At 53.0% G+C, this 57671-nt stretch carries 46 protein-coding genes and 1 pseudogene (1 of these 47 cut by a window edge); 13 read left to right on the top strand and 34 right to left on the bottom strand.

Going from position 1 to position 57671, the window contains the following annotated elements:
• The first annotated feature begins 452 nt into the window (after positions 1-452).
• Together ABKW30_RS07850 and ABKW30_RS07845 are read left to right on the top strand one after the other, a co-directional pair.
• On the top strand, positions 453-1076 hold the full coding sequence (locus ABKW30_RS07850) for a hypothetical protein (RefSeq protein WP_348598102.1): 624 nt from the start codon (positions 453-455) through the stop codon (positions 1074-1076).
• A complete protein-coding gene (locus tag ABKW30_RS07845; RefSeq protein ID WP_348598100.1) occupies positions 1076-1333 on the top strand; it encodes an acyl carrier protein in 258 nt (85 codons plus the stop codon). Before ABKW30_RS07850 ends, ABKW30_RS07845 begins: the two co-directional genes overlap by 1 nt.
• On the opposite strand, the gene ABKW30_RS07840 is transcribed toward ABKW30_RS07845, so the two are convergent.
• On the bottom strand, positions 1324-2988 hold the full coding sequence (locus ABKW30_RS07840; protein ID WP_348598098.1) for an AMP-binding protein: 1665 nt from the start codon (positions 2986-2988) through the stop codon (positions 1324-1326). The two genes, ABKW30_RS07845 and ABKW30_RS07840, sit on opposite strands and share 10 nt — an antisense overlap.
• Before the next feature lie 837 nt (positions 2989-3825).
• On the opposite strand from ABKW30_RS07840, the gene ABKW30_RS07835 reads away from it, so the two are divergent.
• A complete protein-coding gene (locus ABKW30_RS07835) occupies positions 3826-5067 on the top strand; it encodes an alpha-hydroxy acid oxidase (RefSeq protein WP_348598096.1) in 1242 nt (413 codons plus the stop codon).
• Positions 5068-5122: 55 nt separating this feature from the next.
• On the top strand, positions 5123-5923 hold the full coding sequence (locus ABKW30_RS07830) for a metallophosphoesterase (protein WP_348598094.1): 801 nt from the start codon (positions 5123-5125) through the stop codon (positions 5921-5923).
• Positions 5924-5928: 5 nt separating this feature from the next.
• Here ABKW30_RS07830 and ABKW30_RS07825 read toward each other — a convergent pair whose 3' ends face one another.
• The 8 genes from ABKW30_RS07825 to ABKW30_RS07790 form a co-directional block, all read right to left on the bottom strand.
• On the bottom strand, positions 5929-8289 hold the full coding sequence (locus ABKW30_RS07825; protein WP_348598092.1) for a polysaccharide biosynthesis tyrosine autokinase: 2361 nt from the start codon (positions 8287-8289) through the stop codon (positions 5929-5931).
• A 123-nt stretch (positions 8290-8412) separates the two neighbouring features.
• Positions 8413-9387, bottom strand: coding sequence for a glycosyltransferase family 2 protein (locus ABKW30_RS07820; RefSeq protein ID WP_348598090.1), 975 nt, complete (start codon positions 9385-9387; stop codon positions 8413-8415).
• Entirely contained in the window at positions 9377-10336 is a 960-nt protein-coding gene (locus ABKW30_RS07815; protein WP_348598089.1) for a glycosyltransferase family 2 protein, read from the bottom strand. The genes ABKW30_RS07820 and ABKW30_RS07815 overlap by 11 nt, the downstream gene beginning before the upstream one ends.
• Entirely contained in the window at positions 10326-11339 is a 1014-nt protein-coding gene (locus ABKW30_RS07810; RefSeq protein WP_348598087.1) for a glycosyltransferase family 2 protein, read from the bottom strand. Before ABKW30_RS07810 ends, ABKW30_RS07815 begins: the two co-directional genes overlap by 11 nt.
• A gap of 32 nt (positions 11340-11371) precedes the next feature.
• Entirely contained in the window at positions 11372-12532 is a 1161-nt protein-coding gene (locus ABKW30_RS07805; protein ID WP_348598085.1) for a glycosyltransferase, read from the bottom strand.
• A 47-nt stretch (positions 12533-12579) separates the two neighbouring features.
• Positions 12580-13362 (bottom strand): glycoside hydrolase family 16 protein, encoded by a 783-nt coding sequence (locus ABKW30_RS07800; RefSeq protein ID WP_348598083.1) that lies wholly within the window; start codon positions 13360-13362, stop codon positions 12580-12582.
• Positions 13363-13524: 162 nt separating this feature from the next.
• Positions 13525-14523 (bottom strand): glycosyltransferase family 2 protein, encoded by a 999-nt coding sequence (locus ABKW30_RS07795; RefSeq protein ID WP_348598081.1) that lies wholly within the window; start codon positions 14521-14523, stop codon positions 13525-13527.
• Positions 14524-14566: 43 nt separating this feature from the next.
• Positions 14567-14836, bottom strand: coding sequence for an exopolysaccharide production repressor protein (locus ABKW30_RS07790; protein ID WP_348598079.1), 270 nt, complete (start codon positions 14834-14836; stop codon positions 14567-14569).
• Between the two features lie 641 nt (positions 14837-15477).
• Here ABKW30_RS07790 and ABKW30_RS07785 point away from each other — a divergent pair.
• From ABKW30_RS07785 to ABKW30_RS07770, 4 genes are all read left to right on the top strand, one after another.
• On the top strand, positions 15478-16158 hold the full coding sequence (locus ABKW30_RS07785; RefSeq protein ID WP_348598077.1) for a sugar transferase: 681 nt from the start codon (positions 15478-15480) through the stop codon (positions 16156-16158).
• Between the two features lie 130 nt (positions 16159-16288).
• The gene (locus ABKW30_RS07780) at positions 16289-17572 is read left to right on the top strand and encodes a polysaccharide biosynthesis/export family protein (protein WP_348598075.1); all 1284 of its coding nucleotides are present in this window, start codon (positions 16289-16291) and stop codon (positions 17570-17572) included.
• Positions 17573-17600: 28 nt separating this feature from the next.
• Positions 17601-18869, top strand: coding sequence for an O-antigen ligase (locus tag ABKW30_RS07775; protein WP_348598073.1), 1269 nt, complete (start codon positions 17601-17603; stop codon positions 18867-18869).
• A 46-nt stretch (positions 18870-18915) separates the two neighbouring features.
• Positions 18916-19764, top strand: coding sequence for a glycosyltransferase family 25 protein (locus ABKW30_RS07770; RefSeq protein WP_348598071.1), 849 nt, complete (start codon positions 18916-18918; stop codon positions 19762-19764).
• 40 nt (positions 19765-19804) lie between these two features.
• On the opposite strand, the gene ABKW30_RS07765 is transcribed toward ABKW30_RS07770, so the two are convergent.
• The 6 genes from ABKW30_RS07765 to ABKW30_RS07740 form a co-directional block, all read right to left on the bottom strand.
• Positions 19805-21253: an oligosaccharide flippase family protein gene (locus ABKW30_RS07765; protein WP_348598069.1), complete on the bottom strand. Its 1449-nt coding sequence runs from the start codon at positions 21251-21253 to the stop codon at positions 19805-19807.
• 91 nt (positions 21254-21344) lie between these two features.
• The gene (locus ABKW30_RS07760; protein ID WP_348598067.1) at positions 21345-22334 is read right to left on the bottom strand and encodes a glycosyltransferase family 2 protein; all 990 of its coding nucleotides are present in this window, start codon (positions 22332-22334) and stop codon (positions 21345-21347) included.
• A 69-nt stretch (positions 22335-22403) separates the two neighbouring features.
• Positions 22404-23180 (bottom strand): glucose-1-phosphate cytidylyltransferase, encoded by a 777-nt coding sequence (gene rfbF / locus ABKW30_RS07755; RefSeq protein ID WP_348598065.1) that lies wholly within the window; start codon positions 23178-23180, stop codon positions 22404-22406.
• A gap of 4 nt (positions 23181-23184) precedes the next feature.
• Entirely contained in the window at positions 23185-24561 is a 1377-nt protein-coding gene (locus ABKW30_RS07750) for an NAD(P)-dependent oxidoreductase (RefSeq protein WP_348598064.1), read from the bottom strand.
• Positions 24558-25160, bottom strand: a complete 603-nt coding sequence (gene rfbC / locus ABKW30_RS07745) for a dTDP-4-dehydrorhamnose 3,5-epimerase (protein ID WP_348598062.1) — start codon at positions 25158-25160, stop codon at positions 24558-24560. Before rfbC ends, ABKW30_RS07750 begins: the two co-directional genes overlap by 4 nt.
• Before the next feature lie 70 nt (positions 25161-25230).
• Entirely contained in the window at positions 25231-26316 is a 1086-nt protein-coding gene (locus tag ABKW30_RS07740; protein ID WP_348598060.1) for an SDR family oxidoreductase, read from the bottom strand.
• A gap of 541 nt (positions 26317-26857) precedes the next feature.
• Here ABKW30_RS07740 and ABKW30_RS07735 point away from each other — a divergent pair.
• Positions 26858-27865: an acyltransferase gene (locus tag ABKW30_RS07735; protein WP_348598058.1), complete on the top strand. Its 1008-nt coding sequence runs from the start codon at positions 26858-26860 to the stop codon at positions 27863-27865.
• A gap of 195 nt (positions 27866-28060) precedes the next feature.
• Entirely contained in the window at positions 28061-28486 is a 426-nt protein-coding gene (locus tag ABKW30_RS07730) for a MucR family transcriptional regulator (RefSeq protein WP_348598056.1), read from the top strand.
• A gap of 629 nt (positions 28487-29115) precedes the next feature.
• Here the strand turns inward: ABKW30_RS07730 and ABKW30_RS07725 are convergent.
• From ABKW30_RS07725 to ABKW30_RS07715, 3 genes and pseudogenes are all read right to left on the bottom strand, one after another.
• Entirely contained in the window at positions 29116-29784 is a 669-nt protein-coding gene (locus ABKW30_RS07725; protein ID WP_348598054.1) for an SDR family oxidoreductase, read from the bottom strand.
• Between the two features lie 73 nt (positions 29785-29857).
• Positions 29858-30328 (bottom strand): annotated as a pseudogene (locus tag ABKW30_RS07720) (AtaL-like protein); the annotation flags it as partial.
• 43 nt (positions 30329-30371) lie between these two features.
• Positions 30372-31238, bottom strand: coding sequence for an NmrA/HSCARG family protein (locus ABKW30_RS07715; protein WP_348598053.1), 867 nt, complete (start codon positions 31236-31238; stop codon positions 30372-30374).
• A 105-nt stretch (positions 31239-31343) separates the two neighbouring features.
• Between ABKW30_RS07715 and ABKW30_RS07710 the strand changes: the two genes are divergently transcribed.
• Positions 31344-32237, top strand: coding sequence for a LysR substrate-binding domain-containing protein (locus ABKW30_RS07710; RefSeq protein ID WP_348598051.1), 894 nt, complete (start codon positions 31344-31346; stop codon positions 32235-32237).
• Between the two features lie 450 nt (positions 32238-32687).
• Here the strand turns inward: ABKW30_RS07710 and ABKW30_RS07705 are convergent, their stop codons facing one another.
• The 10 genes from ABKW30_RS07705 to ABKW30_RS07660 all read right to left on the bottom strand — a co-directional run bounded on the left by ABKW30_RS07705 (position 32688) and on the right by ABKW30_RS07660 (position 49068).
• Positions 32688-34952, bottom strand: a complete 2265-nt coding sequence (locus ABKW30_RS07705) for a cellulose synthase (RefSeq protein WP_348598049.1) — start codon at positions 34950-34952, stop codon at positions 32688-32690.
• On the bottom strand, positions 34949-35998 hold the full coding sequence (locus tag ABKW30_RS07700) for a glycosyl hydrolase family 8 (RefSeq protein ID WP_348598047.1): 1050 nt from the start codon (positions 35996-35998) through the stop codon (positions 34949-34951). The genes ABKW30_RS07705 and ABKW30_RS07700 overlap by 4 nt, the downstream gene beginning before the upstream one ends.
• Positions 35995-38355, bottom strand: coding sequence for a cellulose biosynthesis cyclic di-GMP-binding regulatory protein BcsB (locus tag ABKW30_RS07695; protein WP_348598046.1), 2361 nt, complete (start codon positions 38353-38355; stop codon positions 35995-35997). Before ABKW30_RS07695 ends, ABKW30_RS07700 begins: the two co-directional genes overlap by 4 nt.
• Positions 38352-40532: a UDP-forming cellulose synthase catalytic subunit gene (bcsA, locus tag ABKW30_RS07690; protein WP_348598044.1), complete on the bottom strand. Its 2181-nt coding sequence runs from the start codon at positions 40530-40532 to the stop codon at positions 38352-38354. Before bcsA ends, ABKW30_RS07695 begins: the two co-directional genes overlap by 4 nt.
• 111 nt (positions 40533-40643) lie before the next feature.
• Complete coding sequence (gene bcsN, locus ABKW30_RS07685; protein ID WP_348598978.1) at positions 40644-41492, bottom strand: cellulose biosynthesis protein BcsN; 849 nt, start codon at positions 41490-41492, stop codon at positions 40644-40646.
• Between the two features lie 1141 nt (positions 41493-42633).
• Entirely contained in the window at positions 42634-43440 is an 807-nt protein-coding gene (locus ABKW30_RS07680; protein ID WP_348598042.1) for an SDR family oxidoreductase, read from the bottom strand.
• A gap of 211 nt (positions 43441-43651) precedes the next feature.
• Positions 43652-44785 (bottom strand): Gfo/Idh/MocA family oxidoreductase, encoded by a 1134-nt coding sequence (locus ABKW30_RS07675; RefSeq protein ID WP_348598977.1) that lies wholly within the window; start codon positions 44783-44785, stop codon positions 43652-43654.
• Between the two features lie 53 nt (positions 44786-44838).
• A complete protein-coding gene (locus tag ABKW30_RS07670) occupies positions 44839-45891 on the bottom strand; it encodes a sugar phosphate isomerase/epimerase family protein (RefSeq protein ID WP_348598040.1) in 1053 nt (350 codons plus the stop codon).
• A 59-nt stretch (positions 45892-45950) separates the two neighbouring features.
• Complete coding sequence (gene iolD / locus ABKW30_RS07665) at positions 45951-47792, bottom strand: 3D-(3,5/4)-trihydroxycyclohexane-1,2-dione acylhydrolase (decyclizing) (RefSeq protein ID WP_348598038.1); 1842 nt, start codon at positions 47790-47792, stop codon at positions 45951-45953.
• Positions 47793-47856: 64 nt separating this feature from the next.
• A complete protein-coding gene (locus ABKW30_RS07660; protein WP_348598035.1) occupies positions 47857-49068 on the bottom strand; it encodes a Gfo/Idh/MocA family oxidoreductase in 1212 nt (403 codons plus the stop codon).
• Between the two features lie 108 nt (positions 49069-49176).
• Between ABKW30_RS07660 and iolG the strand changes: the two genes are divergently transcribed.
• Positions 49177-50178, top strand: a complete 1002-nt coding sequence (gene iolG, locus ABKW30_RS07655) for an inositol 2-dehydrogenase (protein WP_348598033.1) — start codon at positions 49177-49179, stop codon at positions 50176-50178.
• A gap of 43 nt (positions 50179-50221) precedes the next feature.
• On the opposite strand, the gene ABKW30_RS07650 is transcribed toward iolG, so the two are convergent.
• The 5 genes from ABKW30_RS07650 to ABKW30_RS07630 form a co-directional block, all read right to left on the bottom strand.
• Entirely contained in the window at positions 50222-51133 is a 912-nt protein-coding gene (locus tag ABKW30_RS07650) for a MurR/RpiR family transcriptional regulator (RefSeq protein WP_348598031.1), read from the bottom strand.
• A 282-nt stretch (positions 51134-51415) separates the two neighbouring features.
• Positions 51416-52405, bottom strand: a complete 990-nt coding sequence (locus tag ABKW30_RS07645) for a hydroxyacid dehydrogenase (RefSeq protein ID WP_348598029.1) — start codon at positions 52403-52405, stop codon at positions 51416-51418.
• Complete coding sequence (locus ABKW30_RS07640; RefSeq protein WP_348598027.1) at positions 52406-53221, bottom strand: aldolase/citrate lyase family protein; 816 nt, start codon at positions 53219-53221, stop codon at positions 52406-52408.
• Between the two features lie 10 nt (positions 53222-53231).
• Positions 53232-54668, bottom strand: coding sequence for an NAD-dependent succinate-semialdehyde dehydrogenase (locus ABKW30_RS07635; RefSeq protein WP_348598026.1), 1437 nt, complete (start codon positions 54666-54668; stop codon positions 53232-53234).
• A gap of 573 nt (positions 54669-55241) precedes the next feature.
• Positions 55242-56363 carry a Gfo/Idh/MocA family oxidoreductase gene (locus tag ABKW30_RS07630; protein ID WP_348598024.1) on the bottom strand — a complete coding sequence of 374 codons (1122 nt, stop codon included), beginning with the start codon at positions 56361-56363 and terminating at the stop codon, positions 55242-55244.
• Positions 56364-56553: 190 nt separating this feature from the next.
• On the opposite strand from ABKW30_RS07630, the gene iolE reads away from it, so the two are divergent.
• A complete protein-coding gene (gene iolE, locus ABKW30_RS07625) occupies positions 56554-57453 on the top strand; it encodes a myo-inosose-2 dehydratase (RefSeq protein WP_348598022.1) in 900 nt (299 codons plus the stop codon).
• Between the two features lie 55 nt (positions 57454-57508).
• Here the strand turns inward: iolE and ABKW30_RS07620 are convergent, their stop codons facing one another.
• Positions 57509-57671: the end of an ATP-binding cassette domain-containing protein gene (locus ABKW30_RS07620; RefSeq protein WP_348598020.1), read on the bottom strand. It continues 614 nt past the right edge of the window; the window shows 163 of its 777 coding nt (coding positions 615-777); its start codon lies off the right edge, out of view; the stop codon is at positions 57509-57511.

The raw sequence follows: 57671 nt of genomic DNA, 5'->3' as shown, positions 1-57671 counted from the left end.
CACAGTCTGCATCACGGATAATCAATTTTACCTAGACATCTCTGGCAACTATTATCTCCACCAGGCATAGTTTTGATTGGTTTCTTACATCATTCCATAGATTGGACCGTTTAAAAAATCCCCCAAACTTTTGGTTTGGGGTTGAGCTGCGCAAGGGGCGAGCCGTGCGTACTTCCTCACAAGCATGTCGGACCATGCAAAAACAATAATCGCAACGAAGGTTCTGCTAAATATAAAAGCTTAGTGGAGATGTTTTTACATTTCTTAGCGCAAGTAAAAGAGCTGGCGGCAAGGCCAATTTAACGTAGCGGTTTTGTTTCATACATAAATTTCGTGATCTAATGCTTATTTATAAGTTCGTATGTTGGACGTGGAATGTTAGGGTTGCCAATGGGGTTTTCTAGACTGCTGAAATCGTTCGCGTACAAATGAACGATAAGCAAGGGGCGGTAATGTACAAGAACGAATTGATTGCCGAGTTGGGTCTTCGTGCCTTGATCAAGGAAGACTTCATCAATCACCGAAAAGACTTAACCCTGCCTGGATTTCGGGCCTTGGCCGTCTATCGTTACGGGACATGGGCCCGCAGCCGCCGCAGTTATCCGGTCAGAGCATGTTTCTCGGCCATCCATCTTTTCCTGGCACGCTTTGTCAGAAACTACTATGGTATCGAGTTATACTATACTGCCAATATTGGGAGGCGGCTTCATATCGGGCATCAAAGTGGCATAGTTGTTCATGAATATGCAACGATTGGCGATGACTGTGTTATCCGCCAGGGTGTTACCCTTGGTATTGGCGGGTTGCAAAGGGGGGAGACCGGCCGCGAACATGCTCCAATGATTGGAAATCGCGTCGACTTCGGAGTTGGAGCAGTGATCATCGGCAAAGTGACGATTGGAGATGATGTGAATATCGGTCCTAACGTCGTTATCCTTACCGATATTAAATCAAACTCCACTGTAATGGCATCGCCGCCCAGAGTTCTAAGTCGATCTATATTGGCCAGGCCCGATATGGAACCTGAGATCTGCAAAAGTAACTTGGAATGCAATTCGACATCCGGTGGTATTTAATGGAAAGATCTTCTGTCAGGGAAATAATATTATCGGAATACACGTTCGTCGTCGCCCCAAAAAGCGGCGCGCATCTGGAGAAACCGGAAGACGACACTATGCTTTATGACACCGGACTCGATTCACTAGGCTTTTCTATTCTCATGGCAAGGCTGCAGGAAAGCATTGAGTGGGACCCGTTCGCTTACGCAATAACGCCTTTCGAGCCTCAAACATTCGGAGATTTCGTATCGTTCTATTACGAGAATCAGCCTTGAAGCGCGGGTGCCTTGTCAAGATTGGAGCTTTTGTGAAGTGATGAGGCCAAGAGTACGCGTTCGTGTGCGGATTGTAATATAATCTTTTCCTTCTGCTCCCCCACAAATCCTTGTGAAAGCAATCCCGCAAGCGCTGATCGATCGACCTTTCCGTTTCCGTTAAGTGGTAATGCATCCATCAGATGAAATCTGGAAGGCATCATATAACTTGCGACCTTTCCAGCCATGGTTGCCTGGATTTCTTTGGATGACAATTCTGTGCATGCTACGAACGCAACAATGCCTGTGGCTGATCCATGCTCAATGGGCCATGCGACGGCTGCAACTTCGTCTGACTTGCTTGCAGCACGCAAGTGCATTTCAATTTCTTCAAGTTCCACCCGATTGCCCATAATTTTAATCTGATTGTCGAGTCGGCCGAGATGATGAAAAATTCCATTTTCGTCTTCGACGCCGAGGTCGCCCGTCAGGTACCATTGAGTTCCGTCGATCACAGGAAAGCGTTCCTGCGTGAGGTGTGCCTGTCCAAAATATCCCTTGGCCAACTGAACTCCGGAGAGAGCGATCTCGCCCGGCACGCCCCTCCCCACCCGTCGTTGCTGTTGATCAAATATTGCAGCGCGCATTCCCGGGAACGCGGATCCAATTGCTACGATGCCTCTCTCTGCTGTGACAGCAATCGGTGTCTCGACCACCTGCCTCAGACAGGCAATGGTGGCTTCGGTGGGCCCATATATGTTCTCTACACGACTGTTTGGTGCAGCCTCGAGCCATGATTGCGCAGCCCCGGCTGGCAAAGGCTCGCCACAAAACATGGAAATCCGCAAGCTGCATAAGGAAGCAGGCTTAAGCATGTTTGATTTGCGCATGATGCTTATAATTGAAGGTACGGACAACCAGCATGTGATAGCGTTATCTCGTATGAAACGCGAAGGCTGCAACATTTGTATGGCAGACATGATATACAGTGATGCCCCGCCATGCCACGTCAAAAACATGTTATGGACCGAAAGGTCGAAGGTGATATCGCAAGTTTCCGCGGCTCGGTCAGCGGGGTTAATACCACTCCAGACCTGCATTACCTTGAGATAATTATTAACGGCAAGCGCCGGAACCATCACCCCTTTCGGCTTTCCGGTGGTTCCGGATGTGAATTCAATATAGGCAACGTTATCCGCATCTATTGGGGCAGGCTTTCCTTCAACCGTTTCGCTTACATCCGACAGGTACACTACATTTGGGCCGGTGATTGTGGTTGATGGTTTGGCGTCCGCCGAAAGAATTAACAGCGTGGGCAGATATTCTGCGACTGAAGTCGACATCATTCGAGCGCCACGTTGATCGACAACAATTGCGTCCAGGTCAAGTGTTTTCAGTAGCTCGATCAGTCGTTCCTCGGGTAATTTCAAACTCAATGGCACATAGGTTAGTCCTGCCCATACGGCACCAAGGATGCCAAGGCAGGCAGCTATGCTTCTTGAAGCAAGAATTCCAATTCGGCCACTCTTGCGAACTCTTGCAAACCTGTTTGCGAGCGCAGCAGCAACTCTTGCCGTTTCGGCATAAGACCAGGCCTCCCCGCCTGCAGAGATAGCAATCGCCTTGGGCTGAACAGAGGCATATTGATAAAGGGGTTTCGCAAGATTATCAGTCATTATTCTACAACCACATATGTGAGGAAGACGGTTTGCAACTATTCGTTTCTTTAGAAGACGTATAATTTGATAAGTTAAAGACCTGCCAAGGTTATTGTTTTGAACGTAAATTCAATTATTTGGCAACACCATCTTTTTATGTATAACAGCAAGTGATATCATGAGTTATTCTATAAAATGAATTGTTTTGTTTCTATAGATAATTGGTATTATTTTAATACATTACTTCTGAGGGGTCGGCCCGATCGCTCATTGGTCACGCATCTTATTTAAGGGGACTTCGACCGAGACGTGGGGTGCGGTGAAAATTGTTGAACTGAGACCACGCTATTCTTATCTCCGCCATCTGCATGTGTGGATCAACCTGCTTGGCAAGCGATATGAGATGAACCAATCTTGATGCACGTGGGTTGTCGCGGAGAACCAGCTCAACGAGCTCATCGATGCGCTTATCGCGAGGTGAAATCTCCATACTCAAGTTACCTACACGTCTATGCTGATATGTGACAGCTGGCACGCCCGACTAGATTACGCGCAAACAATGGCAACCGAGAGCAACGCAGGAAACACTACTCCCAAACAATCTTTCAGAACCAAGGGAATATAGTCACTGTTCCCGTCACGTAACTTGCTTCAATCGCGGATCTGACTCAACCCAATCAATTTACTTACAAATTACAGAATATTTTAATCATAGTATTTATTACATTTTGTCCCTCATCCTGTACGCTGCAATTGTCGTTGAATGCCGAGGGCGATTGGCCTGCCCGGTCAATGTCAATATTCATCCCGGTTTATATACTATTTCTCAATATGGTGATTGGAGTGGGCCGTGCTATGATAGAAGCTTTATCAACTGCGACGAGACCGTTGCTTCAAGAAAAGCCTGTTGCCGCAACACGCTCTACACGTCGTCGCCTTGGTAAAGTCTTGTGTCTTGCTGATTTTGAAGCCCTCGCGCAACGTCATCTACCCCGGCCCCTTTTCGGTTACATAGCCGGTGCGAGTGAAACCAACCTGTCCCTGGCCGACAATACGCAAGCATTTGCCGAGTTGGGTTTTCGCCCTCGCGTGCTCGTTGACGTGTCCGCCAGACATCAGCGAACAAAACTTTTCGGACAGACATTCGCAGCACCCTTTGGAATTGCTCCCATGGGAATTAGTGCAATGATGGCGTATCGGGGCGATGTTGTGCTCGCAGCCGCCGCGCAAACGGCAAATATTCCGATGATAATGAGTGGGTCCTCCCTTATTCCCCTGGAAGAGGTCGCAAATGCCGCGCCCACCACCAGCTGGTTTCAGGCCTATCTTCCAGGTGAACCGTCGCGAATTGACGCGTTGCTGGACAGAATTGAAACCGCCGGATTCCAGACGCTTGTAATTACTGTAGACGTGGCAACACTTCCCAGCCGTGAAAACAACGTTCGTGCCGGATTTTCAACGCCCTTGCGCCCGAGCGCCCGCTTATTATGGCAGGGGCTTACACATCCATCCTGGAGCGTGAAAACGCTTGCCAGAACCTTGCTGAATCATGGCGTTCCTCATTTTGAAAACTCCTTTGCAACACGTGGCGCACCGATAATATCCAGGAATGTATCGCGAGATTTCAGCAAACGCGACCATTTGAACTGGTCTCATCTCGAACAGATTCGCAAACGCTGGAAAGGGATTCTGGTCGTGAAGGGAATTATGAGGCCCGAGGATGCCGTCCGTGCTGCGTCAATCGGGGTTGACGGGATCATTATTTCCAATCACGGAGGCCGCCAGCTTGATGGAACGCTCGCGCCTCTTAGAGTCTTGCCCGGAATCAAGACGGCCGCAGGCTCGACAATGACTATCATGATGGATGGTGGTATTCGCCGGGGCACCGATGTCTTAAAGGCACTGGTTTCGGGAGCTGACTTTGTTTTCGTTGGGCGCCCCTTTCTCTACGCTGCAAGCGTAGGTGGTCAGTTCGGAGTTGCCAAGGCAATCGATTTGTTGTCGAATGAAATTCATCAGGATATGGCGCTTCTCGGAGTCACTCAAATCGGTGATTTGTCATCGGATTTGCTGTGTGGATTTAAAGTACCAGGCTAGATCCGATTGTTTGAATTGTGCGGATTTTGTGTGTTGTTGTTCGGGAGTTAGGGGATTGGCAGCACCTGTCTGGAACAGATTTCGTGCCGTATTCCAGCATTTTGGGCACAATTCACTTAAAGCCACGAGGCGACGTTCCCGACTGGACATAAGCATTGCCGATGCCGCGGTGTACGTGGTCGGTGACGTCCACGGCTGTTTGCATGAACTGCTGACCTTGGAAAAAATTATTTACTCTGATGCCAGGCGGCTGATGGGTAAAAAAATCATCGTAATGCTGGGCGACTATATTGATAAAGGGCCTGCTTCAGCACAGGTTTTGGAACACCTGATGTCGCCGTGCAAAGGTGGTTTTGAGCGGATTTGCCTAACGGGCAATCATGACATGGCTATGGTCGATTATTTTGACCGAAAACTTGCTCTTTCAACCTGGATCCAGATAGGCGGCGATGCAACTCTGGACTCATACGGCATAGACATCGCGCATTTGAAGAAAATCTATCCGAAGGCCAAGCATCTTGATCAATACATCCGTAATAACCTGCCGGTTCATCATATCGATTTCTTGCGATCGATGCCCATTGTTGTGAAGGCGGACAACTTCGTTTTCGTCCACGCGGGTGTCCGGCCGGCCATTCCCTTTCAAGACCAGCGTGATGAGGATTTTGTTTTTATTCGGGAGGATTTTTTCAATGAAACGCGCCTTCTGAAGTACTGGGTGATTCACGGACATACGCCTGTAGTGACGCCCGATCGTCAAGGAAGGCGACTTAACATTGACACGGGTGCGTATTACACCGGAAAGCTCACTGCTCTGCGCATCTGGAAGAGGACCGGAACGATTTTGGGCACGTGAGACAGCTATATGCTTTCATGTGCTGCAGGCTTTGGTTTCGGGATCGCCTGATCAAGGTAGTAGTTACTGTATCGCTCCATGAAGTGCTCGGAACTTCCAAACGATGTATACTTGGATAGTTCCTTCATGTCGGTTCGATTCAGAATTATACCAAGCACTTTCGGCAGAATATGCGTCTCTGCCTGCAACACCGATCTTACCAGCGCGCGCGGTGTGTTACCCCAGTGTGCAACCATGACAAAACCGTCGACAAAAGGCGCAAACGCTTTGGCATCCACAACGGGTCCAAGTGGCGGCAGATCAACAATTATGTACTCAAAAGAGCTTCTGGCCTCATTAAGCAGTTTCTCCATCGCCTCACTGGACAGGAGCTCACTGGTATATTGGAAATGCTTATGTAACACCGCCGGCAGAATAGCGAGTTTGGTTCGCCTGTCTATCTTTAACATTGATTGCCAGGGCTGATCGCCAAGGACCGCCTGTACAAGGCCGCGTTGTGGAGTGAAGGAGAATGATCGCGTTAGTCCAGGGTTGCGCAAATCCGCATCGATCAAAAGCGTAGAAGCCCCCTTCGCGGAAAGTTGCAGAGCCAGGTTTGCCGCTACGGTCGATTTACCTTCATGGGGCAGAACTGAAATAATACCCAGCACCTTACTCTTATGTCCTTGCAGCACCACGTCAGCAGCAATTTTGGCATTCCTGAGAGTTTCGGCAAAAACCGAAGAGGGATTTTCTACTGCCATTCGCGTGACATTCACCGGCGGTGCAGTCGAAGCGGGGACACTCGCCGTGGAAAGCTCCCAACGCGTTGATTTTCTCTCATTCGGTGGCCCCTCGAAACTTGGCACATATCCAAGGAATTTCAACCCCAGCAGCGACCTGACATCATCGCCTACACGGAAGAATCGCTCACGAAATTCGCGCACCGCTCCGATGCCCATTCCGGTCAGCACTCCGAGCACCAAGGCCAGGGCCAGTACCATTGTCCTGTTCGGGCTTGATGGAGCACTGGGCATCGTGGCGATGGAAATGATGCGAGCTTTGGCAATTGGAAACGACTGTTGCTGGGATGCTTCCTGAAAACGGGTAAGATAGGTGCGGTACAAGTTGCTTAAAGCTTCCGAATTCTGTTCCAGTTCCTTTAGATGAACCAGCGCTTCATTGGCAACCGAAGTTTCACCCGTCACCTTGCCAAGCCCCTCACGCAGTGAAGTTTCCCGTGATTGCGCAACTTCAAATTGATTGCGGTAACTTTCTGTCAGTTGTTTCAGTTCCTGGAATATCTGACGCGCTATTTCCTGTTTCTCAGAGCGCAGGGTTACTGCCTGTGCATGGTTCTCGCCAAAATGAGAAACAATTTCCTGCTCCCGTTTACTGACAGTCAAATAGCGGGTTCTCAGGGTTTCTATGACAGATGTACCGGATTGTTCAGAAAGAACAGAAGCGTTTGTCACGGCCTTCTCAGGACCTGAGTCTACGATTGATTTGAATTGGCCGTAGAGAGCTCGGGAGCGAGCCGTATCAGCTTGTGCCAAAATCAGTTGACTGTTGAGATCCGAAAGCTGCTGTTCGGAAACCAGAGCTCCCTTCGCAGAGGTCAGGCCGTTCGCTGCCCGGAAGCGTTCAGCTTCAAGGGCTGCTGCCTGGGAACTTTCCTTCAAGTTTGTCAGTCGTGACTGAAGCCAGATTGTTGCGCGTTCTGTTGCGTCGTAATTGGCGTCAAGTTGATCCGAGAGATAGACATCCGCATAGGCTTTCGCCAACTTCCCGGCAAGCGCGGCGTCTCCGGATGTATAGGTAAGATCTATCACAAAACTGCGGCCTTGACGTTCGACGTACAAGCCCTCTTGAAGCAGCGAAGCGGCGTATCCTATCCGGGCCGCCTTATCGTCCAAGTCGACATTCGAGCCCATCCCCCCTCCGAACAAACCGACAATTGTTCTCACGGCAGACTTCAATCTCAACGCGAGTGATTGCGGTGGGTTCATAAAGAAAACGTTCTCGTCCAATTTTTCTTTGATCGCTACCTTGGTGGCAAGTTCGGCAGATCTCAGGATAGCTATCTGGCTGAGTATCGTTGTGTCCGATTGCATATTGGACGGAGCCGGCGAGACGTCGTCAGCAAACTTTCCCAATGTGTCATCCAGAAGAATGCTGGTCGCCGCAGTATAGTGCGGCTTCGCCATGACGATATAAACGGCTCCAATCAATAATCCTGCGAGAGCGGCGGCAATGACGACTCTCGCCTGACGCTTTGCGATGGTAAGCAAACGTTCGAGATCGATGAAGTTCTCGTCGGCTTGATCGTGTTCGGACTTAACCTTCGCGTCCATTCGGCTCGATACGGGAATATTTATCTGATGCATGTTACCGCCAATTTTTCTTTTTCGTTATCAGACGAGTAGTGAAGCTGGATACATCGGTTGCGGGCGGGATTAACCTGTCCGCCAAACGCCCGTAGATCAGTTGTTCAGTGTCGCAGCAGTCTGTCATGGCGACGTCCTGATATCGACTTTGCCTGATCGAACTAAATGCCGGATATGGATTATGGCACGTTGCGATCTGACAAGTACCGGTAAGTAAAGAAAACGAAACACGCGCGGATTTTTCCATGCCATCCTGGCAATCGCTCTCATATTTTTCTGCTTGATATCATCTACCAGGGTCAAGAAATTGAGAACTTCCTTTAAGTTGAGAGTTCTGCGCGCCTGCGCGAGCTGCGCCTTTTCGTCCAGATTGAAACTCGAAACGAAAGCACTGTCGCTTTCAAGCATTGCCAAGACGTGTTGGCGGTCAAGCACACGAGAAATCGAGCCTGCCGTAATGTTGTAGCGGTATCCTGCAACAGGCAAGATCGAACATTTTGCGCCGCATGCCAGCACTGAGGCCAAGAAAAGGTAGTCTTCGCCAATGCGAAGATTCTCATTATATCTAAGGCTATGCTTACGCAAAAAGTCGCAACGAAAAGCTGGCTTTAGATACCCATAGTTGAATTTTTGGCTGAATATCCGATTGGAATCTATAAAGGCAGGCAGCGTCAGTCTCGACATCTTTTCCAATCTGCCGGCAAACATGGAATATAGCGACTGATCATTTCGGTCGGCGACCTGGATATCATCAACAATAACATCAGCCCCGGTGCAGTTCCCGCATTCTACCATCGCTTTCAATCTGCCGACCAGCATTTCGTCGTCGGCATCAAGGATCGCAATCCAGTGTCCATGGGCCTCAGCTATCCCGGCGTTTCGCGCCGCCCCCGGACCACTGTTATTCTTCATCTGGATCAATCTGACCCTGTCTGGCCAAGTCGAAGTGACCAATCTGGCTGTGTCATCGGTCGAACGATCATCTATGACGATAACCTCAATACCGACCTCGAGTTGTGCCAAAGCACTGTTGACGGCGCGTACGATGGTCTTTTCCGCGTTGAACGCAGCTATGACGACGGTGACGTCAGGACGCATTGCACTCATCTCCCCTGCCCGGTGCACCGTATGATTCAAGCGTACGCATACCTGCCAACCGGCTGACTACGCCCGCGTGCATGATTGCCCGCAACAGCCATTTGTTTCGACGCACCGGCGAAAAGGCCATGATGAAGGCTACAATGAAACTGTATGCAGCTTTTGCACTTGCAAGCATGATTTGCATGACCAGCCGTATCCGTCCTTTTCTTTCGCCTGCAATGTCGGCATGCGTTTGGCCAAACCGAAACCGGCGATCGCGCAACCAGCGGAAACTGGCGCGATCACCTGGTACTATTTCCTCAACCCACGCGTTTGGTGCGTACCCAATTCGTCCCCCCGATTTCCAGACATTGTGGAAGAAATTGGTGTCTTCCCCTCCGGTACGCCCGAGGGCAAGATTGAAGCGACGACCTTTGACTGCTGGTGAATGAAGAGCAATGAGTACATTACAGGTATATCCGGCACGGATTTCATTTCTTACCCACACCGGATGCGTGTCATGAAATCGACCATTAACCATCCACTGCGGCGCATAGGGTCCATAGACTGCCCTGACCGGACCAAGGACAGCATCGGATGCGTTTGAGCGTGCCTCCAGAAGCAAATTCGACAGCCATCCAGGAGAAGCAGTTTCGTCATCATCGATGAAAGCCACGTAGTCACCATCTGTGGCATTGAGACATGCATTGCGGGCAAGCGAAATATTCGAAGAAGGCGCGTGGATGTAGCGGACGTTCATCGACAATTCCCCGGCGACTGACTTAACGAGATTTTTGGCGCTTGGCTCCAGGTCATTGTCGGCGACCAGGATATCAACCTGGCAGTTCTCAATCCCGGTGGACCTGTCGATCGAGCGTAACGTTGCCGCGATCTGAGGACGCTGATACGTGCAGATACATACTGTGACTTTGAGGGGGTCGTTGAGAAACACTTTCTTATGGTTCATGATTTGGCACCGGAACCTGCGAAATCCGCGTCAGTTGCAACCAGAAGCCTGTAGACCAAGCCAAATGCATAATCATTGCCGACAGAGCAGCAAGCATGCCATACGGACTGCGCTCTCGTAGCGAAAGCCACAGCCCATAAGTGAGACACACTCCAATCCATGAAACAGCAGGAACCGCTGCTGACCAGTGAACAGGTGCCAACAGAGCCATAGTCACTGCAGGCATGACAAAGAGAGGGATAGCCTGCCGAATTTTCGGTATCATCCGGTGTTTCACCAGATTCTTTGCTCTGCCACGACCATAGCCAAGGTACTGACAGAACAGGGGCCATGCAGCGGCGCGGGGATAGTAAACCATATGGGTTTTTTCTGTCATCCAGATCCGATATCCCGCACTGCTCAACCGGCAATCGAATTCAGCATCTTCATTGTGTGCAAATGTCTCATCATAACCATGAACAGCCTGAAATGCGCTGACGGTCATAATTGCGTGGTGCCCGTGATCCGTCCAATGTCCGGACGCACCAATCCGGTGCTTCGCCCCGCCGTTTCCGAGTTTTGAGTTTTGCGCCATCGCGGTGGCTTTTTGAAAGGTCCCTGTTCCCACAGTCGCCATGGCCACCACGACACTGTCGGCACCCGTCTGCTCAATTTCCTGAAGAAGGGTTGCACAGTAATCATCTGGATAGTAACCGTGCGCGTCTACCCTGATAATATAATCGTGCCGGTCGCCATATCTTGCGACAGCCAAATTGACACCAGCGCTTTGAAATCGTTTGCGGTTGTGTAACAGGATCAGCCTTGTATTTCGTTGCGCAAGATCAGAAACGATTTCCTGTGTACCGTCGCTGCTGCCACCGTCGACGACAATTATTTTCATACCGAGGCGCAACGCATCTTTATCGATCTTTTCAATCAGTGCTGCGATGTATTTCGCCTCATTCAAGCATGGAATGACAATCATTGCAGATCGGCCTGATGGCGCACTAAGTCGAGAATCCATGTACCGTCCTTCAGTGTTGCCTGTCCGGGAGTTCAGGCGATTTGTTGACTAAAAACATGAGTTTGATTTTGCATTGCCAATTGGCGGAATTGCTCCACGAACTCGACGCAATCAGTACTTGAGTACTGCCAGCTATTTTTTGGTTGCAGCACAATACGTGTTCGAGCTTCTGTATAAATTGCCTGGTCCAGATAACTGAACATTGCCGACAGCGCTTCTGGCGTGGCGTCATCAAGAATCAGGCCCATATTTCTCTGCTGGAGATACGAAGCAGTTTGCGTTCCGGTCAGGGCAATCGGCACGACTCCGTAAAGGCAGCTCTCATAAAGCCTGTTGGGAAGGAGCCAATCCGAATTTTGACCTGCTTCGAAAAAATCGATTGTCCATGCGAAATCCACCGCTTCATAGATTCCGCGAAGATCCTCCGGATTTCGGTAGGGTCCGCAAAAACGAATGAAGGGTTCGTTTTTAACAAATCCTTCAAAATCCGAAAATTCGTTCAAAGACGGTCGTCCCCGCAAAACGACTTCAACCTCACCGTCCATTTCGCGCGTGAAGGATGCAAGCATTTCAAGGGAACGCCTGCATCGTAAAGCCCCGAACCAGCCAATCTGCCATGGTTTCGATAGCCGTCTCACCATCTCGGGAGACTGACTTGCCGGAGCACCATAGACCTTGTTTTCGATCAATATTACTGGCGCGTCGATAATCCGATAGGGCTTGAAATAATTTTTGACAAAAGCTGGAGATGACGTAACCAGAAACCGCACCTGATTGGCCAGCAAACGCTCAACTCCACGCAGCATGGCTCCCACCGGGTCTTTTCTCAGAAGCAAACGATGGATGTCGAGGCTTTCATAGGCAAGCGGCGTCTTCCAGGTGCGTGAGACGCGGTTCGCAAGGGCCAGCATCTCCAAATTTCTGGCAAGTATCAGGTCTGGTCGTTCAATATGTCGGAACGTCCGTCCCAATGACAGCATCGCCTTGGCAACTGCAATCATTCTTTGACCGAAATCGCCGTTCCTGGTCAGGCCAAGATTGATTGCGGCCCCGGTCCGTTCCAACTCTTGCCCGGGGTCATTGCTTCGTGAAAATCCTGCAAGAGTCACCGTTGCACCTCCGGCACGAAGCATCTTCACCCGCCGGTTAACCGCAGGATCGCAAAGATCGTGAACGAGATACAGAATATGCAACTTTCAGTCCTTGTCGGTTTTGTTGGTGTAAAGTGAATACTGATGGGCTAGTTTCTCTCGCAGGCTATGGAATCTGGAAACTGACAGGGCTTACCCAACGCCGTGTAAGCCACACGGGTGAAGTGTGCTGCCACCGGCGCTTTGGGTTGTGCAAAGGCACCAAGCCAGGTTGTCAGCGTGTCACTTGCCCAAAGGCTCAGGTAGATTTTTTGAGGATGGCTGGGCAAGGCGGCCGGGCTGGTGATGGTATGGACGAGTTTCTGGTCGATATAATACCTGATGCGGTCTTTCTCCCACACGAAGGCAATGTCGTGAAATTCAAGATCAGCCTTTTGGGGAAGGTCCACGAGCTTCTCGTTTCCGCCTTTCCCGTCAACATAGGCGTTGAGCTGAACCTGCGACGTGTTCTTTCCCAAGAACTCAAAATCGATCTCGTCCCACGGTTGCTCATGGGCCGGCCCGATATAGGTGAAAAAACTGGTGTTGAAACCTGAGCCAGCTACGGTTCGCACTCTGGCCTCGAAAGTTCCGTACCCGAACCGTGCATTCGTCTGAATTTCTCCGCAGACGTACTTGCGTTCCCTGGTCGTTTCTTCTGCAAAACCAAGCGTCAGTACACCCTCGCTGACTGCGACCTGTTCGGCCGACCAGACACAGTTTTGGTGATCGCCGTTAGTCCATCCATCAGACACATACCAGCGATCTGAATTTAGCTCTGTGAAGGTTTCGACGAACGAACCGCCGGGCTTTTCGGACGATGATGCAGCGGTCGCAGCTGACGCCCCGATCGTGAGGATGATCATAATATAACTGACACGCAGATACTTCATCACACGCTTTCTTCATCTGAAAGTACGAACAGATAGATGTACTTCATCAAACCGGGTTGTTATCCCGTGATTTCGAACAAGCGTCAGTGTAGTCTATGCGGGAAAGATTGAGCTACCCGGCGTGATAATTACATCGATTGAGATTCTCGTGATCAAATTTAGTTAATTGCTGTTTATTTGGCCATTTTCGAAAAGATATCTTATTTGCGCTGTGTTCGAGCCGGGCTTTGAACTTCGCGATAACACATCAAACTTATCCAGAAATATTTCTCTCGCGGTGCGGGCAAATCCGGGCGGATCAGTTAGTGCGTCAAACACCGCCGCGGACAAACCCTTGCGAGATTTTGTGTCGAGAAAGCTTCGATGAAGGTATTTGGCACGCACGTGCGATGCATGTTCTTGCACGGCACGGGCCGCCTCTGACGGCAGGTTTGCGCTCAACAAGGCGTTTGACGCTGCTGCCAGGTTAGCCAGGTCTTCAGTTGAATGCTGTCCACTGAGCGAATCTGCACGGATAACCGCCGCGTAACCACAATTGTTCGTCAGATAAAAGACAGCCCCCGCCGCCAACGCGCGTGCATATAAGTCGTAGTCTTCACCCAAGCGCAGTCGTTCGTTGTATCGGAGTTGGTGTTTTTCGAGGAACTCCCTTCGGATGAGAGGCTTGAGAAAACCGAGTTCACCGCGCCGTGCACCACGTCTGCTGATATTGCGCCTGGCGAAGGTGGCGAGGTCCAGCTGCCATATCAGGCCGTCGAATGCGGCAACCGCTTCGCAATCGAATGTATCGCCGTCGCGTTCGTCAATGAATGCGATATTATCGGCAATGATATCCCAACCGTCGATCGGCATCATTTTTGACAATCTGCCATCAATGAAAAAGTCGTCTGCATCAAGGATACTTATCACGGGCGCTCTTGAGCACTCAAAGGCGTGATTACGAGCCGCGGCCGGACCCCTGTTGGTTTCAAATCGAATTACTTTCAAACGTCTCGTCCCGTCATCACATTGGCGTGCGACTTCGGCGGTATTATCATGGGATGCGTCGTCGATAATCACGACTTCTTCCACGAAGGAATCGCGCAGGGCTGAACGAATAGCTCGTGCAATCGTTGGAGAGGCATTTCGCGCAGCGATTACAGTACACACTCCGTCTACCATCTCAACGCATCAGCTCCGTTGATTACCTCATTATCAGGCCACATCAGCGGGTATGCTTCAAGCGAGGGGCATGAAGGGCTGGTTGCGATTTCCCTGAGCCATTTTCTTCTTCCACATTCGGTTGCGAAGAATATTGGCGCTGCCTGACCTTCACCATCGCTAGTACAATCAGGAAGTACCCTATCTGAATGACAAACGCACAGATGAGAGTTTGAACAAAAGTGGTCCATAAGTTCTGGCTGAAGACATACGTCACGGTTCCGAACAAAAGGAGGACCGCAATGAAACCGATCAGAAATCGTGGCAACTTCATTGGCCTGCTCCCTTAGCCTATGATCGGTCAAATTTCAGCAAGAGAAAATTGAACCGAAAAACACCGCAGCACTTAAGCATTGCTTTCGTAAAATCGGGTTAAGATAGAAAAAGACATACTATTGAATTAAAGCGAGCTGCACAAGGCGTAGCGGACGGATTGGCAGGCTGCGTAGGTGCATTCAGCCTGTGTCAGGAAAGCAACATCTGCGAGCTGTCTGTGGAAAATCGATCATTTAAATCGAATTGACTAGCGTCGTTTCCATGTAAGCGATGCAATGATCTTTGAGCGGGTGAAAAGGAAAACGACTTAATATAGTTCGATAAAAACTTACAAATTATAGCTAGTTACCGATCTATCATAGAAGACTACAATGATATTGATCCGGACTTAAATAAGCTCAATTTCTTAATTTTACCAGAAAATCTCCATTTGGGAATAGTAGATGTACAGCAAATATCGAACTTATACGATGAAATGATGAGGTTTTATTTATGCGTATTTTTTGTTTTGTTTTAGTATCCTTGGTTTTATCCCAGATCAGTCAAGCTTAATTCCTTTTAGCTGGTTTTGTGTGCGTTGCAACGCGCAGCTTTTCTGTTAACGTTTCATTAGTTTTACAGACTGATTTGGAGCATAAAATGAAGCCTTCGGTAAAGTTGGCCGGTTCTCCGTTCTTCGATGATGCAGACATCTCAGAAAGTGCCGCAGTCGGCGGGTATATCAAAAGGATATTCGATATTACCGCGGGCATTACTGGCTTGGTATTGCTTTCTCCTCTCTTTGTGATGCTGGCGCTCTTGGTAAAATCAAGTGATGGTGGTCCCATATTTTATGGCCATACCCGCGTGGGTCGAGGAGGAAAGACATTCAAGTGTCTGAAGTTTCGAACGATGAGAACCGACGCACAAATCGTGCTTGAATCCTATCTTGCCCGGAACCCTGCAGCATCAGCAGAATGGCATGCCAATCGAAAACTTCAGTGTGATCCAAGGGTTACGAACGTCGGTGCGGTAATACGCAAGCTGAGCCTGGACGAACTCCCTCAGCTCATCAACATTATTTCCGGGCAGATGAGTATTGTCGGGCCGCGGCCCATCGTGTTTGAGGAACTCGAGTACTACGGGACTTCTGCCGCCTTTTATTTGCGATCACGTCCTGGTCTGACCGGAGTCTGGCAAATCAGCGGCCGAAGCGATGTTTCTTACGACAAACGCGTCGCCTTTGACAAAGGATATGTCGAGAACTGGTCCTTCATCGGCGACGTGGCCATCATTCTAAAGACTATACCGGCCGTGTACACCGCCAAGGGGTCGTATTAGTGCCGCTGTGAAATAGCGCCTTCGCGTTGTGGCTCAATGAAATCACGACGGGATGGCTAATTTAACGGACAACAGCATTGTCTGCGTCAACTTATAAAAATCAATACGCAGCAATTTTGGAGGTGAATTCGTGTTAACCGAACTGATAGCAAGGAGAATTGAGCCCCTGCTCCAAAACTCATGGCGCCGTCTGGAAGGCGCTGTTTGCGGCCTGGGCATTGCACTTGTTTGTAGCTGTACAGGGCTTGCACACGCATCGGATTATTCACTTGGTGCTTTGGACAAGGTATCGGTGAAGGTCGTTCAATGGCAGACGGCCGAGGGAACTTTTCGCGAATGGCCTACAATTACATCCACCTATACGGTTACTTCTTCGGGAAACCTAACCCTTCCGTTTGCTGGATCTATTCCAGTGTCCGGCAAAACGCCCAAGGATGCTGCTGACGCCATCAGTCGATCGTTGCAGCAGAAACTCGGTTTGGTCGATCTGCCCGAAACATCTGTCGAGATTGTCGAGTTTCGTCCTGTGTATGTGTCCGGGCTGGTGCAGCTACCCGGGAAGTACATCTTTGAACCCGATATGACGGTATTGAAAGCTGTTAGCCTGGCGGGTGGCGTGCGCCGATCGGTGGATGAGGGGCAGCGTTTTGAGCGCGACTTTTTCAATGCGGAAGGGAGCTATGCCGTTTTAATCGCCGAGCGGAATCGATTGATCGCGGCGCTCGCCCGCATTCAGGCGGAACTACAAAATCAACCGGAAATCACCATGCCGGCCGAGATCGCGAAAGATCCGCAATCTGCTGCTCTGATTTCCGCTGAAAAAGAAATCATGGTGTCCAAACAGAACGGGGTGGATCTGCAATTAAGCGCCTTGCAGGAACTGAAAGCTCTGTACGAAGCTGAAATTATCTCGCTCGAGAAAAAAATGGTTGTACAAAACAGGCAACTAGGCCTGGCGAAAGACGAATTGCGAAGCATTGGTGGCTTGGCTGACAAGGGGCTTGTGGTCAATTCCAGGGTCATGGACTTGAAAACGACGGTAGCAGATATGGAAGGAAAGCTTCTTGATCTCGATACAGCCTCCTTGAGAGCAAAACAGGAAGTCAACAAAGCCACGCGTGATGCTTCTGATCTCGCCAACACGCGCAAAGCGGCCCTGACGGTTGAAAATCGCACTACTCAAGCTGCACTTGATGAAAATAACCTGAAACTGGTCATGTATAAAAAGCTCATGGCTGAAGCACTGGTCAATGCGCCGGAGTCTGCCGTAGCAACCGGCATGGTGGCTCCTTTACTGAACTATACGATTGTGCGCGCCAAGGACGGCAAGGTTACGGAAACTGCGGCTAAAGAAGATACGCTGCTCATGCCAGGTGATATGGTAAAAGTTGCTGTTTCACGAAACCCTGCATAATCAGCGGTTGTGCCCCCGAGATAATATTATGCGTAAGTCCACTTTTATAGATCCCGAGCGTAATGAGCATTATGCCAGTGCGGCAATCGCAGCGTCGGTTTTCGTGTTTGCGTATTCCATAGTCTTCGGGTTTCTCTCCATTCTGGTCTTCTACGCGTTATGGCTGCCATTGGTTTTTCTGGATTACCGCAGAGTATTGGGGAACTACACAAGGTTTTACTGGATATTTTCCTTCGTCATATTGGCAATCTTGTCGTTTGCCTGGTCAGCTGCACCTTCCGTCACCATTCGCGCGGGCATCCAATATGGCACGACAATCATATGTGCCCTGATTGCTTCCCGAACGGTCAGCACATCCAGCTTCATGCGCGGCATGACAATCGGTGTTGCTACAGTACTGCTCTACTCGCTGGCTTTCGGCGAATTTCAGTATGATGAACTGGATGGTACTTATGATTTTGTCGGAGCTTTCTCGTCCAAAAACCAGCTCGGGTTTTTTGCCTCGCTTGGCGTCTATTTTGCTTTTGGCAGTTTTTTTATCATGCGGGCTTCACGGAAATGGAGAATAATTTCTCTTATCGGCGGCACGCTGGCAGTCTACTGCCTGCTGTATTCCAGTTCGGCAACCTCCATTATCGCAACCGCCGCCACAATCGTTATCAGCTTGACGCTCGGTTTCAGTCTTTTGTTTCCCCCGCGTTACAGGAAGGTCTTTTTTTCTGTATTGTTGATTGTCGCCATAGCGGGTGCTGGCATCGCATTGAACAGCGGCGTCCTTGATGTAATCCTCGGAGCATTTGGCAAGGACACGACGCTCACCGGTCGCACTTATCTCTGGCAAGAGGGGTTGAGGGCCTTTCAAACCTCTCCACTACTGGGAATAGGATATCAAGCATACTGGGTGCAGGGTTTTTCTGAAGCTGAACGACTATGGGATGAATTTTATATCGCCAATCGCAGCGGATTTCATTTTCATAATACCTATATCGAGGTGCTCGTGGAGCTCGGGTACGTTGGCCTTGTCCTGATTGGAACAATTCTGGCGGTTGTGGTTTTCGGCAATCTTCGCCGGCTGCTGATTTATCCCCGCGCGCACAGCGCACATCTTTTGTTTGGTGTATCCATTCTGTTGCTCATTAGATCGTTTTTCGAAATCGATTTTATGCAGCCTTACACAATTGGATCATTCCTGCTTTATTACCTTGCCGGCCAAATCGCTATAAAACGCCATGCGGACAATCCGGTTTATTCCACCACGTTCCCCTATCATCGTGAACTGCCATATCCGCAGCTGTGAATTTTCTGCGTGCATAGCTTTGAACTTTTTTACTGAAGAGAGCAAAATGGTTGTTGATACACTCGCTGAAATTGGCGTTTATGTTCTCTCCTTGAAAAATTCAACGGAGCGGCGTGAGACCATCACCGCCATGTTTTCCAAAATGGGCTATCGTCACTGGGAATTCTTCGAGCCGTTGGCTGCAGACAGACTTCCTATTCCCTATGAGGCCGATATAGCTTTCCGAGCTCGCCACTCTGTCCTTTCGAAGGGCGAGATAAGCTGTGCTGCAAGCCATATTGCAATGCTTGGAAAGTTTCTGGACAGTGATTTGCAAAATGTATTGATCATGGAAGACGATGTCCAGTTCGACCCGTTTTTCAATATTGCCGGGTTGGCTGAGGTGATGAAGCAACTAGATCTTCATTACCTCAAACTCTACGCTCGGTATTTCGTACCCTCCCGATACATAAGCAGCGTCGGCAGATATACTTTCTATCGTGGCTCATGGCCGTTACTCGGGACTCAAGCCTATGTTCTATCGAGAACCGGCGCTGCACAGTTGTTGAATCATCTGTTGTCGCTGAACGCTCTTAATCGGCCGATTGACGATCTGATCGACAGGTTTTGGTGTACTCGATTACCGATCACTTTTCTCTACCCATTTCCTGTCATGGAGCTTGGTTACAGCACGACCATTCACGGTGCGAACAATCGGGAAGTGATTGCCAGCGAAAATTCCAGGCTTGAAAAGTCGTTCACACGGCGTCAAAAAGTCGGTCTCGCGGTGTCGCGGATATCTGACAAGTTATTTCGACGCTACTCGGACAGGAAGCTGAAGGCGTTCGACAAAGCACTGATGCAACGAATTTATGGAAACGAGGAATCGATCTCCGAATCTCTCGACCGCGTTTAGGGTATTTGTTTCAAGTGCGAACGTTCTGACCTCCAGGGAATTACGCAGATCGACCTCGCAAAAGATCAATGCGCTCCACAAGCCATCGTCTGTTGAAAAGGGCCAGCCAGCCGAAATAGATTGCTCCTCCGATAGATACGCAGGCTGTCAACCTTAGTGCTGGATGAAACTGGCCCAGTTCCATGCGAATGAAGATCGTTGCAATGGCCATGATTCCAGCAGCAATTATGGCCGGCAACAACCCTGCGTAAGCTTCCCAATGCGAAAGTGCCAGCCGACGATGAATAATTATATTACCGGCAATTCCGATTACAAAGGCTGGTGCTGAAGTCCAGAGGATTGCTTCTTCCGGAGAAACGCCACCGGACAACAAAAGAGCGATAATGCAGGCAGAAACGGAACAAACACTAAAAATTAAAGAGGTCCTGTTCATGTCCAATGCATTCATGGCCAACGTATTGAACCATACGAACGGAATAGACAGTGAAACAATCGACAGCGCCCGCATCAGCGATGCTACATCAGAATATCGTTCGGGCAAGATGAGGTCCACTATGTCGTTCGCCACAACGAACAAGCCCGCAAACGCCGGCATCGCAAAAAAAGCGGCTGTCCTGACTATTGCAACATATATTTCGCGTTCCTTCGCCTTATCCCCGCGCACACGCGTCATAAGCGGCAGCCAAAGAGAGTAGAGCGGGCTGATCAAAGGTGCCTGGATTGACTCGTTTATTCGATCCGCAGCACGCAACAAACCAAGGACATGCGCGCTATAACGCAACCCGAAAACAAAAGTCGCTATCCTGTGCAACAGCAGATTGAACGCTCCAATCGCCCAGAGCGGAAAAAACCGCTTTGCTATTGCTACGGCGGTGTTCCTGTCGGCCGACAAGCCCGGATGCCAGCGGGTATAACTGAATTCAAAAGCGACCGTAACGGCTGTCGAAACACTGCGCTGGATGATGAGCGCCCATATTGCCCAATCGGAAAATGCAAAGGCAATACCTGCCCCGCCCCCCACGATCGTGCTGGCAATATTACGCTGTGTCATGATCTTGAAGTCAAGATTTCTCATGATCAGGGCATCCATCACAGACAGCCATGGAACAAAAAGTACCAAAATTCCAAAAACGGGCATAAATTGTGCAACCAGGGGCTTGCCCTGCCAGTTGGCGACGTAAGGCGCAAGGATGACCAAGGCCAGCGCAAACACGACAGAGACTGCCGTCAAACTATAGAACGCGGAGTTTAGACTTCTTGGCTGGAAATCATTCTGCTGAATGATTGCATCCATGCCAGCCGTCCGCCCCTCATTCATGAGAATATCTGCCAAAACTGCGGAAAGTGCTACGAGGCCGAATATTTCCGGGGAGATTCTGCCGGCAATAATCAGGAAAATCAGGAATCCGGCTATCTGGGTGGTCAGCATGTTCAAAGCGTTCCACACCATGCTGTTGTGTAGAGACTTGCCGATAGTAACCTCAGTCATCGTCCCTCAATCCTGAAGTCCGGATTTCGGACTTTCGTTAGGTAGTGGCTCGTATTTTCCCGAAAATTGCCAACGTCCATTTGCTCCCACATTATGAATTGGGCTTGCCGGTAATTGTATGTGGCGGGACGAACCCACCCTGGTGATGAGTTCGTAAACTGAGCTTGCGCAGAAGCCAGTCCACGCAAGCATCAAGGACCAGCAGTGGGCCAAAAGCAAAACCTCCGCGCTCTAATGCTGAAACGTGGTTTTTGATATCCGTCGCTCCTGCATCCTTCCACCACCACAACAGGATCTGCCGCACATAGATGCGTCGAAAATGCACAAGTGTCTCCTGATAACGTCCTGACAGCGCCCTCTGACCGTATTTTAGTAAAAGATCAAAATGGTCTCTGGTGTTGGAGTGAGTCCCGGGGCCATAGACAAGGTTAGAAACCGAATTTGGATGGGCGCGCGTAAAACCAAGGCTCTCGTGCACGAATCCGAATTTCGAACGCGTCAACAGGTCGAATACTGTGTCCATATCAAATGCGCCGCCTGCAATGGAATGGTCAAAAAGTGGTGTCCGCTGTTCGACAATACTACGACGCCACATCATCTGAATCGGCATAATCACTCCCTGTCCTGTCAGTGCCCTTGCCAGGGCTTCTTGACCGTCAAAGACTTCACGCTGAGCGGGCCAGCGAAAATCTTTAAGATGCCCGTCATCGTAGCTACCCACGACTCCGATATTGTCATCCCGTTCGGCAAGCTCAGCCATTTTCTCGATAGAATTGGGGTAGATTGTATCGTCGTCGCACAGGAGCCGAACGTACTCACAATCCTTGGGAACCAGCGAAAACGCCCTATTCCAGTTTTCCCGTTGTGGCAGCGTAGTTTCATTGCGTGAATACAAGACAGGGACTTTCCCGCCTGTGAAGCTTTCAACGATAGCCGCGGTACCATCGCTGCTGTTATTGTCCAGAACAACATGAACCAGATTGGGCCATGTCTGCTCCTGCACGGACGCCAAGGTGTCAGCCAGGTAGCGGGAACCGTTGTAAGTTGGTGTAACGACTGCTACCAGCGGCGTCTTTTTCATATGCATTCCTACCGATCAGATTCACAAGGTTGGTTTATCTGGGCATCTGAAAACCGATGTATTTATCCCTCAGGCCCAAATTTTCCATGGTGCACTGCCATCCGCCCAAGACTTCTCCAGCACTGACTTGTCACGCAGCGAGTCCATACTTTGCCAGTAGCCTTGATGCCAATGCGACCCCAGCTTTCCACGCTCGATCACCCGCTCCATAGGCTGTTCTTCCCAAACGGTTTCATCACCATCAATAAGGTCGAACACTTCTGGCTCACACACAAAAAACCCCCCGTTTATCAAGCCACCGTCTCCGGCCACCTTTTCACGAAATGCACGGACCTTTGCTGAATCATCCGACAGGCCAAGGGCCCCATACCTTCCCGGCTGTGTCACAGCTGTCAGCGTGACCCAGTTACCACCCTGTTCGTGCGTACGTATCGATTCCGGTATATCGGTATTGGAAACGCCGTCGCCATAGGTTAGCAGGAACCGCTCGTTGCCGATGACTTTACGGGCGCGCTTCAACCGGCCGCCTGTCATTGTATCCAAGCCTGTATCGAGAACGGTAACCGTCCAGTTCTCTGCTTCTTTCTGATTCCAGCTGACGTTACCGGACGCAAGATCTACGGTGAAATCACTGTTGAGCATGAAGTAATCAAGAAAGTAGGATTTGATTACTTCGGCTTTATAGCCGGCAAGAACAACAAAATCCGTAAATCCATAATGCGCGTAAATCTTCATGATGTGCCAAATGATCGGACGCCCGCCCACTTCGACCATTGGTTTCGGACGCGCCGTTGTTTCTTCAGTCAACCTGGTACCAAAACCGCCTGCAAAAATGACAACTTTCATGGGGCTATACTCTTTCAAGTGACTCGGTCGATTGGTCGGGTAAATTGTCTGGAGAACCTGGCCGGGAAGGCTGCAGAGCTGGAAAGGTCAGAGGGAAAAGCGCATCTTGTTCCCGGCGCAGAGCATGAACGACGGTGCTGTCGGGTAGTTCGACATCGTCATAGGTAAGCGCCTCATCAACGTCGATATCGCGCTTTAAACGGCAGTTTTCTGCAAGCCCCATGGGCAAGAGCCGTTCCTGCCTGCCGACTTCGTAGTTTTCGCCCGTGCCATAGGTGAGGTATCCCCCCATACCATCGATCGTCTCCCCTTTCTTCAGTGGACGTTTGGCCATCGTTATGACGTCCATTGATGGCGCGTCAGTCGTTCCGATAATGACATCACGGCAAAGTGCTACACGGGCGATTGATATGCCAAATTCCAATACGGTCATGTGCCAGGCCGTGTAGAAACTGTACAGTGGCCCTTTTCCCAGTTTGCCAAGATTGAGGAAGAAAGCTTGATTGTCATCGCGAGCCTCTGCCAAAACATAAATTCCAGGACTGGGCCGGGTACCCACGACGTAGTCGACAATTCCTCCAAGCTCACGCAGTCTTTCGACATCATAGAAATCTACCAGATCATCGACGTGGCCAAGGTGTTCCCGCCCGATCATTCCTCTTTGCGGAACCTTCAGACCAAGGGCATTGGCAACGATAGTTTGTTCGGCGGTCATCTTTGTGCCGTCGGCGAAGCTGGCAACCATGCTGGGAGTCTGGTTCCATTGCCTGGCGAAGGACTCTTGAGTTGTCGGATTGCGAAATCGGTCCTGAAGGCCTTTGATATTTCCGCAAACCAGGGGCCGCAAGCCCATGGCTTCGACGTGGCGAACCAAGTTCATTGTCACGCCAGGTTGATCACCATCCGCGCCGGTGAATATTACCCCGGCCTCTTCGGCTTTGACGCGCAGCAAAGGCCCTACGGTTGCATCGAGTTCTACATTGAGAGAAACAACATCCTTCTTGTTTGCGATGCATTCGATCGTAACGGTTGCGCCGTATTCAACATGTCCGGTTGCTTCCAGGACAATGTCGATTTGGGGAGACCTTGCTATCAGGAGAGGATCGTCCGTGACGATGCGTTTGCCTTGTTCCAACGCGGTAGAGAACGACGCCTGACCTGACACAACAATAACGTCTTCACGGTCGATGCCAGCGGCGACGAACGCATCGACGGCGCGTGCGACATTCCTGTTGCAAATGGCAGCAACACGAAGGACCGGCATATAGCGCTCGACGTTGATCAACAGGCCCCGGCCCATGAATCCTATGCCGTACATTCCCACTATTACCGGACGCCCGGTAGCTAAACGCGCCTTGATGGCTCTGTCGACAATGATCATGCTGATACTCCGGTGGGCATGGACGAATTGTTGAGTGTCTCGGACCGGAAAACGTCTGTGCCGTGAAACACTGGATCAAAATCAGGCCAGGATCGATCCTTCACCGATACTTCGACAGGTGTCCGCGGCCATTCAATTGAAAATACAGGGTCATTCCATCGAAGCCCGCGTTCTGCGGCCGGCGCATAGCGATTGCTGACCAGGTACAATGCTTCGGTATTGGCCCTCAGGGTAATAAAGCCGTGAGCAAAACCACGTGGGACATACAGCATTGTGCGATTTTCTTCGCTCAGTTCAGCGCCGTACCATTTCCGAAAGGTTGGTGAGTGAGGACGCAGATCGATAATGCAGTCCCACAGCGCACCTTTGATACAGCGCACCACTTTCACCTCCGCTGATGGTGAAAGCTGATAGTGCATGCCGCGCAACGTACCGGCGTCAACGCTCAGGGATGTGTTTATCTGGACGAAGTCTGTTTCCAGCCCCTTGTTCGAAAACTCGTCTTCACAAAAGAATCTCGCAAAAAATCCGCGTTCGTCACCTTTCTTTTCAAGGTCAATAAGCCATGAGCCGACCAGTCCCGTGTCTTGAAATATCATTTCTGCTCCTGTGCCATCAGCGGGCCAAACCAGCTATGCGGGTTTATTTTCAGGGTTCGATGCGTAAGGTCTACTCGGCAGCAACGGAAATTTCCGGTTTATTGGGAGTCAAGGTAGTGGTCCAGCGCAGGTCCGGGCTGAGCCGGCCTTGCTCCAGATGCATTCCAAGCACGTTAAATCGAACCAAAGAAGCAGGACGGTCAGGCGGACTGTCAAAGCTCGCCGCAGTCAGCCCGTCACGGAGATTTTCAATGGCTTCCTTGAGCATGATCCGAGGCTGATGGTCCGGTGCCAGATCTCTGTAGAGTGAAAAATCCACGCGATACGAGCGTTTGTCCGGCTGTGCATTTTTATTGATGTGGACATCCACGCCAGGCATTGACTGCTGCACAGCCTCGGCCAGTTCATGTACTTGATAGTTCCATTCTTCCGAGCCCGCATTGATCGCCAGAAATCGACCATGATCCGGTGAACGGACTATAGCCCACTCAACAGCGCGGGCCATGTCTTCAACATGGATCAATGGCCGCCATGGCGTTCCGTCGCTCAAAACGGATATGCGTCCTGCATTAAGCGCTGATGCCACGAAGTCATTGAGTACAAGGTCGAGGCGTGTGCGGCCTGAAAAACCGCAAGCGGTCGCAAACCGCAGTGCAGTAATGACCATATTGCCGTGGGCGCTGACCGTCTGCAATCCGATCTCTGCTCCCACTTTCGATCGAGCATATGCGGTGAGCGGGTTCAGCTCATCCGTCTCAGTGCGAGCGCCACCTTCAGCATATCCGTACATCGAGCAACTGGACGCAAAAATAAAACGCTTCACATCATTTTCCGCGGCGAGCCGAGCCACGCGAATCGTTGCATTTTGATTGATCTCTTCAGTGACCTGCTCAAAACGGGAGCCCATCGGATCATTCGACACTGCTGCAAGGTGGATGACGACATCGACACCCTTGAAAACATCGCTTTCCAAGTCCCGGACATCAGCAAAGATTTGCTCATCCAGGACGGTTTCGGGAAAAACACTGTCCGTCAGGCAATGGGCAAACAGACCACTGTCTACTCCTACCAATCTGGCATGCGGAAAGACACGGCGCAGACGCTTTGCCACAACGGGTCCGACGTAACCCATGTTGCCAGTGATAAGAATTTTCATAGCTTTGTTCCCCGTGATTCACCAGCGAAGACTTTTCATCTTCCCCCAATCGGCCATTGTTTGTGTCGGCAAATAGATTGTGAAAAAAATGTACGATGATTGCTGACGTTTAGACATTCAATACATGGAGTTAGATTTTACCTACTAAGGCGTAGGTCATCGACATCCTGGATGGAACGGAGCTGTTTTATGACCAAAAACAACTCAAGGATCAGATCCCGACCCGCTCTGCGAACGGCTTCCTAACTCCAATTGATACCTTCAATGGCGGAGTAACCGCATTAAATTAAATCTACAGAAGAACCGGGGGATACTGATGAGAACGCAGCCAGTGGTATTGATCTCTATAGGACAGTCCCGACGGGGCGCGCAATTTGATGCGTTCGATACTTTCGAGGAGGCCCTCAAAGCCCTGGAGCATGAAACCTACGACGTAGTTCGGGTAGGCGACGGCCTCCTGTTACCAGTTTCTCAATTTCTGGAATCACAGGGCATTGTTCCCCTCTAGCTTCTTCATATGCACCGGCCGAAGGCAACATCTGTGAAGCTGATAAATCCGTCTCCTCCGATTAGCACAAGTTCGGCACGGCACGCTGGCATTGACGCTGGTCGTTGGGTTGCTTTTATAGCCGTTGTAATACTTCATGTATTCCCGACGCACGATTCCGGTACGGTGTCCTGGCGCGCCATCCTCGATGTGATCTGCCGTTTCGCGGTTCCATTCTTCTTTCTTGCATCTGGTTTCTTCCTTTCTCAAAAGCCAAAGGGCTTCTGGAACGAACTAACAAGCAAGATCCGGAGATTATTTCCTTTATTCGTCGTATGGGCGATATTCTACATCGTATTGTCCCCGCCTCCGGTGACGGTCTTTTTCAGTGCGTATTTTCTCAAAGATTTGCTAATTAACGGTGGGCCAGGATTTCATTTGTGGTTTCTGCCATCACTTGGTTTTTGCCTTGCATTATTTATCATACTCAAGCGTTTTTTCAGTCAGACCGTGCTTCTCGGATTTGGAGCTGTCCTTTATTGTCTTGGGCTTTCATACGGAGAATTTGAAAACTATCCCGGTCTGCCCGACATGCATTGGGATGTCCGCAACGGGCCTTTTTTCGGATTTTTCTTTATTGCGATAGGATATTTTTTCAAGAGGAAACAATTTGCGCCATCGCCAGCGCATTGTTTATTGCTCGCGGGAACCGGGCTTCTTTGTCAACTCGCTGAAGCTGATCTCCTCTTTGTCAGCGAAATTCGGGGATTTGCGGACGACATCAACTTTTATTTTGGAACAGTCGCGTATGCATGCGGTGTGTTTCTTTATTGCTCTACACTGAAGGCAAACCGGGGTGTTCTGAAACTGGCCGCCGAGCTAGGCAAGTATACTCTCGGTTTCTATTGTTTACACGTGGCGATAATCTGGATGCTCGACCGCTTGTCACATCCAGTTACGTTTATGGATCGAACACAGGAAGTGATGGAGACAATTATGCTCACTGTATTGTTCGTGTTGGCAATGCGCAGGTATAATTGGTCAAGTCGACTGATTAAATAGATACCCTACACTTGGCTCTGACCCCGATGGACAGTGAGGGCTTACCGGATCTAACGGTTGGGCTTAGCTCCTTTGATGTGCTTGCCATTATAATTTATTCTCCCACACTGTTCTTCGAGCCTCGTTCAAATGCGGCCAAGGCACTGCTCCGGCTGTAGACATTGGACGTCTCCAAAGGGAGAACTATGTTTGCCGATGGAAGATAATTCGCAAAATGCCAAGCTTCTCGAACTTACTGCCGGACTGGTGGCCGCTTATGTCAGCAATAACGCCATTCGAACTACTGATCTTCCGACGGTCATCGATAGCGTGCAGCGTGCTCTTTCCTTGACAGGTACTATCAAGCAAGAACCGATAACTCATCGCCAATCCATCAACCAGCGTATCGATATCCGAAAGTCAATTACGCCCGATTACATTATCTGCCTGGAAGACGGCTTGAGATTCAAATCTTTGCGGAGACATCTCAAGACTCAATTTAACATGACGCCGGAACAGTACCGCAGCAAATGGAGCCTTCCGGGCGATTACCCTATGGTGGCACCTAACTATTCCGCAGTTCGTTCGAAGGTCGCGAAATCCACCGGTCTTGGGAAATCAAACCGAGCTGAAAAAAAATGACTCTCCGCATGCAGGCATTCATGTTGTCATCGCCGCGCGGGACGACGAACGCGCACGGGCCGCAGTCGAAAATCCGGCATCGCAAAATCTGGTCGCGCAGTCCGTTGGATTGACTTGACGATCTCGCAACAGCGGCTGCCGCCGCCACACTTCGGTCGATGCAGTGCGCCACGTAATGGAAGTAAACCTTACAGGTGCACTGGCGTTACGCAGGCAATGCAGCCTTTGCTGGAGGTGGCCCCTGCAGCTCGCATCGTAAATCTGGCCAGTCGCCTGGTCGCTGGCGCTCAATAGTGATCCGAGTTCGACCTGTTATTCGCAGCGGTTCATTGGATATAATGCCTCCAACGCGGCACTGAACATGCTGACGATACAGCTGCACGAGGAATTGCGAAAAACCGGCCTCGTTGACAATTCCGTAAGCGCGGCTTCGTTGAGGCCGATCTTACGGAATATGGCAGCATGACGGCCGACAGGGCGCCAGGCTTCCGGTAATGTATGCTGTTCAAATATCGAATCCGGGATGTTTTCGAGCCGAATGGAAAAACACCTTGATAAAGTCTGCAGCCGCCCGAGCCCTCGCCGGCTCGGAATGCTGGAACTATCAGGGAGCATCAGATGCGTCTCTGTTACCAGGTTATCAATGGCGAGCGATGCACCCAGGCATCGCCGACCACCTGGTCCAACACGAATGTGGCAACGTCCTCACGCGAAATCGCGCCGCCATGGAAACCGCTCAAATCAGTCAGCGTGCGAACCGCTTTACCTCCCGGCTTGTTGTTGAGAATGGAGGGGCGGACGATGGTCCAGTCAAGCCCGCTGTCCTTGATGATGGCTTCCTGACAGTCCTTGTCAGCATAAACTTTCCGCAAAAGCAGCGGAAAGATAAGCTTGTCGAACAGAAAACCGCCGTGTCCTCTGCTATCGCCAGCGCCGATACCTGAGATGCTGACAAGCCGCGAAACCCGCTCCGCCTGCATCACTTTGACGAGGGCTCGGGTCGCGGTCGAGAGAACGGTGACTTCACGAAACGGACTTGCGGGTGTGCCGAGGGCGCTGATGACTGCATCGCGACCCTTTACCGCCTGGCGAAGCACCTCCTCATCCCGGGCATCCCCGACAACAAGCTTTGCTTCTTCTAGATCGGTTGCTTTTCCCGGGGAGCGCAGCAATAGGGTGACATCATAGCCGCGGCTCAGAGCCTGGCCAACGATGTGATGGCCGGTTGGCCCGGTCGCACCGAGGACCAGGATCTTCGGTGTAGCGGCGCGATTTGTTTCATTCATGGACATGGTCATGACTTTTGTCCTCTTGAAAGGCAGGGCGCCTCTCGAGAGGCAGCCCTGTTGGGGTTGTTGATATTGGTGATCGGAGCCGGCCCTCTGCGAGCAGTTCGCGGGTCCGCTTCAGCGTCGACAGCAAGGCAGATCTGTAGCCCTTGTCGCTGTCGAACTGCGTCTGCTCTGCCTGCTTCTCGAGACCGTTCGACTCCTTGTCACGCAACCCGAGATAGCAATAGAATCGAAGCTGCAGCGCGCCGGTCTCGTCCTCGAACAGTTCGTTGACGATGGTGCCCTGGCGGCGGCCGGTTGCCTGAAAGAAAGTGACCTTGCTCTGCGATTCGAGGGTAATGATCTCCCTGATGTCAGAGCCCGCGATCGTGGCTTCACGCACGAAATAAGTTGCGCTTTCCTCCACAACATCACAGCGCGCGCATAGGTCTGGCGGGAGAAACAGGCGCGCATCGCGCGCCTTCAGCTCCATGCCCTTCCAAGCCTGCTCCCGGGTTAGCTTTGTTTCACCTTCCGGATTTACCGGGACGGTAGCGGTCGAATAGATCACGATGATGGTCCTTGTTTATGAATTCGGTTGGTATGTCCTGCCGTCAGGCGGCAGAGACGTCCGAGGCGAAGTTGCGATAGGAGCGGAGCGGACGGCCGAGCATGGCAGTCAGTCGTTCGACGTCACCACCCTCGGGCAGCATTCCGTCCGTCAGGAAGCGTTCGCCCATCATGCGCATGTCATAAGCCATCCATGAGGGCATGAACTGCTTGAGGGTCTGTTCAAAGGCCTGCGTCTCGCCGCCGCCGTAGGTGATGGAGCGACCAAGCACATCGGTCCAGATTGCGGCAATATCCGTGCCGGTCAAAGTCTCGGGACCGACGAGGTTGATGCGGTTGAGTGGAAGCGGCTGTGCAGCCTGTTCGCGACGCAGCAGTTCAAGGGCGGCGATCTCCGCAATATCGCGGACGTCGATCATGGCGAGCCCCTTGCCGCCGATGGGCATCGGGTAGACGCCGTAGCCGGTGATCGCATCCTTGATCATCAGATCATTCTGGATGAAGTAGGCCGGGTGCAGGATGGTTGCGTGGAATCCCATCTGCTCGATCATGCGCTCGACGCCGAACTTGCCGGCGAAATGCGGCACGTTCACGTAGATATCGGAATGGATCACCGACAGATAGACGATCCGTTCAATGCCGGCCGAGCGAGCGACATTGAGGGCGACCAAAGCCTGGGTGAATTCGTCGGGGACGACGGCGTTCAGCAGGAAGAGGGTTGATACGCCATCGAAGGCGGTGCCGAGCGAGTCGACGTCGAGAAAGTCACCTTTCACGACCGCGACGCCCGCCGGGAAGTTTGCCTTGAAGGGATCGCGAACCAGAGCGCGGACATCAGCACCGCGGTTGACGAGGTGTTCGATGACCTGGCTGCCAACATTGCCTGTGGCGCCGGTTACGAGAATGGTCATGGGATTGTCTCCAGGTTTGTTTGCTTGACACCCCGAATATGACTGGATCAATATCGATCCAATAGACCGTCATTTTAGACACGCCGTCTCATAAGTGGAACAAACATGGACCTCCTCGCTCTGGCCGATTTTAATCTCGTCGCTCGTCATGGTGGCTTCGGCAAGGCGGCGCGGGCTTCGGGCCGTCCCAAGGCCACCCTCTCCCGGCGGGTCGCACAACTGGAGGCCTCGCTCGATCTTCGTCTGTTCGAACGGGGGGCGCGCAACCTGAAGCTCACGCAGGAAGGGCGCGCCCTTTATGAACGAACAGCTGCTCTGTTGACGGAACTGGATGAAACAGCAGTCAGCATCGCCTCAGGGGCGGAAAAGCCGCGTGGAAGGTTGCGGATCAGCGCCCCTCTCCTCCTGTCGCAGACGGCCATGGGAAAGATTGCTGCCGGTTTCGCGCTGAAGTATCCGGACGTGAAACTGGAGATCACCACGGAGGACCGGACCGTAGATATGATCGAGGAAGGGTATGATCTGGTCATCCGGGTCAATCCGGATCCAGACGAGAGACTTGTCGGTCGAGCCTTTCTGCATGATCGTCTCGTTGTCGTGGCGAGCCCGGATTTCGCTCGCCCGACTGAAGCTGGCCCTCCTGTCCCCGGCGTGGTGCGCGGCTCGGCCAATCCGCAGACCTGGAAGGTCACGACATCCAGCGGGCCTGCGATGATCAGGATCGAGCCTCTCCTCGCCTTGTCGTCACTCATCATGGTCAGGGATGCCGTTCGGGCAGGTGTTGGGGCCGCTCGTCTGCCGATATCGCTGGTAAGCCACGATCTGGCCGACGGCACGCTGCTGCATTGGGGAGATGTCGAGGGATCCGAGATCGCCCTATGGGCGCTTTATCCGTCGCGACGACTTCTCAGCGCCCGCGTGTCGGCGTTCCTGGAGTACCTGAAACACGCCTTCCCCAATGGCAGCCCCGACGACCTTGCCGCCTATATCGGCAAATAGCAGGCCCGTCGGCCCGAACCGCCATTGTCTTGCAGGTGAGACATTCCGTGCATAATTGCCGATTTTCGTCGTCAGCGGCGGCTGGGCCCGATTGAAGACATCTTCGATTTTATCGCGCTGAGGATATGCTGCCGAAGATTCCGGCCGGCTAGGGCTTCGTGCAACCTCGGTTCCTCCCATATTGGTCGATGTTAAAATCCGCAAATATGTCTCAGTTTTAACGAAGACCTGTCCAAGGTCGCCATGGGCATGAAGCAGCATTGTGCGCTCCTGAAAGGACGCACACTACGGGAACTCCATTCTATAAGTTTCATGATCTTGAGTCAGAATAATTTCTTCAGACAATGGACTATCATAACCTTCTTTTTAAAGCTGGTTTTCAGCGATGTTGACTGGATCAAAAACTCATTGCACTAAAATCTGAAATCCTTGTAGCTCAATCACTCCGTCTTAATAGTCGCGGCGGCGGGCTGAATTAACAGCCGAGATACCTTTCAGCCCTTCTTTGTCGCCGGTAGCAGCTACCGCTTCGAATATACGCATTGCATCGGACAAACGTTGCATGCGCATGTAGGCATAGCCGCGCAGCACCATTAAATCTGTCCTTTCAGGCGCTATCCTGGCGCGTTGATCGAGTGCAAGTACGGCTTCCGGCATACGACCGGCGTTGAAGGCCTCCGTCGCTTTTGCAGACAAGAGTGCAATCTGCAATTCGATCTGCCGCGATTGTTGTTGACGCGCTTTGGACGCCGCGACGGCCGCCTTGTCCGAAAGTCCCACTCGCAGATAGGCAAGACTTTGACCATAGGCGGCGTCGCTGCGACTTGATTCTGAGTTACTGAGCGCAGCCCGCTCGAATGCAGCCGCCGCTTCCAGGGGGCGCTCTAGGTCCATCAAACACCAGCCCCGGACTAGCGCGCTTTCGGGCGTGAGTGTTTGCGGGTCCACAGTCGTTGCGCAACTTCCTGGTGGTCTCCTGCGCGCTGGTACATCTGCGTGCACAGCAGCAGGCACTTGCCGCCGGTCCACTTCAAGGGCTCTTGGAAAGGTCGATCCCCCGGGAGTCACGGAAGCTACGGATGCTGGAGTTCGAGCAATAGTTGCCGCAACCCTGTCAGCAACCGACGGCGGTGTTAAAGGAACCCGATGCGTACTTGGCAATGCTGCTGTTGTAGTTTGCAATTCCGCTGGTTGTGTTTCAGATTTGATTGGTTCACCAAACCGCTCTGCCATTGGCACAAGCTGGTGGCTGCGCCCGACGTTTGGCTCGCCCAGGCGTGCAATTCTCTCTGATCGTCCTCTCCATCGCTTTTGAATTGCAGCGACCTCAGCCACGTCACCCATTTGCTGACGAGCCAGTACAAGTCCATAGGAGGATGGTTCGTCATCCGGTCTCCAGTGAAGCGCTGTTGAAAACCATCCCGATGCAGTCTCGAACTGATTGAGAAGATAAGCATACCAACCAAGCTGCTGCGCCGCATTCGCATCCTTTGCCAGCATGACTTCCGGTACAATTCGTTGCAAAACAACAGGCGCAATCTGGACCGGGGGATCTTGTGCAAGAAGGTTGGCGACAGCAGCCATATACACTGCGTGCGCATTGTCCGAATTGTCACGCCACTCATAAATAACTCTTTCAGCTTCGGCAAAACGCGATTGTGCTATCATCGTGAGTGCCAGACCTTGGGAGGACGATGCTGACTTGGCGCGATCATGGGAAAGCTTAAACCATTTTTCCGCAGTTTGGGCATCGCCCCGTGTAAAATAGTACCAGCCGAGAATCAATGGATCGGACGGCTCAACAATATCGCGGGCCAGTTTCTCCACTCGAACCAGATCAGCCTGAGGCACCAGTATCTGGGTGTCTTCACCTGCAGCCGCAATGGCTTTACGAGCCAAATCATCACGTATGCTATCGAACTCGCCTGTTCCATCCGGCCGCTGTTTCTCGCGTTTGAGAAGTTCGTCAAGATCAGCCTGGCTAAGCTGAGGCAGCGCTTTCTGGACCGTTGCCAATCGTTCTTCGGATTTGGTGCAATTGTCCAGTATGTAAGCATACGCATCTTTTGCTCGAGCAGCGCGGTTCGTCTGCGCGAAAGCCTCGGCAACGCGCCAGAGTGAATCGACATCGTCGCACGTCAGAAGAGCTGTATTCGAGGAACCCAAACGAACTACCGCATCGTACTGTTTAAGTTCGGAAGCATTAACCAGCCTCTCTCTGGCTTCGGCCAAATCCAGGCGGGCCAGCAGATCAGCGGGCGGTTTCCATTGCGGATCGTTGTTTTGCTTTTCCTGTATTGCCCTGCGGGCTTCAGAAAGCTTGCCGGCCGAGTATAGCTTCCAGATTTCGTCCAGTGCGACATCGGCGACCGGAGCGGTGGCTGTCGGGTCGGCCGGTGGCGTCCAGTTCGGGTAAAGGGCCCGCAAACGGGCGATTTCCGCTTCAAGCCGCCGCTGGTCTCCCTGGCGAGCAAAATAACGAAGTGCCGTCTCGTCGACCTGACTTGCAGTGTTGTCACCGGGCGGGGCCACACCGGTGCCGGTTTGTGCGATGTCGTATGATCCGTTCGTCTTTTCTGCAGCACGATTAGTTATCGCGCTGAAGCGGGCAGAGCCGTTGGCAGCACTGAACAGCGGCAAGTAGTTTTGCTGGATTGCCGTAAAAGCGGCAATTGCAACAATAGTTGGGATAAGGACGATGGTGATTTTTTTCATAGGCACTCCGGGTGCTGGCTATGAGCAAATGACAGAGACAACAAATGAAGGGTAGATGGGTAATAGAGCGTCGGGCTGAACGTCTTGACGGAATCTGGTAATTTCTTGCGCTCAAGTACACAATCAATCAACGCCGGAATAATGATATAACCCGGATCAGCAAGAGTTTCGGTTACAATACCGTTCGAAACATCGATAACCGCAAGATTTGTGCCGTCTGGAGCCATTAGGTGACGCAGTTGAGCGAGCCTTTTGCGGTCTGTCAATCCCGCACGCATCAGGTAAAGCGGGATGCGCAATCCGTTGTATCCGAATTCAGCTTTGAAGCCCTTCGCTGGCCTCAAACGCGTCTTCGCAGACAACCAATCTGCCGGCAAAGTCCCGGCACCGCCACCCGACTCGTCCAAAAGCGAAATGCCGGCATCTGAAAGCTTGTTCCAGTCTACAGTCTTGTCGATTGCTGCAAAGTGCGGAAAGGCCTCAAAAACCCAATAGGACAGATTAATCACTGGTCCGTCATCGCGATCAGTTTGTGAAAACCCGGATGAACCGGGTAACAGAAGCAAGCGTCCCTGATTATCGATTACATTGAACTTGCCAATCGATTGGATCATCAATTCGGCATTTTGCGTCAAGTCCGCACGCCCCCACGCGGATCCTGCGAGCGCCAGGGCGTAGGCAATGAGGATATCGCCATCCGAAGCGTTATTGATGTCCGTTATATGAGGCTTTGTTCCTGGCTCCCATTTCCAGGCAGCAAGTCCGTCATCTCTTATGATGAATTCAGTTCTGGTGAATGACCAGATTAAATCAAAATCTGCCTTGCTGTTGGCCAGGTAAGCCAGCAGAAGCCCGTATCCCTGACCTTCACTATGGCTGATATTTCCATTTGCATCATCGATTATCCGGCCGGCTTCATCGACAAAACGTGCTTTATACGCGGCCCAATCAGCTTGGGTTATGCGAGTGGTGTCATTGGGTTGCGCCATAGCAATTTCGCTCCCCAACGAGACAAACAGAGCCAGCAGTATGCATATTTGCCTCATTTACGTCTGCCAAAGTTGGAAAGGAGCCGGGAAGTCGCAATACCCAGCAAGCCTGAAACAACGAGAAGCAAAAGCGAGAATGACAGAATATTCGCCGATAGCCAGTTTGCAATAATCAGTCTAAGATTCGAGAATGACAATGGTTGCGTCGGTATAAAGCTGAATTCCCCGACCGGAACATCCTGCATGACGTCTGTCCCGACTTTGAGGGTCAATATATGCCCCTTGAGATTTGACCAATGGTCCTGGCGAGTCAGTAAAACCAATCCATCCGAAAGTTGATCATCGGTGGGCGACGTTACGAGTGTCCATAAACCGTCACCTGCCGGATTGGAACGTTGCGCGACCAACAAGGACGCACCAGGCTCGGGTGTAAAGCTTTCGTCTGTGCCGGCATAAAACGAAAACGATTCCAGAGATATATTGAACGTTCGGTTCAACCAATCATCGAAAGACGAAATCTGACCACGCCAGCCCCGACCAGCCAGCCGCTCGCGCCACTGATCGAATTCTACCTGCGTATTGCTTGCATCCGCTTCAGGTTCAGCTCCCCCAACATTGCTCCACGCCGTCCGGATAGCCTCCGATACACCTGTTTGGATCAAAACGGTGGATGGAATCTGCGGAATGGCGCCGATAAACAGAGCGTTCGTATTCACTGTCGAGTTCGCTGTTGCGCGAGCATCAACCTCGAGTGGTCGTCCGGCTGCCACCGACATACGCGCAAGAAGGGTTGCAGCGGCTGAAAAGCTTTTGGCCCCCCCATTGTTGAGAACAACCGGCAAAGGCCTGTCGGAACGGTTATATGGAAAGCTCGTGCCGCTTAACCCGGCCAGATTGGGTACCGTTCCAATTCTTGCAAATGAGGGTATGGAAAACTCGGAAGTATCGAAAAGCGCAAATCGCGTAGTTGGTGTCGTTGAGCCGGGAACGCAGGCATTGTCAGAAGTGGTGTTGAGAACAGCCTCGATTGCAATGACGTTGGCGCCCGGACGGAAATGGCGCATCGTAAAGCCGATAGGAAAATGTCGAAGAATTTCTCCGCCTGTCGTCGTAATGGGCAACGATGCAGCGATATTGTCATTAACATAGATATTGATCTGGCTGCCGGGACGTACATCTTCGGAATAGGCCGCATCAAGAAGGATAGTCGCCTTGCCATACTCACCTGCATAGAAATCCGACGGCACTCCGACTGCAAACTCGGTGCGTAATCTTCTGCCGGAAAAATTGTGCGTACCAACGCCAAGATCGCTGAGTTTGGTTTTCGATGCGGTGGTCAGCAAGGGAATGTCCGGCGAACGCCATGTCTGAGAACTGATAAAGGTCCTTGGCACTGCGATATCCCGCTTCAACGGATCTACCAAACTCGCGACTGCGTTGGTGACTGCTTGCCAATCCTGCCCTCTGATACGAAGTATGGAACCGCCGGTGACCGGATCATCCACAAATGCCGCCAATGCAGCGCCCGGTGTATTGGCAGCAAGATATTGTGGAAGGCCACTGAACTCCTCATCTGTTCCAAGCAGAACAGTGAGCGAGCCAGGTAATTGTTCACGAGGTAAACTGGTTGATATGTTTACCGATTGGTTGGGCATGTTGGCAAGCACTGCCAAGGCTTCGGCGAGATGGAGCATCGGAGTGGTCGCAGCCATACGATCAAGCGCCGGAACCACTATGTTGAAGGATGTCCGCCCCTTGTTGTCTACGCCGATCGCACGAATATCATCGATCTTCCTGAACTTCCGTGATGCCTCGCCTGAGAATGTCAGGAAAGTTTTCGATGGATCAACCTCCGTCCACAGCTCGTATGTCGATTGCACTGAGCAATCAGTACGGTGCCGCAAATTGGCAGCAAGTTTGAAAGTGTTGAGGCCAGCCCTCAGAATACCCGGCGGAACCTTGACTGTGACGGTCTTTTGATTTTCCGACGACTGAACCGGCTGACTCAAAACCTTGGCGTTATTGATAACGAGCGTGAGCGAGGATGTTTCGGGAGCCACTACCAGGCTGTTTTGATATGTCAGCGTCAGTAATGTCGCTGAAGCAGCCTGGTCTTCGGTGACGAAGACGCCCCACGACTTTTCGGAAGTTTCTCCGCTCAGGGATATTGCCTCTTGCGGTATGACATAACGTATCATTGGCCGGTTCAGGTTCCGGGCAGTTAACGCAGACTGCGGCAAATCCGGCGTGTTGGCGGGGGCGGACGGTTGCGGAAGTTCGATTGGCGCTGATGGCGGCGGCGTAACAGTTTTATCCGCAGGCTTTTCGGGCGACATGTCAAAAGGCGACGTTTGCGCCTGAGCCAGATACACGGCACACGTTGCGAAAAGACAGGTAAGTAACAAGCGTTTCATAACGGCCGCTCCCACTCACCCTTGTCGCTGCCGGTTGCCCGCCTAAGGAGATAGGCAAAACCGCGAAAAGTCTGGAACATGGCGACGCCAAGAAACCAGATCGTACCTTTGATCAGCCCCGGATTGCCGCGCCTGTCGAGCTGGAATTTCGTCCATTGCGATGAATTTGCGAAGATGAGATCGGCGATCAGCCTGTGGTCATCCGGTTCGTGAGGCATGAACAGACAACCGACAGCCGTCTCGCCGGCTTGTTTCCTGACATTTCGGACTTGGATGGGCAGATCTCCCATCTCACCTGTGGAAGAAATCTTGAAGCGGACATGAGAGACCAGATCAACAGATAACTGGTCAGTCAGATTACCCAGAAGTTGCACTTTTATACCGTTTACAGATGCGTCCGCGATGGTACCTGGCATCCACTTTCCGCCGACATCAAACTCGCAGCGGCGACTGATCGAGACGCGGCGCGATGGACGTTTGTCGCCCCGCTCGGAGACAACGCCCAGTGCGCAGCCTGCGAAGATGAGATTGAGAAGGTTCCAGGCCCCGACGACGAGCGTCACATCGGCTTTGTAGGGCTCGGTATAAATGCGGTAGACTGTGACCACCACGCCTACCAGCAAAACGAAGAAGATGATAAAGAACGGTGCGCTCAGCTCCGACAGGCGACTGCGATCAATTCGCTCATCCTTGGCAGTGACCTTGAATGTAGGTTTTCGAGGATTGAGCACCACCGAAACAACTGCTGGCAAGAGATGGATTGTCTGAACATACTCGTATAGCTCGGAAATCCAAGGCCATCGAAAAGCACCATAAAGATAGTTCTGCATCATGAGGTTCACGACCATGTAAATGAGCGTGTAAGCCAGAAACTCACCTCCCGATGCGGTGAATATTTCGAGACCGAAAAACAGGTAGAATAACGGGGCGATCAGGAATATTGCTCGCGGAAAAGGGAACAGCCAGAACAAGGTAGACGAAAGGTAACAAAGGCGTTGCGGCAGCGAGAGCCCGCCATTGAACAACGGAAAGCGGAACCGCAGAATTTGCATCATGCCCTGGGCCCAGCGGCTTCGCTGGCCAATGAAGCTCGCGAATGTTGCGGGCTGGAGTCCAGCGATAAGCGGCTTATCGACATATACGCTATTCCAGCCGCGCGAATGCAAGGCGATCGCAGTTTCGCAATCCTCAGTGATACTGATGCCGCTAAATCCTCCCGTGACATTCAGAGCCTCACGTCGCAGCACCGCAGCAGACCCGCAAAAGAACGCCGCATTCCACTTGTCGAGGCCGCGCTGGATGACGCCGTAAAACATCTCATTTTCTGAAGGCATCTGTTCGAAAGTACGCAGATTGCGCTCGAGCGGATCGGGGTTGAGGAAGAAATGCGGCGTCTGGACGAGGAAGAGCTTTTCGTCTTCGTCAAAGTACCCCACAGTCTCCAGGAGAAAATCCCGTGCAGGAGCGTGGTCGGCGTCAAAAACCGCTATCAACTCTCCCGTTGAATGTTCAAGCCCGTTGTTGAGATTCCCTGCCTTGGCATGAAGATTCTTTTCGCGGGTCAGATACCTGACATCCAGCGCAGCGCAGAGTTTGTTTAGATCTTCGTAGCGTTTTTCAGCAGTATGCGCCTCGACTATCTTGTCGGCATTGCGTTTTTGAACAGTGCCACCATCGTCCAATATCCACACACTTAATTTGTCGGCGGGATAGTCCATCGCCTTTGCCGCTGCCATCGTATTAGCCAGCAGGTCAATATCCTCGTTGTACGTCGGGATGAATACATCCACCCGTGGCAAAACACCTTTGGTTTCAGGTCGACTCGCGCGTTGAGGTAGTGGCATCGCGACAACAAACAGGCTGAGGGCCAGCATCATGACACTGTACAATTCGGCCAAATACAGCAGAAATCCCGGTATAAAGTTTTCGAGCTGATTTACTGGCGGCAAGGTGCTGGTCGTTCGCCAGTAAACATAGCGCATTACAATTGCGGTACCCAGTGCCAATGCGATCAATCGCCAAATGCCACCGGCATTCAACGTCTTCAACACCATCATCACGAAAAGCACCGTAGCACCCGCGATCAACTGTGTTTGCAGATTCACCGGCAGCGTCACCAACAGCAGCACGCAGGCCGACATCAGCATCCACACAAGGATAAGCACAAACTTACGCATGGGCGAGCGACCGGAGAAAACAAAGATGATGCGAAATATTCATTTCAATTCCTGGTTTCAGTCGGTTGTATGCTGGCTTGAGGCTGGTTTACTCCGGATGGTGAAGCGCTGTTAATTCGGCGGTGCGGCAGGTACTGGTGGTACAGTCACGCCTTTTGGTGCTGGTAGTTGTGAAGGCAACGTTGTCAGGGACGACTGATCGCTGCCTGACATTCCTGACCCGGGCGGCGGTGGAACAAGCGGGCCGATTGGTGTCGGCCGTGTGGGCCGCGCTTCAGTTGGTTGTATTGCTTGTCTTCTCTGTGGCGCAACACGTGCGGATCTGGCTACCGGCGCTGGCATAAGCGTTTCTGCCGACGGGGCTGGCGGCCCGTCTGGATAGATATCCGCGCCCGGTTTCCCGAGATTTTCCGGCGAACTCGCCATCTCACCATATGGGTTCCAGCTATAGCTGTTGAATGAGGCATTAATCGTGAAGCCATACATGAATGCCAGTAACTGTTCTTCCGACAAGCTTGCGTCGCAGAGACGAAGTCGCAGCTGAATACTGCCCCTGCCCGTCAGCCATCGGGTCTGACTTTCCGAAGGGCGAATTCGTTGCCACGCATAAATGCAGGTGTCACCTGACGTTGAACGCCCGGACGCAAACCCGAAGGGACCATAACGATTTTGAACGTAATTTGGTGACCGATGCATCGCGACGCCCGGTAACGTACCTCGCAATTCCCGCGAGATATCTGCAACGCCCAACTGTGGATCACGAAGTGTCTCTCCTCCGCTCAAATTAGGTTTAACCGGACCAAAGAGCTGAATGCGAAAGACGTTCTGGCCAGGAGTGTTTGCCGAGGTCGACAGCAGTATCTCCTGCTGGACAGCATTGTTGTAGGGGCGCTCGATCACACTCACCACCGAGGGGCCCCCGGGTGGGGGAAGAGCATAGGCCTGACTGGCATCAACCATTTGGGTAGAAGATAAAATTTGAGGCGCTCCGCCCGAGGCGCAACCCCAAGGCAAAGTCATAAGTGTCAAAATTACAGATCGCCTGAACATTGAACAAACGTAGATGATGAAATCGATTGCTCAAAGCCGGATTGCAAGTTAATTTCTGAAAACAATTGATTTTCTTTGAATTATTGCCACCAAGACACACCCCTGTGGACAACATCAAAAAGAGCTTTCCGGTTTTGCCCAAACATTCAGCATGTTAGATAATTTGATTTATATCATGCCTGTTAATTCTATCTATACAAAGTTGCAGCTGAGTCGGCCATTGCGGGGATGTGCGGGCTATATGCCGGAAGTCCGGACAAGAAATATGATTGAGGTCCACAAGACCAACATTCCCGAGAGGCCGATAACGAAGTAGTTTGGCATTTTTTCCATTCAGCTACGGTACACTCGACGCATTGATAAAATTTCCTGAAATTCATTAAATTTATAATTGGCGAGTGCGTTTGCCTTCTAATCCGGGGGCGAGCTCGTTGCGGCGCTTGCAGTCAGGGTTTTCGCTGTCCCAGGGCTGATTTATTAACGCCTTCATTGGCGTCGGTATAATTCCGTGTGGCTACTAAAAAGAAAGGTCTGATATCAAGTTCGTATCTAACTGCCTGAACTTTTAAACGTTCATTGAACCAATTGTTCTTGTTGACGGTATTCTATCAAACGGAATCACTCTGGATGGATCCAGAACACAAACCTTATTTATCTCGGATATGGCCTTACCTCTTGGGCGTGGTGATTTTGGCGGCTTTGTCGATTACTTTCGGTCGCTCTTGCTCAAAAAGGCATCCGCCAGATTACCGGGTGAGTAAACTACAAGTCTCGTTGCAAGAAATCGGAACGCATACATAATCGGTCCTCTTGTGCCCCGTTGATCAATCTCCGGGCCTGAGGCTGACCTGCAGGGTGCCGATCAATGGAGTATTTCGTAGTTTAGGCACGAAGTTCTCTGCACCGCTGCATGGGCTGTTGATGGAATGAAGCTCGATAACATACCGTTCGATTGTGAACCGTTCCCTTGAAAAGGCCACGCGGACAGGTTGGCCATTACGCCACGGCAAAGGGTAAACGAAATCCGCCTGGGCCATCTTGCCAGAGGAGTTCAAAGAGGCGCGTTCGCATGCGGGAGGCTGTCATATGCTCCCCAGACCGCCTGATCAAAGTTGATGATCGCTCCGGTCATCAAACCGGATTCCTCCGATGCTAGGAATGCGATTGCCCGCGCGACCTCTTCAGGCTCGATAAGGCGGCCATTCGGTTGAGCGATTACCGCCTTGTCAAGCCAATCCCCAGGCTGTCCATCGAGCTCACGTTGCGTTCTATCTTCTCCCTCGGATGCCATCCAGCCGATGTTGAGACTGTTTACTCGAACACGATTTCGGAGCGCCGCATAAGCCGTGTTGCGAGTGAGTGTATCAAGCGCGCCCTTGGAAGCGCTGTAGGCCGCCAAGAACGGCTGGCCGCCCATCGAGGACATCGTCGAGATATTTACGATTGTCCCGGCAATGTTCTCACGCTTAAAAATCTCGATCGCGCCCTGCATGAGGAAAAACGGTGCGCGGGTGTTTACCGCAAACAGCTGGTCAAAGAGTTCCGGGCCGGTGTTCAGAATGGTACCGCGATTTGTCATCCCGGCTGCATTGACAAGGCTGTCGAGCCGTCCAAAGTTCTTGTCAGCCGCGGCAATCACTGCCTTGCAATCCTCGACCTGCGAAAGATCGGCTTTGACGAAAACGGTCTCTGCGCCGAGCGCTTCAAGTCGAGTTGCCTGCGCCGCACCTTTTTCTTCAGATCTCCCGCATATTACCAGCCCTCTTGCTCCGCGTTCCGCAAAAAGTTTTGCGGTGGCGGCGCCAAGGCCCTGGGTGCTGCCGGTAACGACGACGATCTTGTTTTCGAACTGTGCCATCTGGATCTCCTGTGCGCGCACCCGCGCGTTGTTGTTCACGGCCTTTCTGCTGGCCATTGTCGATTGATGTCCATCTTTTCGCGGATCTGCGCCAGCCAACATCCTACCGGCACCACCGGGTTTCCAGGTAAGAAGGCTTTCGTCAGCGGCGATGTGGATCAGCGGCAGATGATTGTGCCTTGTTTGGTTTGCGTTGTTTTGACCAACATATTTATGCAAACTGCAGGGGTAACCATCCCCCGTTGTGCCTTTCATGGCTGTCGACGACCGCATCAACGAAGGCCACGCCCTTGAGACCGTCGTAGGATGTGGGTATTCCTTCTCCAAACGGCCCAACTGTTCTTCCCTCGTCCCTGGCACGGACGATAGCCGCGAAGCCCGAGTACAGGTTTGTGAAAGCCTCTATGTAACCTTCCGGGTGCCCCGGCGGCGTCCGGGTTCTAACTCCGGCACCATCTGTCAGATCCTCACGACCGCGCTTGATCGTTTCCGGAGCACCAAACAGCCGCGTGAAGATCAGCTCATTGGGTTGTTCTTGATGCCATATGAGGCTGGCCTTTTCTCCGAAAACCCGCAGTCGCAGGCCATTTGACTGGCCAATGGCGACTTGAGAGGACCAGAGAAGACCCCGCGCACCTCCCTCATATCGGATCATGACGTGAGCATTGTCATCCAACGCTCGTCCCTCAACAAATGTGGCAAGGTCAGCTGCTACAGCCTCCGCCTTCAATCCCGTAACGAAGCCGGCGAGATGATAGGCATGCGTGCCGATGTCGCCAATCGACCCCCCGCGCCCGTTCTTCTTCGGATCTGTCCGCCAGGCCGCTTGCTGATTGCCTTGCAGTTCAATTCCCGTGGCCATCCATTCCAGTGGATACTCAACCTGCACCACCCGAACCGCGCCAAGATCACCCCGCGCAACCATCGCCCGTGCCTCGTGCACCATCGGGTAGCCACTATAGGTGTATGTAATACCCAGAAAACGTCCCGTGGTCTGCGCCAGTTCGTGCAGCGCGATCGCATCTTCAATGGTGGTTGTCATAGGCTTTTCGCAAATGACGTCGAAACCTGCTTCGAGAAACGCCTTGGCGATAGGGAAATGGGTGTGGTTTGGCGTGCAGATCGCGACGATATCAATCCGGTCGCCACGCGCCTGCTCTCGCGCTATCATCTCAACGTAGTCGCCATATGACCGGTCGCGATCGATGAAATTCTTTGAAGCGAAATCGCGGCCACGTTCAGCGTCCACGTCGAAGGCACCTGCTATAAGATCGAAGTGGTTGTCAAGACGGGCGGCGAAGCGATGGATCCCACCGATATAGGCACCCTCCCCTCCACCGACCATGCCAAGACGAAGACGACGGTTGAGCAATTCTTTGTTCGACACGGCTTGCGTCCCTATATACCGAGAATTTCGTGATTTACGGATCGATCGACGCCGGATTTGACGAAATCGTCGAAGGCGCGATCCGAGACTTTAATAATATGGTCGCGAATGAAACGCGCGCCCTCGGCCGCGCCATCTTCCGAATTCTTCAGGCAGCATTCCCATTCAAGGACTGCCCATCCGTCAAAATCGTAGCCGGTCAGTTTTGCGAATATGGCGCCGAAATCGACTTGTCCGTCTCCGGGCGAACGGAACCTGCCGGCGCGGCTTGCCCAGGGCTGATAGCCTCCATAGGCACCGGTCTTGCCCGTTGGTCGAAATTCTGCATCTTTAACGTGAAAAGTTTTGATCCGCTGATGGTAATGATCAATGTAGGTCAGGTAATCAATCGACTGAAGCACCAGATGGCTCGGGTCATACATGATGTTGCAGCGTGGGTGATCATCAACACGCTCCAAAAACATTTCGAACGTGAGGCCGTCGTGCAAATCTTCAGTCGGGTGAATTTCATAGCACACGTCAATACCCTCGTGATCGAATGCATCGAGAATTGGCCTCCAACGCCTCGCCAGTTCATCAAAACCGTCAGAGACAAGCCCATCGGGCCACTGCGGATACGGATAGAAATATGGCCACAGGAGGGTCCCGCTAAAGGTTGTGTGGCGATCAACGCCAAAACGTCTCGAGGCTTTCGCTGCGCAAAGCAGCTGATTGACGGCCCACTGCTGCCGGGCGTCAGGATCCCGGTGGACTCGCGATGGTGCAAACGAATCGGCAGGCAGGTTGAATGAGGAATGGAGGGCGATGAGTTGCCCCTGCAGATGGCTGGCAAGATCCGTTACGACGAGGCCATACCCGTCAAGGATTCCTTTAAATTCATCGACATAATCCTGGCTTTCTGCCGCAAGCTCGAGATCAATTATACGTTGGTCCCAGGTGGGGATCTGCACGCCTTTAAATCCCTTGTCGGCAGCCCATCCAGCCAATCCGTTCAGCGAATTGAAGGGTGCTTCATCGCCGGCAAATTGCGCAAGAAACACGCCAGGCCCCTTGATGGTTCTCATGTTTTTATCCTTGGATCAATGTGCGACCGAGATCATCGTGCCGTTGCGGCCACCGGCTCTCACACACCAACACGTTGTTGTTTGCGGCCTTCTTGCTGGTCCTTTGCCGCGGCGTTGACTTCTGTCCTTTCGCTGACCTGTGGCACGCCGACATCCCACCAGGCGTCGCCCGGCGTCCAGGTAAAGGCATCAGATACGATTGCGAGCACAGTCGTGCGATCGGTTGTCTGCGCCCATTCGACCGCATCGCCGAGATCAGCAAGGCTCTCGACGTGCCGGGTGAGCGCACCCATAGACTCCGCATGCTTCAGGAAATCGACTGCAAAGGGCTCCTTGACGCGGCAGTCCTTGATCAGGTTATTGAACGAGACGCCGCCCTTGGCATTCTGCAGGCGGTTGATGACTGCATAGCCACCATTGTCGCAAACGATGAGGATCATCTTGTGACCAGTGAGTACGGTCGAATAGATATCAGAGTTCATCATCATATAGGTGCCGTCGCCAATCATGACGATCGGCGTGCGGGTGGGATCGGCCATGGCCGCGCCCCAGCCGGCGGCGATTTCGTAGCCCATGCAGGAGAAGCCAAATTCACAGTCAAAAGTGTTGGGCGCTTTTACCCGCCAGTTCTTCATCACTTCGCCAGGCAGGCCGCCGGCGGCAGTGATCAGCACATCGCGGTCCTTCGCCCTGGAATTAACGATGCCGACAACCTGGGCATATGTCGGGACAGGAGCATTCGTCGGTTTCTGATAGCCGTCAAGTGCAACATTCCATTTGGCGAATTCGAGTTCGCCCCTCTTTGTCCAGGCTGGATCAGCCTTATAGTCGCCGATGGCTGTTTCCAGCTCTTTGACAGTTTCCAGAGCATCACCGACGACGGCGATGGCGCGGTGCTTCTTGGCATCCCAGCGCGCAGCATTGATCGAGATAAAGCGGGCGTCCGGCGAAAAAGCTGTCCAGGATCCCGTTGTAAAGTCCATAAGTCGCGTGCCGACGGCGAGCACCACATCGGCTTGGGCCGCGAGAGCATTGGCCGAGGTGGAACCCACGATGCCAATGGGCCCAACATGCGCCGGGTGATCATGAGTGACTGTGCCCTTGCCGGCAATGGTCTCGCAGAGCGGGATGCCGTACTTCTTGGCGAAGTCAGCAAGAACACCTTCCGCGCCGGAATAGCGTACGCCTCCGCCAGCGATGATCAGCGGGCGCCTTGCTGTCTTCAGCACGCGTATCGCTTGTGCAAGACTGTCGCGATCAGGGCGAGGCCTTGGCGACGTGTGGACAGTCGGTTCGAAGAACTCTTCCGGATAATCCCAGGCGATTTCCTGCACGTCCTGCGGCAGCGCCAGGAACGCCGGACCGCAATCGCCGGGATCCAGCATCACGGCGACCGCCTGCGGCAAGGAAGAGATGATCTGTTCAGGATGGACAATACGATCCCAGTAGCGCGTTACCGGTTTGAACGCATCGTTGACGGTCGTCGTCGGGTTTCCGAAATGCTCAACCTGCTGCATGACCGGGTCGGGACGCCGGTTGACGAAACTGTCCCCGGCAAGCAGCAATACTGGCAAGCGGTTGGTATGCGCGACGCCTGCGGCCGTTACCATATTCAGCGCGCCCGGACCAATGGAGCTGCATGCAACCATGATCTGTCTGCGCCGTGTCGCCTTGGCAAAGCCGATGGCCGCAAGCGCCATTGACTGCTCGTTCTGACCGCGCCATGTTGGCAGCGTGTCCTTGACAGCTTCCAGCGCCTCCGAGAGGCAGGTCACGTTGCCATGGCCAAAAATAGCGAAAACGCCAGGGAAGAGCGGCTCGCGCCGGCCGTCGATTTCGGTAAACTGGTTGCATAGATAGCGGACCAGGGCTTGAGCCATGGTCAGGTGAACGGTACCCATCGTAAAACCTCCCTGAGCCGACATTTCCGCATCGGCATGTGTCAAGAAACCTTTATTCTATTTATTACATATCTGCAATACTTATTGCATCTGAAATTGGCAGCGAGCAATCCGTCCAGCCCCCACCCGACTGACTGGACGCCAGTGCAGCCTCAATGAATTTCACGCCAAGCGCGCCATCCACCACAGTCGGATACTCGAGCAACCCTTCCGGCAAGGTCCTGCCAAGACGGCGGGTCTCGATGGCGATGGCAAACTCTTCATACAGATTACCCCAGGCGTCGCTCAACGCCTCCGGATGTCCACGCGGCAGATGCACGAAGCGTGCCGCATGCATGCCAATGCCCGCACCTTCGCCGCGCGTGAGCAAACGGGCCGGTTCGCCGAACCTGCAAAAGTGCAGGACCTCGGGCTTCTCCTGGTTCCATTCCAAACTCGCCTGATCGCCGAAGATACGGATGCGCAAGCCGCAATGGGCACCTGGCGCCACCTGTGAAATCATGATGGTGCCGGGAATATCGCCGTCGTAGCGCACATGCATGAAAGCGGTATCCTCCAACATCTTTGGCGTGCCGAGCGTATGGAACTCCGCGCGCACTGCGGTGAGGGGCCGACCGCAGACGAAGGCACCGAGATGGTGGCAATGGGTGCCGATGTCGCCCGTGGTGAAGGTAGGGCCGACGATCGAAGGATTGACGCGCCACCGGGCGCCAGCGCCGGTTGGGGCCAGCGCCCATTCCTGGAAATATTCGACATGCACCTGCTTCAAGGTGCCGAGCATCCCTTCCCGGACCATCTGACGGGCCTGTCGCACCATAGCGGAAGCAGCATAGGCATAGGTCACGCCAAACACCAGTCCCGTGCTTCTCTGTCGGCGAACCAGATCGAGAGCATCGTCAAGCGTCGTCGTCAACGGTTTATCGCTGATAATGTCGATGCCGTTTTCCATAAAGGCGCATGCGATGGCGTGGTGAGAATTATTAGGCGTGGTAATTGCAACGGCATCGATACCATCGGGCCTTGAGGCCTCACGCTGCGCCATTGTTCGATAATCTGTATAGATCCGTTCTTCGTCAAAAAGCCAGGCGCGGCCCGATTCTTGCGCTACTTCGGGCCGCGACGAGAGGGCGCCTGCGACAACGTCCCATCGATTGGATAATCGCGCCCCGCGCGCGTGGACTTGCCCAATGAAACTTCCGGTTCCTCCACCGACAATACCCAGCCGCAGGCGTCGTTCTGCTCTCGGGAAATCAGCCCTGATGTTCTCCTTGCCCATAGTCGCCTCCTGGATTTTTTGTGCGTGCTCTAAAACAGACTTGCAGAATTATTATTGTCGTAATATCAAAAGTGCAACGTTTTTTGCATTATCTCCAGGAGGAAGTTGATGATCAATATTGCATTGCTCGGTTGCGGGCGCATTGGCAAAATGCACGCCGCAACCATTGTGCGGGCGAGTAACGCCAGACTTGCCGCTGTCTACGATCCCGTAACTGCAGCGGCACAGGATGTCGGTCACCAGTTCGGCTGCGTGGTCGCAGCAAGTGCCGAAGAGGCGATAGCACATTCCGATGCGGTGTTGATCGCCACTTCTACCCCAACGCATGCAGACCTGATCGAGGCGTGTGCAAGAGCCGGCAAAGCTATTTTCTGTGAAAAGCCTATCGACCTGTCGCTCGCCCGGGTTAAAGCCTGCCGCGAAGTGTTGAAAGGCTTCGGCAAGCCCATCCAGATTGGGTTCAATCGACGATACGACCCAGGGCACCGGGCGGCTCGCGAGGCAGCCCGTTCGGGAGAAATTGGTGAAATTCGCCAGATAATCATCACTTCACGCGATCCAGGTCTTGCCTCGCGCGAATACTTGAAAGCATCGGGCGGCATATTCAAAGACATGACCATCCACGATTTCGACCTCGCGCGCTTCATGCTGGGAGAAGAGCCTGTAGAGGTGTTCGCCACCGGCAGCGCGCTGATCGACCCGACGTTGGCCGAACTGGGTGATATCGACTCCGCCATGGTGATTCTTCGCACTGAAAGCGGCAAACTTTGCCATATCAACAACTCGCGTGCTGCCAACTATGGTCACGATCAGCGTGTTGAGATATTGGGCTCTGAAGGCATGGTTATCTCCGGAAACCGGCGCGCTCACAACCTCGAACGATTCGGGTCGGGTTCAACTGGTTCCGGCGAGCCGTTCCTCAGCTTTTTCATTGAGCGTTACGCCGAGGCCTATGCCCTGGGACTGGAGTCATTTCTGGAATGTGTTGCGTCCGACAGGACGCCAGAGGTGACTTTTGAAGATGGTGAAAAATCGCTTGCTATTGCCGAATCTGCAAATCTCTCGCTTGCAAATCATCGCTTTGTGAACATCCGCGAAATCGCTGATTAAGGCCAGGGCCCGCCATTCCCGGGAACACGGCGGGCTTTTTTGCTCAAGACTTGCGGCGCTGATTTCCCGTAACGGTCGGAATTAGCGGAGATCCTATTTTGTCTTCCTGCAGCAGGGCGGCCACCGCCACCGCAATCGCCTGGGTCAGACACATCGGAGCGGCAAGAGAACGTGAGAATGAGTATTCGTCTTCTGGAATAGTGAATAAGACGCTCGCATTCTTTGCCAGTGGAGAGAGCTGACTGTCGGTAATCGCAACCATAGGGGTGCCATTTTGGGCCGCAACGTCCGCAATCGTTACGACCTCCTTGGCGTAATGGCGGAATGCGATGGCTACCAAAACGTCCTGCTTGCTCATGACCTGCGCCATTTCGGGTGCCAATCCACCCGCAGGGTCGAGCAAAATTACCCGCAATTGAAGCATCGAAAGGACATATCGGAGGAATTTCGCAATTGGTTCCGAGCGCAGTTGTCCGGCGATAAATATTGTATCGGCACTTTTTAATGCTCTGGCCGCCTGGGACAGACTTTCTTCTGGCGTCGTGCTCAGCAACTCTTGCAAGGTAGCAATATCACGAACGACCAGATCGTGCAGAAAGCCAAGGTTTCCCTTTCGCTTGTTCTTTTCCAGATCAACATCTAACGCGCTGATCCGCTCACGATATCCCGGCGCCGCTGTCGAGAGCCGGCTTTGGAAAATGGATTGAAGCTGTTTGAAGCCCGAAAATCCAAAACTCTGTGCGAACCGGACAAGTATCGAGGGATGCGCACCACACTCCTCGGCAATGGCGTTGATCGATTGCATTGCAACCACGTTGGGATTCTGCGTGACGAAGCGAGCGACCTGCTGGAAACGTTCGCTCAAACCCGGATAGGCTTCCGTGACAAGATTGACAAACGTTTCGTAGTTGGCTGTCCGCGGTGGCGGTTGATCGGACTGTTTTACCCTTGGCATGCAGTCACAACTCCTGTTTGATTTTACGAATGGCTGCGGCATTCATGCATATAATCCGCGCAGTCCAGTAGGCTTACCATGTGCAGTATTGCAAAAACTGCTGATCCGCAACGCTTATCGCATCTCTCTCGTCCAAGGGCTCTCACAGGATGGGAAAGCCCTCCTTGCTCCGTCGCCTTTCAGGTCGTCGTTATGGCTTGCGAAATACCGCGGCCACAGTGCGCCGGACATAGACCGTAGCCGGCGGAAGGTGCCCCCGCGTGCGGCCCTGCAATGCCATTGTCAGGCACTGACTGATGACAGGTGCTGTGGCGCGATATCGGTCCGGTTGACGACCAGGGCCGGATCAAGGGTGCCTTTGAAGTAGTCGAGGATGTTTTCTGCTGCCGCAATGGCCATGCGCCGCGCGCATGCTTGTGTGAGCCCGGCATTATGCGGTGAAAGGATGACTCGTTCGCAAGAAAGTATCGGATCATTACTTGCCGGCGGTTCAGAATCGAGTACGTCGAGTCCGGCAGCGGCAAGTCGCCCTTCATTGAGCGCGGTAATCAGAGCCCTCTCGTCGATGAGTCCTCCCCGGGCCGTATTGATGAGAATCGCAGAGCGCTTCATCACCGCCAGCTCTGCTGCTCCAACAAGCGGTTCTGTCCCGGATTTCGGCACATGCAGTGACACCACGTCGGCACGACTCAAGCCATCCAGAAGGTCTTCAACCGGGGAGGCACCGGCGGCTGCTATCTCAGCAGGACCCTGGAATTTATCATAGGCCAGGACCACCATGCCGAGCGCTGTTGCGATCTGCGCCAGCCGTCTGCCTATCCGTCCGAAGCCGGCGATCAGCAATGTCCGGCCGTCGAGTTCGTCCGCATCGAGGCTGTTGCGATAGTTCCAGTCGCCCGCCCGCATCTTCCTGTCGAACAAAACGGTTCGACGGGCAGCCGAGAGCATCAACATGACTGCGTGTTCTGCGACAGCACGGGAATTCACATCACCCACAATGGCGAGGGGTATGCCGCGGCTGTTCAACGCTGCAACATCAACGGAATCATAGCCAACGCCGTGACGGGAGACGATCTTCAAATGTGGCGCGACCGCTATGAAGCCTGCCGTCAGCTGTTGGGTTCGAATCAGAAGTGCATCAGCGGTCGGAAGATAAGGTTCGTAACTTGCCGCGGAGACCTCCTCGACGTAATCGACAGTCATACCGGGTGCCGCATGCAGTATAGCGAGGCCGTCGGGGTGAATTTTGCCTGCAACAAGAATCCTCGGCATTCAATATCCTCCCGTATCGATCGTGCTGGTGGGAGCGACGTCATGCACGAGGTCACGGAATTTCCGGACGCTCGCCTCGGCCGCGCCGGCGAGCAGACGCACATCGTTGGAAACAGTTACGAAATCGAAACCCCAGCCCACTGCTTCGGCCGCATATTCGGCGGTACCGTTATGAAGTGCGGCGCGTTTTCCGGCTTTATGGGCGGCATGAAGAATCGTTTTGATCGCCTCTATCATCTCCGGCTCCCGGCGGTCGAAGCCCGGCACATATCTTCGCCCCTGCAGGCCGAGCGTGAGGTCCGCCGGGCCTATGTAGACGCCGTCCAGTCCCGGCGTCGAAAGAATATCCTCCAGATTTTCGAAGGCCTGCGCCGTCTCGATCATTGCAAGGCAGATCATCTCGTCGTCCGCCTCGCCGGCGTATCCGGCACCTGTGGAAAAGAGGGCTCGGCTCGGTCCGAAGCTGCGTACCCCGACAGGTGGATAACGAACGTAGGAGACGAGCTTCTCCGCCTCCGCGCGCGTGTTGATCATCGGGCAAATCACACCATAGGCACCGGCATCCAATGCCTTCATGATGTCTGCCGGATCGAGCCATGGAACGCGCACCAGGGGCGTCAGGCCGCTCGCACGCATGGCCTGTAACATCGGGATGGCCCCATCGTAACCTACAATGCCATGCTGCATGTCGATGGTTATGGAATCATAGCCTTGTGCTGCCATGATCTCCGCACTGAATGAATTGGCAATCGAAAGCCAGCCGTTGAGCACAGGCTTTCCCTCTGCCCAGCGGTTCTTGACGCCGTTTTTGATCATTGCGAATTCCTCAGATCAAGACTTGAGCAAGCTTGACGTTCAGGTAATCAAGAATGCCTTCGGTACCGCCTTCGCGGCCCATCCCGCTTGCTTTGATGCCGCCGAAAGGTGCTTCCGCTGCTGCGAGCGCGAAGCTGTTGACACCAACCATTCCGGCCTCAAGCTGCGCCGCCGCTTCGCGGGCACGCCCCGCATCGCGCGTGAATACATAGGCAGAAAGGCCCATCTCCGAACCATTTGCCCGCTCGAATACTTCGTCAGCCCTCGAGAACGGTGTGATGGCTGCGACGGGACCGAAATTCTCTTCGGCAAGGGCCTTGGCATCATCCGGCAATCCAGTGATCACTGTCGGCTCAAAAAAGAACCCGGCATTGATATCGGCCGGACGTCCGCCACCTGTCAGAATATTCCCACCCCTGTCGCGGGCGTCTGCGACAATTTCCTCGATGGCGTTTATTCGGCGTTGATTAATCAGCGGACCCATTTGCGTGGCTTCCTCGGTTCCGTGCCCCAGACGCAGGGCACGGGCACGGGCCGCGAAACCCGCGGCGAAGCGATCATGCAACGATTCATGAACGTAGAACCGATCGGGTGTGACGCACACCTGGCCGCTATTGGCGTATTTTGTGGGCACCGCCAAATCCAGTGCCTTTTCCACGTCGGCGTCGTCGAAAACGATCATGGCGGCGTTGCCGCCCAGTTCCATGCTGATCCGTTTGACGGTTTCTGCGCTATCGCGGATCATCTGTTGTCCGACCCGGGTCGAGCCTGTCAAGGAGACCTTCCTTACAACAGGCGATGTCATGATCGGCTTGTATGTGTTGGCAGTTGGCCCAATAAGGAGGTTGGCGACGCCCGCCGGGATGCCGGCTTCGCGAAGACAATCAAACATGATCATGGCCACGCCTGGCACCTCTACGGAAGGACGCACAATAACGCAACATCCTGCCGCCAGGGCCGGAGCGACCTTGCGGGCAATCAGGGCGGCAGGAAAATTCCAGGCTGTAAAGGCAGCGACAACGCCCACTGGCTCGTGCGTGACCTCAAGCCTGCCACCCGGGACGCGGCTTTCCACGATACGGCCGTAGATGCGGCGAGCTTCCTCGGCATACCAACGAAATTGATCGGTTGCCAAAGCCCACTCCCGTCCCGCCTGTGCCAGGGGCTTGCCCGTTTCGAGTGTCATCTGCCGTGCGGCTTCCGTTGTCCGGCGCACCATGATGTCGGCGATCTTGTGAAGAAGTTCCGCGCGTGTCCAGGCAGGTGTTTCTCGCCATGTCCGGAATGCGTGATGGGCAGAGGCGATGGCGGCCTTCGTATCTTCTATACCCGCCACCGGGACAATACCGAGAATTTGACCGTTGCCGGGATCGGTAACTTCAGTGCCGGCACCTTGCGCAGCACCGGACCAGATGCCATCAATGAACAGGCCGTAAGATGCGTACATATCTCCTCCTCGTCAGATGCGTGCAGCCCTGACATGCAATTTTTATTTCTATCCTGAGCATTGAGCAATTTTTGTTGCCAGTCAAGTATCAAAGCAATGCGATGAACGGAAAACCCCGGACGAACCCGTGCCGCACCTTCCCCGGGAGAGCGCATGTCTATAACCGGCAGGTTTGCCTTGGCGGCAACCGAACCGGTCATTGTTCCGCATCGGAAATTATTATTGCATCATCGTATTTTCTGCAAGTTAGATTGCTGACCGGTATGAAGCCGCTTGGAAGCAATTGTGGGCGCTATCGGCCGCACGGGTTGCCCGGCTTGCCTCAGAAAGACCCGTTGGATACCACGCCCGCAGAATCCTTGAAATCCGGAAACCCGAATGCGGGAACCAGAATTGGTGTCATCACAGCTGATTCTTCAGGCATTGCGTTGGCAACTGCTTACAAATCGGCGGTAAGGTCGTTATTGATTCCGCCGGTTTACCAGTCGCCCTGATCGTCAAGGTCCGGCATTCAGAGCAGTTGCCAGGTGGGGCAGGAATGACTTCACGGGGTTAAAAATGCGCCATCTCTCTTCATCGGTCAGCCACCGCCAGCCAGGTACCGGCACGAGAGGAGTTCTGGATTGCCTCCACAAGTGTCTGAATGCGCAGCCCGGACCGGAAATTGAACGGCTCGGACCGCAGGCCGGCAATCGCCTCGAGATAGCCCGCAACCTCGATTGCCTTCAGATCATTAAATCCGAGCTGGTGGCCCGGCGCCACGCAGAAGCGGCCGTAGGGCATATGGTCGGGGCCTGCCTCGATGCGGCGAAAACCCTGCCGGCCTTTCGCATCCGCTGTGGAATAGAAGTGAAGCTCGTTGAAACGCTCCTGCGAGAAAACGAGTGCGCCCTTGCTGCCGTAGACTTCGAAATCGTGCTGCATCTTGCGACCGGTCGCGATCCAGTTGCCTTCAATGGAGCCGGTTGCGCCGTTGACAAAGCGGAGAAAGGCGCGGCCGATATCATCCGTTTCGACAGTCTGCATACCACCCGTGCCATCAGGGCGGCTGGCGATCATCGTGACGCAATCACCCATGACTTCGGTAATCGGGCCGACAAGGAATTCGGCAGTCGCCAGCGCGTGGCTGCCGATATCTGCCAAGGCTCCGCCGCCGGCGGGATCGTGGCGGAATGTGAAGGTCGCATTTGCATCTGCCATGTAATCCTCCGCGTGGAGGCCACGATAGCCACGGATGTCCCCCAGCTCGCCGCTGGCGATCATGGCTTTCGCGAGGCTCATCATGGGATTGCAAAGGTAGTTGAAGCCGACCTGCGTCCTGATGCCGGCCTTTTCTGCCGCCTCGGCCATGTCGCGCGCATCGGTGGCAAGGGGGGCAAGCGGCTTTTCACAATAAACGTGCTTTCCGGCGGCAATGGCTGCGAGTGCCATTTCCTTATGCAGGGCATTGGGAGCGGTTATATCGACGACATCGATGTCGGGATCCGCCACCAGGCTGCGCCAATCGTCGGTAGCCCGCAGGAAGCCGAACGCTGCCCTGGCGGCTTCCGCCTGCGCCATGGTCACGTCGGCGATCAAGGTCCGTTCCACGGCATAGGGCAGATCGAAGACCCGCTCTGCAGCCGCAAAGCCGAACACATGTGTCTTTCCCATGAAACCTGATCCAATCAGGCCAAGACGGAGCTTCTTCTTCATTCTCACTGATCCTCGGACGTATACGGGCTATCATCACTCCCTCGGATGCAATTATCTTTGCATAAATCTTGAATTGTCAATATTTGTTTTGTATGAGGGATGGGAACGAGGAAGACTAGCCGGCAATGGTGAGAACATGTACGTCGAACCTCGAGCAAGTTCCAACCCCATTTTTATCCGGAGCCCCGACATGAAAGCAAAACTCGGCATTGCGCCGATCGCCTGGTGGAACGACGACCTGCCGGAGATCAGCAGCGATATTTCGCTGGAAGGATGTCTTGCCGAAGCGCGGGAGGCAGGCTTCACCGGCATGGAGACCGGCCGCCGCTTTCCGATGGACGCGACGACATTGCGCCCCATCCTCGATCAATACGGCATGAGCGTGTGCGGCGGCTGGTTCTCCGGTCTGCTCCTTGACGGCGACATCGAGGCCGAAAAGGACCGGATCGCACAGCAGATGGCGCTATTCAAGGCCGTCGACGCGCCCTGTATTGTCTATGGCGAGACTGCCGGCACGATCCAGGGGGATCGCAGCGCGCCGCTGTCGACGAAGCGCAAGCTTTCCGAAGACGAGATCAAGGTGTACGGCCGCAAAATGACGTCGTTCGGCGAATGGTGCGCCGACCAAGGCATGCCGATCTCTTATCACCATCACATGGCGGCTCCCATAGAGACCGAAGGAGAGCTCGACCTATTGATGAAACACTCCGGCGAAAGCCTTGCCCTGCTCTTCGACGCCGGCCACATGGCCTTTGCGGGGGGCAACGTTCTGCGTGTCATCGACAGGCATCACAGGCGCATCGCCCATGTTCACACCAAGGACGTCCGCCTCCCGGTGATCGAAGCGCTGGATCGCACAAAGGAAAGCTTCCTCGATGCCGTCATCAAGGGCGCCTTCACGGTTCCGGGCGACGGCGGCCTTGATTTCGAGGTCATCGTAAAGCGGCTTGCCTCCTACGGCTACGAGGGCTGGTTCGTCGTCGAGGCGGAACAGGATCCAGCCAGCAATCCGCCACTCGAAATGGCAAAAATCGGCCATAAGGAACTTCTCCGCGTCATGGCTGCGGCTGGCTACGAGGTCGTTGCCTGATATCCAACAGGCGTGTCGGGCCGAACGCCCAGGCTCACCTTTACATCACAGGCATTCAGATCGTGCCGCCGAGCGAGGCTTCCAGCAGCGCCAATTCCTGTCCACCTGCCATCATATCCTGCAAGGCTGCTGCATCCACCGTTCCCCGCTCTGCAGTTCCGAGGGTCTGGCCACGGTTCAGCACCGTGAAGCGGTCACCGACGGCAAGCGCATGGCGA

The sequence above is a fragment of the Phyllobacterium sp. SB3 genome (assembly GCF_040009165.1).
Lineage (GTDB): Bacteria > Pseudomonadota > Alphaproteobacteria > Rhizobiales > Rhizobiaceae > Phyllobacterium.
This window is presented reverse-complemented; position numbering and strand designations above follow the sequence as displayed.

Bases quoted from the DNA above. Each gene is read 5' to 3' on its own strand.
- ABKW30_RS07850 (WP_348598102.1), top strand. From the start codon at position 453: ATGTACAAGAACGAATTGATTGCCGAGTTGGGTCTTCGTGCCTTGATC.
- ABKW30_RS07845 (WP_348598100.1), top strand. From the start codon at position 1,076: ATGGAAAGATCTTCTGTCAGGGAAATAATATTATCGGAATACACGTTC.
- ABKW30_RS07840 (WP_348598098.1), bottom strand. From the start codon at position 2,988: ATGACTGATAATCTTGCGAAACCCCTTTATCAATATGCCTCTGTTCAG.
- ABKW30_RS07835 (WP_348598096.1), top strand. From the start codon at position 3,826: ATGATAGAAGCTTTATCAACTGCGACGAGACCGTTGCTTCAAGAAAAG.
- ABKW30_RS07825 (WP_348598092.1), bottom strand. From the start codon at position 8,289: ATGCATCAGATAAATATTCCCGTATCGAGCCGAATGGACGCGAAGGTT.
- ABKW30_RS07820 (WP_348598090.1), bottom strand. From the start codon at position 9,387: ATGCGTCCTGACGTCACCGTCGTCATAGCTGCGTTCAACGCGGAAAAG.
- ABKW30_RS07815 (WP_348598089.1), bottom strand. From the start codon at position 10,336: ATGAACCATAAGAAAGTGTTTCTCAACGACCCCCTCAAAGTCACAGTA.
- ABKW30_RS07810 (WP_348598087.1), bottom strand. From the start codon at position 11,339: ATGGATTCTCGACTTAGTGCGCCATCAGGCCGATCTGCAATGATTGTC.
- ABKW30_RS07800 (WP_348598083.1), bottom strand. From the start codon at position 13,362: ATGAAGTATCTGCGTGTCAGTTATATTATGATCATCCTCACGATCGGG.
- ABKW30_RS07795 (WP_348598081.1), bottom strand. From the start codon at position 14,523: ATGGTAGACGGAGTGTGTACTGTAATCGCTGCGCGAAATGCCTCTCCA.
- ABKW30_RS07790 (WP_348598079.1), bottom strand. From the start codon at position 14,836: ATGAAGTTGCCACGATTTCTGATCGGTTTCATTGCGGTCCTCCTTTTG.
- ABKW30_RS07785 (WP_348598077.1), top strand. From the start codon at position 15,478: ATGAAGCCTTCGGTAAAGTTGGCCGGTTCTCCGTTCTTCGATGATGCA.
- ABKW30_RS07775 (WP_348598073.1), top strand. From the start codon at position 17,601: ATGCGTAAGTCCACTTTTATAGATCCCGAGCGTAATGAGCATTATGCC.
- ABKW30_RS07770 (WP_348598071.1), top strand. From the start codon at position 18,916: ATGGTTGTTGATACACTCGCTGAAATTGGCGTTTATGTTCTCTCCTTG.
- ABKW30_RS07765 (WP_348598069.1), bottom strand. From the start codon at position 21,253: ATGACTGAGGTTACTATCGGCAAGTCTCTACACAACAGCATGGTGTGG.
- ABKW30_RS07760 (WP_348598067.1), bottom strand. From the start codon at position 22,334: ATGAAAAAGACGCCGCTGGTAGCAGTCGTTACACCAACTTACAACGGT.
- rfbF (WP_348598065.1), bottom strand. From the start codon at position 23,180: ATGAAAGTTGTCATTTTTGCAGGCGGTTTTGGTACCAGGTTGACTGAA.
- ABKW30_RS07750 (WP_348598064.1), bottom strand. From the start codon at position 24,561: ATGATCATTGTCGACAGAGCCATCAAGGCGCGTTTAGCTACCGGGCGT.
- rfbC (WP_348598062.1), bottom strand. From the start codon at position 25,160: ATGATATTTCAAGACACGGGACTGGTCGGCTCATGGCTTATTGACCTT.
- ABKW30_RS07740 (WP_348598060.1), bottom strand. From the start codon at position 26,316: ATGAAAATTCTTATCACTGGCAACATGGGTTACGTCGGACCCGTTGTG.
- ABKW30_RS07730 (WP_348598056.1), top strand. From the start codon at position 28,061: ATGGAAGATAATTCGCAAAATGCCAAGCTTCTCGAACTTACTGCCGGA.
- ABKW30_RS07725 (WP_348598054.1), bottom strand. From the start codon at position 29,784: ATGACCATGTCCATGAATGAAACAAATCGCGCCGCTACACCGAAGATC.
- ABKW30_RS07715 (WP_348598053.1), bottom strand. From the start codon at position 31,238: ATGACCATTCTCGTAACCGGCGCCACAGGCAATGTTGGCAGCCAGGTC.
- ABKW30_RS07710 (WP_348598051.1), top strand. From the start codon at position 31,344: ATGGACCTCCTCGCTCTGGCCGATTTTAATCTCGTCGCTCGTCATGGT.
- ABKW30_RS07705 (WP_348598049.1), bottom strand. From the start codon at position 34,952: ATGAAAAAAATCACCATCGTCCTTATCCCAACTATTGTTGCAATTGCC.
- ABKW30_RS07700 (WP_348598047.1), bottom strand. From the start codon at position 35,998: ATGAGGCAAATATGCATACTGCTGGCTCTGTTTGTCTCGTTGGGGAGC.
- ABKW30_RS07695 (WP_348598046.1), bottom strand. From the start codon at position 38,355: ATGAAACGCTTGTTACTTACCTGTCTTTTCGCAACGTGTGCCGTGTAT.
- bcsA (WP_348598044.1), bottom strand. From the start codon at position 40,532: ATGCGTAAGTTTGTGCTTATCCTTGTGTGGATGCTGATGTCGGCCTGC.
- bcsN (WP_348598978.1), bottom strand. From the start codon at position 41,492: ATGGTTGATGCCAGTCAGGCCTATGCTCTTCCCCCACCCGGGGGCCCC.
- ABKW30_RS07680 (WP_348598042.1), bottom strand. From the start codon at position 43,440: ATGGCACAGTTCGAAAACAAGATCGTCGTCGTTACCGGCAGCACCCAG.
- ABKW30_RS07675 (WP_348598977.1), bottom strand. From the start codon at position 44,785: ATGGTCGGTGGAGGGGAGGGTGCCTATATCGGTGGGATCCATCGCTTC.
- ABKW30_RS07670 (WP_348598040.1), bottom strand. From the start codon at position 45,891: ATGAGAACCATCAAGGGGCCTGGCGTGTTTCTTGCGCAATTTGCCGGC.
- iolD (WP_348598038.1), bottom strand. From the start codon at position 47,792: ATGGGTACCGTTCACCTGACCATGGCTCAAGCCCTGGTCCGCTATCTA.
- ABKW30_RS07660 (WP_348598035.1), bottom strand. From the start codon at position 49,068: ATGGGCAAGGAGAACATCAGGGCTGATTTCCCGAGAGCAGAACGACGC.
- iolG (WP_348598033.1), top strand. From the start codon at position 49,177: ATGATCAATATTGCATTGCTCGGTTGCGGGCGCATTGGCAAAATGCAC.
- ABKW30_RS07650 (WP_348598031.1), bottom strand. From the start codon at position 51,133: ATGCCAAGGGTAAAACAGTCCGATCAACCGCCACCGCGGACAGCCAAC.
- ABKW30_RS07645 (WP_348598029.1), bottom strand. From the start codon at position 52,405: ATGCCGAGGATTCTTGTTGCAGGCAAAATTCACCCCGACGGCCTCGCT.
- ABKW30_RS07640 (WP_348598027.1), bottom strand. From the start codon at position 53,221: ATGATCAAAAACGGCGTCAAGAACCGCTGGGCAGAGGGAAAGCCTGTG.
- ABKW30_RS07635 (WP_348598026.1), bottom strand. From the start codon at position 54,668: ATGTACGCATCTTACGGCCTGTTCATTGATGGCATCTGGTCCGGTGCT.
- ABKW30_RS07630 (WP_348598024.1), bottom strand. From the start codon at position 56,363: ATGAAGAAGAAGCTCCGTCTTGGCCTGATTGGATCAGGTTTCATGGGA.
- iolE (WP_348598022.1), top strand. From the start codon at position 56,554: ATGAAAGCAAAACTCGGCATTGCGCCGATCGCCTGGTGGAACGACGAC.